Source organism: Bhargavaea beijingensis, assembly GCF_900101985.1.
GTDB classification, from domain to species: Bacteria; Bacillota; Bacilli; order Bacillales_A; family Planococcaceae; genus Bhargavaea; species Bhargavaea beijingensis.
The window spans coordinates 1-55962 of sequence record NZ_FNAR01000008.1; the positions used below are offsets into that span (position 1 = coordinate 1).

59 protein-coding genes, 1 other RNA gene and 2 other annotated features (1 of these 62 only partly in view) are annotated in these 55962 nt (G+C 55.1%); of the genes, 54 read left to right on the forward strand and 6 right to left on the reverse strand.

Translation table 11 applies throughout. From position 1 onward, the window contains the following. The 10 genes from BLT01_RS15300 to pheA all read left to right on the forward strand — a co-directional run. Positions 1–444: hypothetical protein (locus tag BLT01_RS15300; protein WP_218123193.1), on the forward strand; the 444-nt coding region annotated here is incomplete at its 5' end. 95 nt (positions 445–539) lie between these two features. Further along, positions 540–1100 (forward strand): peptidoglycan DD-metalloendopeptidase family protein, encoded by a 561-nt coding sequence (locus BLT01_RS07525; RefSeq protein WP_176765080.1) that lies wholly within the window; start codon positions 540–542, stop codon positions 1098–1100. A gap of 19 nt (positions 1101–1119) precedes the next feature. Further along, the gene (locus BLT01_RS07530) at positions 1120–1743 is read left to right on the forward strand and encodes a site-2 protease family protein (RefSeq protein ID WP_092096580.1); all 624 of its coding nucleotides are present in this window, start codon (positions 1120–1122) and stop codon (positions 1741–1743) included. A 31-nt stretch (positions 1744–1774) separates the two neighbouring features. Beyond that, positions 1775–1847, forward strand: a sequence feature (ribosomal protein L21 leader region). 12 nt (positions 1848–1859) lie between these two features. Beyond that, positions 1860–2168, forward strand: a complete 309-nt coding sequence (rplU, locus tag BLT01_RS07535; protein ID WP_063178181.1) for a 50S ribosomal protein L21 — start codon at positions 1860–1862, stop codon at positions 2166–2168. A 3-nt stretch (positions 2169–2171) separates the two neighbouring features. Next, a complete protein-coding gene (locus tag BLT01_RS07540; protein ID WP_092096583.1) occupies positions 2172–2495 on the forward strand; it encodes a ribosomal-processing cysteine protease Prp in 324 nt (107 codons plus the stop codon). Positions 2496–2507: 12 nt separating this feature from the next. Beyond that, positions 2508–2792: a 50S ribosomal protein L27 gene (gene rpmA, locus BLT01_RS07545; RefSeq protein ID WP_092051364.1), complete on the forward strand. Its 285-nt coding sequence runs from the start codon at positions 2508–2510 to the stop codon at positions 2790–2792. Between the two features lie 158 nt (positions 2793–2950). Next, positions 2951–3484, forward strand: a complete 534-nt coding sequence (locus BLT01_RS07550; protein WP_092096586.1) for a Spo0B domain-containing protein — start codon at positions 2951–2953, stop codon at positions 3482–3484. Beyond that, complete coding sequence (gene obgE, locus BLT01_RS07555; RefSeq protein WP_092096589.1) at positions 3484–4776, forward strand: GTPase ObgE; 1293 nt, start codon at positions 3484–3486, stop codon at positions 4774–4776. The genes BLT01_RS07550 and obgE overlap by 1 nt, the downstream gene beginning before the upstream one ends. 61 nt (positions 4777–4837) lie before the next feature. Beyond that, positions 4838–5293 (forward strand): ACT domain-containing protein, encoded by a 456-nt coding sequence (locus tag BLT01_RS07560; RefSeq protein WP_092096592.1) that lies wholly within the window; start codon positions 4838–4840, stop codon positions 5291–5293. Continuing rightward, entirely contained in the window at positions 5268–6191 is a 924-nt protein-coding gene (gene pheA / locus BLT01_RS07565; protein WP_092096594.1) for a prephenate dehydratase, read from the forward strand. Before BLT01_RS07560 ends, pheA begins: the two co-directional genes overlap by 26 nt. A gap of 62 nt (positions 6192–6253) precedes the next feature. Here pheA and BLT01_RS07570 read toward each other — a convergent pair whose 3' ends face one another. Beyond that, positions 6254–6793 carry a transcription repressor NadR gene (locus BLT01_RS07570; RefSeq protein ID WP_092096913.1) on the reverse strand — a complete coding sequence of 180 codons (540 nt, stop codon included), beginning with the start codon at positions 6791–6793 and terminating at the stop codon, positions 6254–6256. A gap of 139 nt (positions 6794–6932) precedes the next feature. On the opposite strand from BLT01_RS07570, the gene BLT01_RS15495 reads away from it, so the two are divergent. Both BLT01_RS15495 and BLT01_RS07580 read left to right on the forward strand, forming a co-directional pair. Beyond that, complete coding sequence (locus BLT01_RS15495) at positions 6933–7961, forward strand: LysM peptidoglycan-binding domain-containing protein (protein ID WP_218123194.1); 1029 nt, start codon at positions 6933–6935, stop codon at positions 7959–7961. Positions 7962–7967: 6 nt separating this feature from the next. After that, positions 7968–8840, forward strand: coding sequence for a phosphotransferase (locus BLT01_RS07580; RefSeq protein ID WP_092096595.1), 873 nt, complete (start codon positions 7968–7970; stop codon positions 8838–8840). A gap of 117 nt (positions 8841–8957) precedes the next feature. Here the strand turns inward: BLT01_RS07580 and BLT01_RS07585 are convergent, their stop codons facing one another. Next, complete coding sequence (locus BLT01_RS07585) at positions 8958–9884, reverse strand: tyrosine-type recombinase/integrase (protein WP_092096597.1); 927 nt, start codon at positions 9882–9884, stop codon at positions 8958–8960. Positions 9885–9925: 41 nt separating this feature from the next. On the opposite strand from BLT01_RS07585, the gene BLT01_RS15310 reads away from it, so the two are divergent. From BLT01_RS15310 to BLT01_RS07625, 8 genes are all read left to right on the forward strand, one after another. Beyond that, on the forward strand, positions 9926–10588 hold the full coding sequence (locus BLT01_RS15310) for a hypothetical protein (RefSeq protein WP_218123195.1): 663 nt from the start codon (positions 9926–9928) through the stop codon (positions 10586–10588). A gap of 20 nt (positions 10589–10608) precedes the next feature. Beyond that, entirely contained in the window at positions 10609–10815 is a 207-nt protein-coding gene (locus tag BLT01_RS07595; RefSeq protein ID WP_092096599.1) for a hypothetical protein, read from the forward strand. Between the two features lie 663 nt (positions 10816–11478). Beyond that, complete coding sequence (gene ruvA / locus BLT01_RS07600; RefSeq protein WP_092096601.1) at positions 11479–12084, forward strand: Holliday junction branch migration protein RuvA; 606 nt, start codon at positions 11479–11481, stop codon at positions 12082–12084. Positions 12085–12128: 44 nt separating this feature from the next. Next, the gene (gene ruvB, locus BLT01_RS07605) at positions 12129–13148 is read left to right on the forward strand and encodes a Holliday junction branch migration DNA helicase RuvB (RefSeq protein WP_092096604.1); all 1020 of its coding nucleotides are present in this window, start codon (positions 12129–12131) and stop codon (positions 13146–13148) included. Further along, positions 13145–14197, forward strand: a complete 1053-nt coding sequence (gene queA / locus BLT01_RS07610) for a tRNA preQ1(34) S-adenosylmethionine ribosyltransferase-isomerase QueA (RefSeq protein WP_092096607.1) — start codon at positions 13145–13147, stop codon at positions 14195–14197. Before ruvB ends, queA begins: the two co-directional genes overlap by 4 nt. Further along, positions 14194–15336, forward strand: coding sequence for a tRNA guanosine(34) transglycosylase Tgt (gene tgt / locus BLT01_RS07615; protein ID WP_092096610.1), 1143 nt, complete (start codon positions 14194–14196; stop codon positions 15334–15336). The genes queA and tgt overlap by 4 nt, the downstream gene beginning before the upstream one ends. A gap of 39 nt (positions 15337–15375) precedes the next feature. Continuing rightward, entirely contained in the window at positions 15376–15636 is a 261-nt protein-coding gene (gene yajC / locus BLT01_RS07620; protein ID WP_092096612.1) for a preprotein translocase subunit YajC, read from the forward strand. 139 nt (positions 15637–15775) lie between these two features. Then, a complete protein-coding gene (locus tag BLT01_RS07625) occupies positions 15776–16417 on the forward strand; it encodes a DUF421 domain-containing protein (RefSeq protein WP_092096614.1) in 642 nt (213 codons plus the stop codon). A gap of 3 nt (positions 16418–16420) precedes the next feature. Here the strand turns inward: BLT01_RS07625 and BLT01_RS07630 are convergent, their stop codons facing one another. Continuing rightward, entirely contained in the window at positions 16421–17932 is a 1512-nt protein-coding gene (locus tag BLT01_RS07630) for a putative polysaccharide biosynthesis protein (RefSeq protein ID WP_092096616.1), read from the reverse strand. Between the two features lie 94 nt (positions 17933–18026). Between BLT01_RS07630 and BLT01_RS07635 the strand changes: the two genes are divergently transcribed. The 7 genes from BLT01_RS07635 (at position 18027) to dtd (ending at position 26983) form a co-directional block, all read left to right on the forward strand. Further along, positions 18027–18380, forward strand: coding sequence for a post-transcriptional regulator (locus BLT01_RS07635; protein ID WP_176765081.1), 354 nt, complete (start codon positions 18027–18029; stop codon positions 18378–18380). Between the two features lie 115 nt (positions 18381–18495). Continuing rightward, a complete protein-coding gene (gene secDF, locus BLT01_RS07640) occupies positions 18496–20763 on the forward strand; it encodes a protein translocase subunit SecDF (RefSeq protein WP_092096619.1) in 2268 nt (755 codons plus the stop codon). Positions 20764–20839: 76 nt separating this feature from the next. After that, positions 20840–21205 (forward strand): LapA family protein, encoded by a 366-nt coding sequence (locus BLT01_RS07645; protein ID WP_092096622.1) that lies wholly within the window; start codon positions 20840–20842, stop codon positions 21203–21205. Between the two features lie 143 nt (positions 21206–21348). Further along, positions 21349–23697, forward strand: coding sequence for a single-stranded-DNA-specific exonuclease RecJ (gene recJ, locus BLT01_RS07650; protein ID WP_092096625.1), 2349 nt, complete (start codon positions 21349–21351; stop codon positions 23695–23697). After that, positions 23688–24206: an adenine phosphoribosyltransferase gene (locus BLT01_RS07655; protein ID WP_092096628.1), complete on the forward strand. Its 519-nt coding sequence runs from the start codon at positions 23688–23690 to the stop codon at positions 24204–24206. The genes recJ and BLT01_RS07655 overlap by 10 nt, the downstream gene beginning before the upstream one ends. A 118-nt stretch (positions 24207–24324) precedes the next feature. Then, a complete protein-coding gene (locus BLT01_RS07660; RefSeq protein ID WP_092096631.1) occupies positions 24325–26520 on the forward strand; it encodes a RelA/SpoT family protein in 2196 nt (731 codons plus the stop codon). A 19-nt stretch (positions 26521–26539) separates the two neighbouring features. Next, entirely contained in the window at positions 26540–26983 is a 444-nt protein-coding gene (dtd, locus tag BLT01_RS07665; RefSeq protein ID WP_092096634.1) for a D-aminoacyl-tRNA deacylase, read from the forward strand. A 265-nt stretch (positions 26984–27248) separates the two neighbouring features. On the opposite strand, the gene BLT01_RS07670 is transcribed toward dtd, so the two are convergent. Beyond that, a complete protein-coding gene (locus BLT01_RS07670) occupies positions 27249–28799 on the reverse strand; it encodes an N-acetylmuramoyl-L-alanine amidase (RefSeq protein WP_092096638.1) in 1551 nt (516 codons plus the stop codon). 118 nt (positions 28800–28917) lie between these two features. Further along, positions 28918–29160: a binding site (T-box leader), on the forward strand. Positions 29161–29213: 53 nt separating this feature from the next. Here BLT01_RS07670 and hisS point away from each other — a divergent pair. From hisS to BLT01_RS07690, 4 genes are all read left to right on the forward strand, one after another. Then, positions 29214–30482 (forward strand): histidine--tRNA ligase, encoded by a 1269-nt coding sequence (gene hisS, locus BLT01_RS07675; protein WP_092096641.1) that lies wholly within the window; start codon positions 29214–29216, stop codon positions 30480–30482. Positions 30483–30503: 21 nt separating this feature from the next. Beyond that, on the forward strand, positions 30504–32297 hold the full coding sequence (gene aspS, locus BLT01_RS07680; RefSeq protein WP_092096644.1) for an aspartate--tRNA ligase: 1794 nt from the start codon (positions 30504–30506) through the stop codon (positions 32295–32297). A 35-nt stretch (positions 32298–32332) separates the two neighbouring features. Continuing rightward, a non-coding RNA gene (gene ssrS, locus BLT01_RS07685) (6S RNA) lies at positions 32333–32514 on the forward strand. 71 nt (positions 32515–32585) lie between these two features. Then, a complete protein-coding gene (locus tag BLT01_RS07690) occupies positions 32586–33350 on the forward strand; it encodes a tRNA threonylcarbamoyladenosine dehydratase (protein WP_092096647.1) in 765 nt (254 codons plus the stop codon). Between the two features lie 326 nt (positions 33351–33676). Here BLT01_RS07690 and BLT01_RS07695 read toward each other — a convergent pair whose 3' ends face one another. Beyond that, positions 33677–34963, reverse strand: a complete 1287-nt coding sequence (locus BLT01_RS07695; RefSeq protein ID WP_092096922.1) for a replication-associated recombination protein A — start codon at positions 34961–34963, stop codon at positions 33677–33679. A 123-nt stretch (positions 34964–35086) separates the two neighbouring features. Between BLT01_RS07695 and cymR the strand changes: the two genes are divergently transcribed. The 15 genes from cymR to mtnN all read left to right on the forward strand — a co-directional run bounded on the left by cymR (position 35087) and on the right by mtnN (position 50104). Beyond that, complete coding sequence (gene cymR, locus BLT01_RS07700; RefSeq protein WP_092096650.1) at positions 35087–35506, forward strand: cysteine metabolism transcriptional regulator CymR; 420 nt, start codon at positions 35087–35089, stop codon at positions 35504–35506. Positions 35507–35578: 72 nt separating this feature from the next. Then, positions 35579–36724: a cysteine desulfurase family protein gene (locus BLT01_RS07705; RefSeq protein WP_092096653.1), complete on the forward strand. Its 1146-nt coding sequence runs from the start codon at positions 35579–35581 to the stop codon at positions 36722–36724. Between the two features lie 19 nt (positions 36725–36743). Continuing rightward, positions 36744–37859, forward strand: a complete 1116-nt coding sequence (mnmA, locus tag BLT01_RS07710) for a tRNA 2-thiouridine(34) synthase MnmA (protein ID WP_092096925.1) — start codon at positions 36744–36746, stop codon at positions 37857–37859. A gap of 13 nt (positions 37860–37872) precedes the next feature. Continuing rightward, positions 37873–38541 carry a tetratricopeptide repeat protein gene (locus tag BLT01_RS07715; protein WP_092096656.1) on the forward strand — a complete coding sequence of 223 codons (669 nt, stop codon included), beginning with the start codon at positions 37873–37875 and terminating at the stop codon, positions 38539–38541. A gap of 19 nt (positions 38542–38560) precedes the next feature. Further along, a complete protein-coding gene (gene recD2 / locus BLT01_RS07720) occupies positions 38561–41053 on the forward strand; it encodes an SF1B family DNA helicase RecD2 (protein ID WP_092096928.1) in 2493 nt (830 codons plus the stop codon). Between the two features lie 301 nt (positions 41054–41354). After that, complete coding sequence (gene alaS / locus BLT01_RS07725; protein WP_092096659.1) at positions 41355–43988, forward strand: alanine--tRNA ligase; 2634 nt, start codon at positions 41355–41357, stop codon at positions 43986–43988. 70 nt (positions 43989–44058) lie between these two features. Next, entirely contained in the window at positions 44059–44331 is a 273-nt protein-coding gene (locus BLT01_RS07730) for an IreB family regulatory phosphoprotein (protein WP_092096662.1), read from the forward strand. After that, a complete protein-coding gene (gene ruvX, locus BLT01_RS07735; RefSeq protein WP_092096665.1) occupies positions 44328–44747 on the forward strand; it encodes a Holliday junction resolvase RuvX in 420 nt (139 codons plus the stop codon). The genes BLT01_RS07730 and ruvX overlap by 4 nt, the downstream gene beginning before the upstream one ends. Before the next feature lie 10 nt (positions 44748–44757). Next, positions 44758–45057, forward strand: a complete 300-nt coding sequence (locus BLT01_RS07740) for a DUF1292 domain-containing protein (protein WP_092096668.1) — start codon at positions 44758–44760, stop codon at positions 45055–45057. A 201-nt stretch (positions 45058–45258) separates the two neighbouring features. Beyond that, positions 45259–46386 (forward strand): endolytic transglycosylase MltG, encoded by a 1128-nt coding sequence (gene mltG, locus BLT01_RS07745; protein WP_092096670.1) that lies wholly within the window; start codon positions 45259–45261, stop codon positions 46384–46386. Positions 46387–46477: 91 nt separating this feature from the next. Further along, a complete protein-coding gene (locus tag BLT01_RS07750) occupies positions 46478–47140 on the forward strand; it encodes an O-methyltransferase (RefSeq protein ID WP_092096673.1) in 663 nt (220 codons plus the stop codon). Beyond that, positions 47137–47775, forward strand: a complete 639-nt coding sequence (udk, locus tag BLT01_RS07755; protein WP_092096675.1) for a uridine kinase — start codon at positions 47137–47139, stop codon at positions 47773–47775. Before BLT01_RS07750 ends, udk begins: the two co-directional genes overlap by 4 nt. Before the next feature lie 108 nt (positions 47776–47883). After that, positions 47884–48357, forward strand: a complete 474-nt coding sequence (greA, locus tag BLT01_RS07760) for a transcription elongation factor GreA (protein ID WP_092096678.1) — start codon at positions 47884–47886, stop codon at positions 48355–48357. A gap of 315 nt (positions 48358–48672) precedes the next feature. Next, a complete protein-coding gene (locus BLT01_RS07765) occupies positions 48673–49362 on the forward strand; it encodes a YrrS family protein (protein ID WP_092096680.1) in 690 nt (229 codons plus the stop codon). 25 nt (positions 49363–49387) lie between these two features. Beyond that, the gene (gene mtnN, locus BLT01_RS07770) at positions 49388–50104 is read left to right on the forward strand and encodes a 5'-methylthioadenosine/S-adenosylhomocysteine nucleosidase (protein ID WP_092096683.1); all 717 of its coding nucleotides are present in this window, start codon (positions 49388–49390) and stop codon (positions 50102–50104) included. A 115-nt stretch (positions 50105–50219) separates the two neighbouring features. Here the strand turns inward: mtnN and sigK are convergent, their stop codons facing one another. Next, positions 50220–50951, reverse strand: coding sequence for an RNA polymerase sporulation sigma factor SigK (sigK, locus tag BLT01_RS07775; RefSeq protein ID WP_092096686.1), 732 nt, complete (start codon positions 50949–50951; stop codon positions 50220–50222). Positions 50952–51088: 137 nt separating this feature from the next. On the opposite strand from sigK, the gene BLT01_RS07780 reads away from it, so the two are divergent. The 8 genes in view from BLT01_RS07780 to BLT01_RS07815 are tightly spaced (at most 19 nt apart) and all read left to right on the forward strand, a layout consistent with a single transcriptional unit that may run on beyond the window. Then, positions 51089–51610 (forward strand): YqeG family HAD IIIA-type phosphatase, encoded by a 522-nt coding sequence (locus tag BLT01_RS07780; RefSeq protein WP_092096689.1) that lies wholly within the window; start codon positions 51089–51091, stop codon positions 51608–51610. Further along, positions 51607–52707 (forward strand): ribosome biogenesis GTPase YqeH, encoded by a 1101-nt coding sequence (yqeH, locus tag BLT01_RS07785; RefSeq protein ID WP_092096692.1) that lies wholly within the window; start codon positions 51607–51609, stop codon positions 52705–52707. Before BLT01_RS07780 ends, yqeH begins: the two co-directional genes overlap by 4 nt. A 13-nt stretch (positions 52708–52720) precedes the next feature. Continuing rightward, positions 52721–53554, forward strand: coding sequence for a shikimate dehydrogenase (aroE, locus tag BLT01_RS07790; protein WP_092096695.1), 834 nt, complete (start codon positions 52721–52723; stop codon positions 53552–53554). Beyond that, positions 53548–53844, forward strand: a complete 297-nt coding sequence (gene yhbY, locus BLT01_RS07795; protein ID WP_092096698.1) for a ribosome assembly RNA-binding protein YhbY — start codon at positions 53548–53550, stop codon at positions 53842–53844. The genes aroE and yhbY overlap by 7 nt, the downstream gene beginning before the upstream one ends. A gap of 16 nt (positions 53845–53860) precedes the next feature. Next, on the forward strand, positions 53861–54415 hold the full coding sequence (locus BLT01_RS07800) for a nicotinate-nucleotide adenylyltransferase (protein WP_245696896.1): 555 nt from the start codon (positions 53861–53863) through the stop codon (positions 54413–54415). Then, entirely contained in the window at positions 54405–54959 is a 555-nt protein-coding gene (gene yqeK, locus BLT01_RS07805) for a bis(5'-nucleosyl)-tetraphosphatase (symmetrical) YqeK (protein WP_092096704.1), read from the forward strand. The genes BLT01_RS07800 and yqeK overlap by 11 nt, the downstream gene beginning before the upstream one ends. Before the next feature lie 19 nt (positions 54960–54978). Then, on the forward strand, positions 54979–55326 hold the full coding sequence (gene rsfS / locus BLT01_RS07810) for a ribosome silencing factor (RefSeq protein ID WP_092096706.1): 348 nt from the start codon (positions 54979–54981) through the stop codon (positions 55324–55326). Next, on the forward strand, positions 55323–55962 hold the 5' portion of the coding sequence (locus BLT01_RS07815) for a class I SAM-dependent DNA methyltransferase (protein ID WP_092096710.1). The gene runs 104 nt beyond the window's last position; 640 of the gene's 744 nt are visible here — the first part of the coding sequence; its start codon is at positions 55323–55325; the stop codon falls past the right edge of the window. Before rsfS ends, BLT01_RS07815 begins: the two co-directional genes overlap by 4 nt.

The following is a 55962-nucleotide window of genomic DNA, read 5'->3' on the forward strand; positions in this document are numbered from 1 at the left end:
ATGGCCTTCGGATTTGCCTCAAGGGTTCGCCATTTGCAACATGGCCTGCGGATTTGCCTCAAGGGTCGGCCATTTGCAATATGGCCTTCGGATTTGCCTCAAGGGTTCACCTTTTGCAATATGGCCATCGAATTTGCCTCAAGGGTCGGCCATTTGCAATATGGCCGACGAATTTGCCTCAAGGGTTCGCCATTTGCAATATGGCCTTCGGATTTGCCGCAAGTGCCCCGTCATTTGCAACATGGCCTTCGGATTTGCCGCAAGGGTTCACCGTTTGCAACATGGCCGGCAGATTTGCCTCAAGGGTTCGCCATTTGCAACATGGCCTGCGGATTTGCCTCAAGGGTCGGCTATTTGCAATATGGCCTGCGGATTTGCCGTAAGGGTTCGCCATTTGCAACATGGCCATCGAATTTGCCGCAAGTGCCCCGTCATTTGCAATAAGGCCCTTGACGCCCCCCAAATCTCTCAACAAATTATCATCAGCCCGCTCCCTCCTACATATGATAGAGAAAACATTTTGCAGGGGTGTGGTGCTGATGAGGTGGAGGGAGAAGTGGGTGGCGGCGCTGCTCGTGACGGCGGTGCTGTTCGGGGTGGCAAAACTGGAGGAGCACCAGGTGATGAAGACGCAGATTACGCATCTGGTACGGTCGGGGGAGGAGCTCACTGTACTGAAGAAGTGGGTGATGTCGTTCGTGGATCAGGGGCGTCCGGAGACAGTGGTGCCGGTGACGGCGGACGGCGCGACACCGGCGATGGCGGAGTTTTCGTCTCTGCAGCCATTCCGGGAAGGGGTGGTGCTGTCGTATGATGCGACCATCCCGGTGACGGCGAAGGGTGACGGGCTGGTCATCTATACCGGACATACCCGCCAGACGGGGAAGACGGTGACTGTCCAGTATGATGACGGCGATACGGTGACTTATGGGTTCGTCGGAAAGTTTCTGACCTTGCCTTATACGACGGTAGGCACAGGTGAACCGATTGCGGAGCTGGAAACCGGGGCGATGTTTCTCGGTGTGCAGCGCAATGGCGACCTGATGGACGCGGAAGGTGTGAAAAATTGGCTGGCGTCATTGAGGGGGACGGGGGAATGACAACCGGAGTCCTCTCTAAATGAAGTACCGGATGCATCCGGTCATGATCCCGTTCCTGCTTGCCATCATTGCGAGCGGGAATGTCTCGTTCTACGCCATCGTACTCGGCTCGCTCCTGTTCCATGAAGCCGGCCATCTGCTGGCCGCAAAATGGACGGGCGCTCCCGTTAGGCAATGCGTCATCATGCCTTATGGCGGGGAAATCGTGATTCCCCGTTTTTCCCGTTTGCCGAAATCGGACAGGCTCATCATCATCGCGGGCGGACCTGCGGCGACAACCTTATTGCTGTCCGCGTCATTTTTAATCCACACCCCCGGCCGCGACCAGCTGATTGCGACACAGCTTGCCCTGCTCGGACTGAATCTGTTGCCGTTTTTACCGTTGGATGGCGGGCGGGCAGCGCTTATTTTCCTCCCAAAGCATAAACTCCCGCTCATTCTGCTCTCCATTTCCGTATCGGCTGCCGCTGCCGTCTTTTTCATACTCTTTTTGCCGCAATCGGCACCTTACCTGTTCCTCTCCCTGTTCCTGCTGCTGCAAAACATTCTTCACTGGCGGTACAGAAAATATGAGCGTGTGCTGGAGCGCGTTTATTCCGGAAGTTTTCCAAGGCCGGCAGTTGACCGGCAGTCCGGTCTGTGATAGTATTTTCATGTTGGTTTGTAGCGCACCCGTGCTACTACAACCGCACTGACAAGGTCCTAAGCACCGCGAGGTCACCTTGGAGGGCGAGTCTTAGTCTAAGAGGAGGTGCAAGCATGTACGCAATCATTGAAACAGGCGGCAAGCAAGTTAAAGTTGAAGCGGGCCAGGAGATCTACATCGAAAAGCTCGCAGGTGACGTCGAGGAGACGATCACTTTCGATAAAGTATTGTTCGTCGGCGGCGACGACGTGAAAGTCGGAGCTCCATACGTGGAAGGCGCAACCGTTACAGGTAAGATCGCCAAGCACGGCCGCGGCAAGAAAATCGTTGTCTTCAAATACAAGCGCCGTAAAAACTACCGCAAGAAGCAGGGTCACCGTCAGCCTTACACAAAAGTCGTTATCGACGGCATCAACCTGTAAGCCGTGATCCGGGTAATTGTGGATGAAACATCAGATGGCCGCATCACCTCATTCGAGATGACCGGCCATGCGGACTTCGCGGAACACGGAAAGGATCTTGTCTGCGCCGCGGCCTCGGCCGTGTCGTTCGGCGCCGTGAACTCGGTGTATGCACTGACGGAAACGGAGCCGAAGGTGGATCTTGGCGATGATGGCGGCTATTTGTCCGTCAAAGTGCCGGATCCCGAAGACGAATCCGTCCAGCTGATCCTGAAGTCCATGATCGTTTCATTGCAGACCATTGAGCGGGACTATGGTGAACATATTAAAGTGACTATTAACCGATAGGAGGTGGACTACATGCTACGTTTGGATCTCCAGTTCTTCGCGTCGAAGAAAGGGGTAGGTTCCACGAAGAACGGCCGTGACTCCGAAGCGAAACGCCTTGGTGCAAAGCGCGCGGACGGCCAATTCGTAACCGGCGGCTCCATTCTGTACCGCCAGCGCGGGACAAAAATCCACCCTGGTGAAAACGTTGGCCGCGGCGGCGATGATACGCTGTTCGCAAAGGTTGACGGTGTCGTGCGCTTCGAGCGTCTCGGCCGCGACAAGAAAAAAGTTAGCGTCTATCCGGCTGCTCAATAAGCAACAGATGGATGAAGGCGGGCTGCATGATTCTCATGCGGCCCGCTTTTTCTTTGGCGGAATTTTTACCCCCTCTGCATTGAAACAGGCTCGTCCTGTAGTGTTATACTGTACGTACGGGATGAACACGAACTCTAGGGAGACGGGAAGTGACCGCAATGGAAGAACGGCTGTCGGCACAGGAACTGCTGAAGTATTCGAGGCATGACCATATGAACACGCTCCATCTGATCCGGATGCTGATGGATCTCGGCCAGCAGGACGGGATACGCAGGGCGATCGATGAAGCCGTGGAACGCGCACGGCAAGAGTCCGCGCTTGGTGCCCTGGGCATGCCGCGCCTGGGAGTATGGCTTCTCACCTTTGGCTGGCGCTTCCCGGAATACGAGGTGTTTCTGGACGTGTCCGCGGACGGACCGGGTGACAGGGAGACTGACGGGGAGGCGGAGGCCTTTCTCGAAGAGTTGTTTTCGGACCTGCACGAAAGCCTGAGTCCCTATGCGGAATACAGGGCACACATCCGGGTAAAGACAGAGTCCGGGGCGTGGGCTGTCAACTTCATGCTGACCGGCCCCCACGAACTGCAGGGAAACTTGCCGGAAGCGGCACCCGGCGCACGGTTTACATTTGAGCACGCTGTAGAAAATGGGCAACTGATGATGACAGTATCTGGAAGGAAGGTGGATCGGTGATGTTTGTCGATCACGTAAAGATCTATGTAAAAGGCGGAGACGGCGGCAATGGAATGGTCGCGTTCCGACGTGAGAAATATGAGCCGATGGGTGGGCCTGCGGGCGGAGACGGCGGCAAGGGGGCCGATGTCATCTTTGAAGTGGACGAAGGTCTGCGCACGCTGATGGACTTCCGCTATCAGAGGCATTTCAAGGCTCAGCGCGGCGAGCACGGGATGAGCAAGAGCATGCACGGAAAAAACGCGAAGGACATGATCGTCAAGGTGCCGCCGGGCACGACGGTGACCGATGCGGAGTCGGGCGCAATCATTGCGGACCTGACCGAACATGGCCAGCGCGCGGTCATCGCAAAAGGCGGCCGCGGCGGGCGGGGCAACATCCGATTTGCGACCCCTGCCAATCCCGCTCCGGAAATTTCCGAGAAGGGCGAGCCGGGCTATGAGCTGGAAGTCGTTCTCGAGCTGAAAGTGCTGGCGGATGTTGGTCTCGTCGGCTTCCCGAGTGTCGGCAAGTCGACGTTGCTGTCGGTCGTCTCGGCGGCCAAGCCGAAGATCGGGGACTATCACTTTACAACGATCGTCCCGAACCTCGGTGTCGTGGATGCAGGTGACGGGCGAAGTTTTGTCATGGCCGACTTGCCTGGCCTGATTGAAGGGGCCCATCAGGGGGTCGGGCTCGGCCATCAGTTTCTGCGCCATATCGAACGGACGCGCGTCATCGTACATGTCATCGACATGTCCGGGATGGAAGGCCGGGATCCGTATGAGGACTATGCGACGATCAATGAGGAATTGGAGCAATACAACCTCCGCCTCACGGAACGTCCGCAGATTGTCGTGGCCAATAAGATGGACATGCCCGAGGCCGAGATCAACCTGGCCGAATTCAAGGAGCAAATTCCCTCGGATGTGAGGGTCTACCCGATTTCCGCCATCACCCGCCAGGGACTGTCGGATCTGCTTTATGCCATTGCGGACCTTCTTGAAGAAACGCCTGAGTTCCCGCTTTATGATCCCGAGGAAGTGGAAGAATCACGCCACGTGCTTTACAAGTTTGAAGCAGAGAAAAAAGACGAGTTTGTCATCGGCCGGGACGACGACGGTGCGTTTACGGTGGGCGGTCCTGCGATCGAGCGGCTGTTCAAGATGACGAACTTCTCGCATGAGGAATCGGTTCGCCGGTTCGGCCGCCAGCTCCGCGGCATGGGCATTGATGATGCCTTGAGGGAGCGCGGCGTCCAGAACGGCGACACGGTCCGCATTATGGACTACGAGTTCGAATTCGTGGATTGAGACCTGCCCATAAGGGGGCCTGCCGGCGAGGACGGCAGGAAGAGAAAAGAGGGCTGAAACAATGAAAGATGTTTCGGATGAAAATTACTATCTGGTCAGGGAAGACGTCCTGACGGAATCGATGCAGAAAACGCTCGAAGCAAAGCGCCTCCTGCAGAACGGTGAGGAGACGACCATCTGGGATGCGGTAAAACGGGTCGGCCTGTCACGGAGCGCATTTTATAAATATCGCGACACGGTCTTTCCGTTCCATTCAGTCGTCCAGGAGCGGATCCTCACGATCTTCCTGCAACTGGAGGATCGGGAAGGGGCACTTGCGGAACTGCTGCGCACCGTGGCTGAGACGGAGTGCAATGTGCTGACGATCCATCAGACAATTCCGATCCAGGGACGCGCGAATGTCACATTGTCCCTGGACGTGACCGCAATGACGATGGAATTGAACACGTTTCTGCAGACGCTCAAGCGTCTGCCGTTCATCGAATCGGCAGATGTCGTCAGCTCGGGCGCTTATTGAGGGGGAGAACGGTTTGGAAAAAGCAGTGACACGGGTGGCTTATCTCGGACCGGAGGCGTCGTTCACCCATCTGGCGGCGGATGGCCTGTTCCGCGGAGACTGGCTTATGCCTTATACGACAATTCCGGAAGCGATCGAAGCCGTATCGGAAGACCGTGCAGACTATGCAGTCGTCCCGATTGAAAATGCGCTGGAAGGGGCCGTCTCCCTGACGGTCGATTACCTTTATCATGAAGTGGAGCTTTATATTAATGCGGAGATCCTGCAGCCCATCGATCAGCATCTCATGGTCCATCCAAAGCAGGCGGACAGGTGGGAAGAGGTGGAATCAATCCATTCCCACCCGCAGGCGCTGGCACAGTGCCATAAATTCCTGCACTACCGGTTCCGCGGCGTGCCACTGATTCAGGCAACCTCGACTGCGGGTGCGGCGAAATATGCATCCGATAATCCGGATCTGAACATTGCAGCCATCGGCAACCGGTTTGCGGCAGAAAAATATGGACTGAAAATCGTGCAGGACAGCATCAATGATTTCCACTTTAACCGGACGCGGTTTGTCGTCCTTTCAAAGCGAGATGAAGAGATCGGCAAAGACGGATGCGGGGACAAGGTCAAATCAACACTGATGATCAATCTTCCGAAGGACAACCGCTCCGGAGCGCTTCATCAGGTGCTGTCCGTTTTCGCCTGGAGGCGGCTCAACCTGACCAAAATCGAATCTCGGCCGATGAAAACGGGGCTCGGCGATTATTTCTTTATCGTCGACGTCGACGCCGGGAAAGAAGAGCAGATGATGAAAGGCGCCTTGGAAGAACTCGAAGCCCTCGGCTGCATCGTCAAGCCGCTCGGCACTTACAGGACATATGAAATCAAACCGGCACCGCGCGAACATTAAGCGCGATGCCGGTTTTTATATGGGGGAGCTGTTTCTCTGTTAGGCAATAACCGCGCTTCCCGTCACGCCTCGTCAGTCAACAGGCCATGCTCCCTTAGCGCCTGCTCTGCACGGTCCAATATTTCTTCGCTGTCCGCGGAGATGGTGTGCAGATGCGGGCCGCCGGTCAGCTCCAGCAGGAAAGGCGATCCGGTCTCGTTTACGCGGGAGATAAATTGGCCCACGTCATGCCGGTTATTGACCATGATGGCGGCGGTCAGTTCTCCATAAACCGGATGCTCAACGGTGACATCACGGACAGAAGCGCCTGCGTCGACGATCAGGTTCAGCTCGCCCTCCGTCTGGTCAGGAGTGTGCGTACAGGCGACTTTTCTCGACAAAACGCCTTTTCGCTGCGGTGCTTCACTACCCAGGTGGACATATCCTGAACTCGTCGCCACGATGGACTCGCCGTGCGCCTTCAGTAACGTAATATCCCCGACGATGACCTGGCGGCTCACTCCGCATAATTTTGCCAGGTCGGCCCCTTTGATCGGCCGCCTGCTTTCTTTTAGTTTGCTGAGGATCAGCTCTCTCCGCTCGTTTCCCTTCAACTTTTCCATGAGCTTCGACTCCTTCCCGTCATAACTGCTGTTCGTTTTCTCATAGCTTATTGTGAAGACGTCCTCGGAGTCTGTCAAAGTTTCAGTGTCATCGCCCAGCGCGGGGTCATACGCTATACCGATGGAAGGGGGAGAAGCAATGCACGTGCACATTGTGCAGAAAGGGGATACCCTCTGGAAAATCTCCAGGCAGTACGGGGTTCCCTTTGAAGAAGTCAAACGGCTCAACGCCCATCTGGCAAATCCGGACTATATCGTGCCGGGGATGAAGATCTTCCTGCCGGATCATGCAAAGAAGGGGAAAGGCAAGCCGCCCGCCGAACATCCGTATAAAGACGGACGGCCGAAAAAACCGGTGAAAGAAAAACAGGAAATGGAATCGTCGGAGCTGACTCCGGTTCCGCCACCACCGCCGCCGATGGAAAAGCCGGCACCGCCAAAGCCGGCACCGCCAAAGCCGGCACCGCCAAAGCCGGCACCGTTGCCGGTTCCGCCACCACCGCCGATGGAAGAAGAGTCGCCGATGGCACCGCCACCGGTCATGCCGGAAATGGAGATGCCCCCGATGCCTCATCCATGTCCACCAGAGAAGGAGGCGGCCATCCCGATGATGCCGATGCCGTTCTGTTGTATGCCGGTGTTTGATATGAGCTGCATGTGCGGCCATATGCCGTACCATCACTACCCTCAAATGATGCACCCTTATCCTCAGATGCCGATGCAGCCATACCCAGAAGCACATCCGTATCCGGCCATGCCGCAAATGCCGGCAGCACCGGGCTACACGCTGCCTGTTGCGGAGGGGATGCCGGAATACGCCATGCCGGCTGAGCAAGAATCGCCGGATCGTGGTTGGAAAATGAGCGAATCGAGTTCTTATTCCTCTTCGCTGGACGTGTATATGGGCAATCGTCACGAACAGGAGTCACCGATGGCTGACGACCTCCATGTGCCTCAGGCCCCGATGCACATGTATCCGGCAGAGTCTCCTGGCGGCTGCGGATGTGGCGATGGGCCGTCCGTGCCGTACCCCGTCCAGGCCGCCGCGTGGCCTTACTGGCCGCAGCCGGGCTTCCAGCCTTATCCGGGCCACGGCCACCATCATGGCCATCACCAAGGGCAATGCTGCCATGTATGCGGATCTCCGTTCGGATACGGCGGCTACTGATCAACCATGACTGCCGGGGGCAACATCCGACAGATTAAACAGAATGTATGGAAATGGGACGTCGGCGGCAAACGCTATTCGCTGAAGAAATATGATTCCGTCCAACAGGCACGCAAGGTGAGGCGGATCCATGACGAGCTCCAGAATATCGGGTTCCCGCACATCCTGCCGATCATCGGTTCGGCGGATGAACGGGCGGTCATCCAGCCGTGGCTAGACCGTGCCAGACCCGCCGACTATTCGACGAGGGAAGGGCGGGAGCGGACACTTTCAGTACTCAGCCTGCTCCATGAGACTTCGGGCCACGTGAGTTGGGAAAGTACCGGTGTGCTTTACAGGTATCCGCTCATCGCAAAATGGGAAGACCGGCTTGAAAAGTTCCGCAGCCAGAAAAAGAAGCTGGTGCAGCTGATGGGAAGCCAGCACTACGGTGCCATCGTCTATCATTCCGAGCAAGCGCTCCGGACGATCCGGAAAACATATGATCCCGAGGAACACTGCACACTACTGCATGGAGACGTCGTTCATCATAATTTTCTGAAGGGCCCGGATGGCAAATACGTGATGATCGATTTTGACCTGGCTTGCATCGGTCCGTCCGGCACGGAGACCGCCCTGTGGATCCACCGCGTCCTGTCGCATGTCGACTTTAACCTGGATTACCTGTGCGGCGAGCAGCCAGGACTCGCTTCGCTTTCCGCGTCGTCTTTCAATCTGCTTCTTTATCCGAATGAATTGCTGAGGGAATGGCTGTACTTGCTGTCCCTTGACGATGACAAACAGAAAATCATGAAAGTGAAGCTGGACCGGTTCACGGATAAAGCGATGTCCGCCTGGATTCCGCTGTGCTATCAAGTATCGAAACGTGCGAACCATTGATTGTTTCTTGCCCCGGATCTCTCAAAGCCAAGAGAGATCCGGGGTACTTTTTTTGATGGTTAAAAACTATACAATTGGGAGGGTTCGGAGGAGGACCTCCCCCAAAACCTCCCCAATTCATAGATTAAGGGCGTTCGCGAAGAGGGTAACCGACTCAACTTTGAGGTCATCAATGGCGTATCCATAGACCTTCATGACCATATCCGCAGTATTGCCCAATCGTTCGGCGACATCGTGGACAGGCAGTCCCTGAGACAGCAGCAGAGCAGCATGGGAATGGCGCAGGGCGTGCGGAGTGATCTTCGGTATGTCCAAGTCGTTCCGCCTGATAAAACACCTCAGATAGTCGCGTACGGCGCTATATGTGATGGCCGTTCCTCGACTGGATATAAACGCGAAATCTTTTTCAGAGTGTCTGATTCCATGTCGCAGCTTTTGGGCTTTCGTCCAGGTCTTATAGGACATCAGCATGTCAATTACTTGCTGGTCAATCAGCACGGTCCGGTAGCTGTTAAGTGTCTTGGGTTCTCGTATGCCCCTGGCATCGCGTGTTCGAAGGACAGTTACTGTTTTGTTCTGCGGATCGATCTCTTCCCAGGTCAGTCCTAAGACTTCACCAACACGAAGACCGGTGTATGCCAGCAGATGGAGAATGACATTATGAGTCGGCATTGCTTTTTCCTTTACCGCCGACAGTAAGACATTCAGTTGCTTGGCAGTCAAGAAGGGAGGGTCATTCTTTCCGGTCTCCACCGACATACCGCTGAATCGGTTTCTGGTGATGTATTCGTCCTGGACGGCTGCATTGACGGCAATCATGAACGTCTGATGGTAGAGGTTCACCGTTCTTGGCTTTAACTTCTGGAGCATGACATTGATAAATTCCCGCTCATACGTGGTCCGGTCGAGGGTTGCCAGCTTGTACCGGCCGATCAGCGGCTTGACGTAATTTGTCATAATCCCTTTCCGGTGATCCCTCGTAGGTTTTTTCCATTTCCCTGACTTTGTTTCAAACCAGATGTCAATCCATTCACTTACCGTCATGTTTGAATTCTCAATCCGTTTTACTTTTAGTAGTAATGATTTTGGCTATGTTCAGTTTAAATTTAACGCCTGCTGCGAACGTTACTGCGCAAGGTGATAGTAGTCAAGATATTGTTGTAGTTACAGGTGATGAGGCTGAGGAGTTTGTAAATGCAACGTCACATGCTGTGGAGAATGGTGATATTGAGAATATAGCTCCTGTATCTGCATTTGATTTAGAGGCGTCGACTGTATACACTGTCGGGGGAGGAGTTACGGTTGTTACGGTTCCTTTACATGGGGATTATAGTATTCCTAGTAACATAACTGTATTCTTCGATGAGGATAATACTGTATTACAGACAAATGAAATGTTAGTGACCAAAAACGAGATAGAAAACTTCCAAGTTGAAACGTATCTGGACGGATCGCTTGTTAAATCTGAGGACACTGGGATCTCCTATATCACAGATGAAGAAATGCTTGCAGAAAAGCCGGTTGAATCTGAAATTCAGCCAATGGGTGTAGGTGCAGTGGCAGCTTGTCTTGCAGCAGTGCTTGGTATTGGTGGTACGGCTGCTTACATTATTGCTGTTGCATGCGGCGGGTCGTGTGCAACACCGACACCAGTGACTGCTACGATATGTGCTGCATGTATTGGTGCATATGCAGTGATTGGTGGTGGTGCTATCGGTGGAGCTGTAGCTTGCTTTAATAACTTGTAAGTATTGGTGAGGTGGTTTAAATGAACAAGGTATTGGCAATCTCAATTTTAGGAACCGGTTTAACTGGTGCCATTTTAATCATCTCTGTCGCATTGTTATTTGAATCTCCAATAGGGAATACGTTGAAGATGGTTACCGCTGCTTCAGCAGTAGCTTTTGTTATATTCGCTGTGTCGGCTGTAGTATTTCGACGAAGATTAGATGAACAAAGAGATAACATGATTTAAATCTTGGTCGGTACAAAGGAGTAGATAAATTTATCTGCTCCTTTAGTTTATTTTTCATGAATAATGAGTGTGGATACACACCGGATATAGGATGTTGTTAAGTAATAGAAAAACAGCACACTGAATTTTATAATTCCGTTTGAACTGACCCCCGAACTATAGGCACTTCAAAAAGTCCTGGTTCGGGGTCTTTGCGTTGTCAAAAACCCCGCTGTATTGACCACAAAGATAAGCAGAGAAATTTATATGAGCCGCCACCCCATAAGTGAACCATTCGCCGACTGACCGACGACAACCCGAATGTTTTTATGTGACGGATAAGTACATCTAATATGCTCATGAATTTAAGCTGAAGGCGTTGATGGACTGTCAGGAAGGGAAGACGTCTTATGCAATCTTTTGAGGGGGTTAGGTAGTTGGAATTAAAACCCGCCGTAACGAAGTACGACGATCATCGTCTGTCCACTGATTTATAACGTCCCCCAGAGCTCCCCCAAAACCTCCCCCAGATGCTTGGGGGAGAATACATTCTTTTGGAAGGCCGGCCGGCAGTCCAATCCTTATAAAACGCGGTCAACGTCTTACGTCTCTCAAAACATCGTCCCGGAACGCGGTCGGACTATATGCTATAATCTACTCAATGTGACAGAGGGGGAACATGGTTTGTACGATTACATAAAAGGGCGCATCACCCGGGTGACGCCCGAGTATATCACGGTTGAGCAGGGCGGCATCGGCTATCAGGTGATCACGCCCAATCCGTATGCCTTCCATGCGGATGAGGAAAAGCAGGTTTTTACGCATCTCCATGTCAGGGAAGACGTGATGCAGCTGATTGGTTTCCAGGCGCCGGAGCAGCGGGAATTGTTCAGGAAACTGATCACCGTCTCCGGCATCGGGCCGAAAGGTGCGCTGGCGATCTTGGCCGGCGGGATGACCGCGCAGGTTGTGGCGGCCATCGAGGCGGAAGATGAAAAATTCCTCGTGAAATTCCCGGGTGTCGGCAAAAAGACCGCCCGTCAGATCATTCTCGATCTGAAAGGGAAGCTTGACGGCGTGACCGATGAAGTCGTCTTCATGATGGAAAACGAACCGGAGCCGGCTTTGGGTTCAAATCACGACCTTGACGAAGCGATGCTTGCGCTCACCGCACTCGGCTATTCGGAGCGGGAGCTCGGCAAGATCCGGCAGAAACTCGAAAACGAAACGCTTGAAAATACGGAAGCTTACATGAAGCGGGCGCTCGCGCTTTTGCTTAAGCAGGGTTAAATGGTGAACCGCTTTGAACAACCTGATGGAAAGGGGGGGCACTGATGGAAGAACGGGTCATTTCCGGTGAAGCTTCGGCATTTGACGACGGCTTTGAGCAGTCGCTGCGGCCTCAGCGGCTCGGACAGTACATCGGCCAGGAGCGGGTCAAGCATAATCTCGGCATTTTCATCGAAGCGGCCAAGCAGCGGGAGGAAAGCCTGGACCATGTGCTTCTCTATGGGCCGCCGGGTCTCGGCAAGACGACACTCGCCTCGGTCATCGCAAATGAGATGGGTGTCAATTTCCGGACGACGAGCGGGCCGGCAATCGAACGTCCCGGGGACTTGGCAGCCATCGTCAGCTCACTGGAACCGGGAGATGTGCTGTTCATCGACGAAATCCACCGTCTGAGCCGTGCGGTCGAAGAAGTGCTTTATCCGGCGATGGAGGACTTTTGCCTCGATATCGTCGTCGGCAAGGGGCCGGAGGCCAGATCGATCCGATTTGATCTGCCTCCGTTCACACTGATCGGAGCGACCACGAGGGCCGGGGCTTTATCGGCACCGCTCCGGGACCGGTTCGGCGTGCCGCTCCGGCTCGACTACTATGACCGGGAAGCACTGGCGGAGATCGTGGTCCGGAGCGCCGACATTTTCGGCGCACCCATCACCCGGGAGGCGGCGGAGGAGATGGCAATGCGTTCACGAGGAACGCCGCGGATCGCCAACCGGCTGCTCCGGCGCGTCCGGGACTTTGCACAAGTGCGCGGCAACGGGCAGATCACGCTCCCGACCGCGCAGGAAGCCCTGGAGCTGCTTCAGGTCGACTCACACGGACTGGACAGCATTGATCACAAGCTTCTCCTCTCCATGATCGAACGGTTCAGGGGCGGGCCGGTCGGCCTTGATACGATCGCCGCAAGCATCGGCGAAGAATCGGCAACGATCGAAGATGTTTACGAACCTTATCTGCTGCAGGCCGGATTCCTGCAGCGCACACCACGCGGGCGTGTGGTCACACCGCACGCCTATGAACATTTCGGCATGGACATGCCGGACGACGGAAGAAGGAACCAACCATGAATGTAGAAGATTTTGATTTTCATCTGCCGGAGGAACTGATCGCGCAGACACCATTAAAAGACCGGACGGCATCCCGACTGCTTGTCGTCGACCGCCGGACCGGCAGTTTCGAAGACCGGAAGTTCTCCGATATCCTCGAATACTTCGAACCGGGCGACTGCCTCGTATTGAACGACACAAAAGTCCTGCCAGCGCGGCTGATGGGCATAAAAGAAGAAACGGGTGCCACCATAGAGGTCCTGCTTCTGACAGACAAGGGCGAAGATGAATGGGAGACGCTCGTCAAACCGGCAAAACGCGTGAAGCCCGGCACGGTTGTGACTTTTGGTGACGGGCTGCTCAAAGCGGAATGCACCGGAGTCGGCGATCACGGGGGACGGACATTCAAGTTCAGCTATGAGGGCATTTTCTATGAAGTGCTGGACCGCCTTGGCGAAATGCCGCTGCCGCCCTACATCCACGAAAAGCTGGATGACCGGGACCGCTACCAGACCGTGTTCGCCAAGGAACGCGGCTCGGCGGCCGCACCGACGGCAGGGCTTCACTTTACGGAAGAACTGCTGGAACGGATCCGTGAAAGAGGTGTCGAGATCGTTTTCATCACGCTCCATGTCGGGCTCGGGACTTTCCGCCCGGTCAGCGTTGATACGATTGAAAGCCATGAGATGCATTCGGAGTACTACAGCGTTTCCGAAGAGGCGGCATCGGCCATCCGGAAAACAAAAGAAGCCGGCGGCCGGGTGATTGCGGTCGGCACGACGTCGACACGGACACTCGAAACGATTGCTTCCGAAAACAACGGCAACATCGTCGCAGCAGGCGGATGGACATCGATCTTCATCTATCCGGGATATGAATACAAGGCGATTGACGGGCTCATCACCAACTTCCACCTCCCGAAGTCGACACTGATCATGCTCGTGTCGGCCTTCTCATCCCGTGAAATCATCCTCAATGCATACAGGCATGCAGTGGACGGGCGTTACCGGTTCTTCAGCTTCGGTGACGCGATGTTCCTGAAGCCTCCAAAGAAAGGGAGAATCAAATGACTCCAGCGGTCACCTATGAACTGATCAAAAAGGACAAGCAGACGGGCGCGCGCCTCGGCATCGTCCATACGCCGCACGGCTCGTTTGAAACGCCGGCGTTCATGCCGGTCGGCACACAGGCGACCGTCAAAACGATGTCACCGGAAGAACTGAAAGAAATGAAGGCGGGCATCATCCTGAGCAACACATACCATCTGTGGCTCCGCCCGGGCCATGAAATCATCAAAGAGGCGGGCGGCCTCCACAAGTTCATGAACTGGGACCGTGCCATCCTGACCGATTCGGGAGGCTTCCAGGTGTTCTCGCTGAGCGACATGAGGAAGATCGAGGAAGAAGGCGTCCATTTCCGCCATCATCTTGACGGCAGCAAGCTGTTCCTGAGCCCCGAAAAAGCGATGGAGATCCAGAATGCGCTCGGCTCGGATATTATGATGGCATTTGACGAGTGCCCGCCATATCCGGCATCCCACGAGTACATGAAGGCGAGCGTCGAGCGGACGTCCCGCTGGGCGGAGCGGTGCCTTGAAGCGCACAGCCGTCCAGAAGACCAGGGATTGTTCGGCATCGTCCAGGGGGGCGAATTCGAAGACTTGCGCCGCCAGAGCGCCCGTGACCTGATTTCTCTAGACTTCCCGGGTTACGCGGTCGGCGGCCTTTCTGTCGGCGAACCGAAGGAAGTCATGAACCAAGTGCTAGACTTCACGACACCGCTCCTTCCGGAAAACAAGCCGCGCTATCTGATGGGCGTCGGATCACCGGATGCGCTCATCGACGGATCGATCCGCGGCATCGATATGTTCGACTGTGTGCTGCCGACACGGATCGCCCGCAACGGCACACTCATGACAAGCGAAGGACGGCTCGTCGTCCGGAATGCGAAATTCGCCCGTGACTTCAGGCCACTGGATGAGAACTGCGATTGCTATGTATGCCGGAATTACAGCCGTGCTTATATCCGCCATCTGATCAAGGCGGAAGAGTCGTTCGGCATCCGGCTGACGTCCTACCATAATCTGTATTTCCTCATGGATCTCATGGAACAGGTCCGGCAGGCAATTCGCGAAGACCGTCTCGGCGATTTCCGCGAAGAGTTTTTTGAGAAATATGGCTATAACAAACCGAATGCAAAAAACTTCTGAAGCTTGTATACTTGTACCATACAGAAAGGGGGAAAATAATTGGAAACATTAGTAGCCTTGGCGCCGCTGATCCTGATGTTCGCTGTGATGTGGTTCTTCTTGATCCGCCCGGCGCAGAAGCGGCAGAAAGCCACTCAAAAAATGCAAAATGAACTCCAGCGCGGTGACAAAGTCGTAACAATCGGAGGCCTCCACGGCACGATCGATGCAGTGGATGACGCAACCGTATTCTTGAAATGCTCTGACGGATCCCGTCTACAATTCGAACGTGCGGCAGTCGGCCGTGTTCTCGACAACTGATCCGTTTCAATGACCGCAGGCACAGTGGGATTTTCTCCCGTGCCTGCGGTTTTTCTTATTCCACGTAGATGCAGCTGCCGAAAACCGGGTGAATGTTTCCCATCTTGATGTCCATACTGAGCAGGAAAAGAGGTGCATCATGGAAGATTTGCTGACAGTGATATGGCGGACGGTTTTCCTGTATGTGCTCATCATCGTCGTGCTCCGGCTGATGGGGAAGCGGGAGCTCGGGGAATTGAGTGTGGTCGACCTTGTCATTTCCGTCCTGATGGCCGAAGTGGCCGCCTTCGCACTTGATGACCCTGACAGTTCGCTGTTCATGGCGATAACGCCGATTTTGATGCTCTTGCTTATTCAGGTCACGGCTTCCTACTTTTCGCTGAAAAACAAAAAGTTCCGGGATGTCGTCGAAGGGGATCCATCGGTCATCATCCGGAACGGTGTGATTGAAGAACAGAATATGAGACAGCAGCGCTACAACATTGACGACCTGCTTCAGCAGTTGCGCGAGCAGCAGGTGGCTTCTGTACGCAATGTCGCCTATGCATTCCTGGAGCCGAGCGGAAACTTGGCGGTCTTCGAAAAAAACGGTGACAAGCCGATACTTCCGCTCATTTCGGACGGTGTGATCCAGAAGGAGCACTTGCCGCTGATCGGAAAAGATTTGGAGTGGCTGATGGATGAAATCCAGGCCGCCGGATACAGCGGCCCAGAGCAAATCTTTTTTTGTGCGTTCGATAAGGATGGGATGCACATCCAGGAAAAAGGCCGGACAGGGTGATGATCAAAAGCGCTTGGCAAGCTTGCGGACCATCTGCAGGTCGGACAACCGGAAATAGCGGAACAGGAACAGAAGCACAAGAAGGAAAGCAGAAGTGACAATGATGTCTCCTAGCATTCCGAATGGCACTTTTTCAATCAGAAGCGGCCGGGCGACGACCGTCAGGATAAAAGAAAGATACGGGATGATGAACATCGTGAAGCCTGTGGAAGCATCCCGTTTTTTGCGCAGTGTCGCAATATGAAGAAATGAAGTTACCAGCACCCCGAAGCCGATGGCCATGACGGCGCCCGCTTCCTGGAGACCTGGCTGTGAGGCCAGGACGAACATGACGAGGAGCTTGCCGATGCCGCCGTATACGGAGTTCATCATGGCGGCCTTTGCCTCCTGCATCGCCTGAAGGATGGAATGGAGCGGGCCCTGAATGTAATAGAAGAAGAAAATCGGTGCTAGCATCAGCATATAGGCACCGCCATCCGAGATATGGAACAGCTTGACCGCCATTTCCTCTCCGTGTAGAAAGAATACGGCGGCGGCGACGCTCCCCGTGATCGCGGAAATTCGGAGCGACAGATGGATCCGTTCCCGCAGAAGCCGGACATCGTTAAGGGCAGCGGCGCTTGAGACCGCCGGCACGAGGACAACAGCAAGAGCGTGGGAGATGAAGGCGGGGAACAAAAGCAACGGAATCAAAACGCCTGAAATGACGCCATACAGCGAGGTCGCCGCCGTCACCCCGATTCCGGCCATGCCGAGCGCGCGGATAAAGACGATCGGCTCCAGGAACCAGGTGAACGAACCGAACAGGCGGCTTCCGGAAGACGGAAGGGATACGGATAAAATCGGCCGGAGCGGGTACAGCCCTTTCGGCTTTTCGGTTTTGCTCCGTTTGACCTGACGATACTTGATGTACAGGTAAAGCAAGGTCGCGACTTCGGCCGCTCCGGTGATTCCCATTGCATACCCTGCCGTCATCGCGGGACGGGACGGGTCGGCGAACATCGGCAGAAGAAAGCTGATGAGGGCGATACGAACCGTCTGTTCGAGAATCTGTGACCATGCGGTTTCCTCAATCCGCGCGATGCCCTGGAAATAACCCCGGATCAGCCCTGAGGCGGTGGCAATCGGCAGTGCGGCCAGCGAGATGTATAGCACGACCGAAGTTTCCGGATTGCCGAGAAGCGTCCCGGACAAATAAGGGATGCCGAGGATGAACAGCGGGAGAAGGACAACAGAAGCGGCAACAGACAGGATGACCGAAGTGCGCATCACCTGATGGAGGCCGTTCCGTTCGCCTTTTGCATGAAGTTCCGCGACAACCTTGGCGACACCGATCGGGAGGCCGAGCTGGATCAAGGCAAGGAAAAAGATGAACGCCGGATAGGCGGTCATGTAAGTGCCGACCGCTTCTTCCCCCGCAACCCGCATAAACTGCATCCTGTAGATGAAGCCGAAAAACTTGGACAGGAATACCGCGCCCATCAGAATGATGGTGCCCCGGAAAAATGTCGACACATTGAACACTTCCTTCTCATGGTGGCCGAAATCTTATACAATATCCGTATGCGGGAGCAAGGGCCCGTACGACTCAAGGAGAGGATGTGACAGCATGGTTCAGCAAGACACCGGAGATCTGTTTGAACGGGTACGGCCGGCGCTTTTCAACAAAGCCGATGAGTTCAGCTTCTACGGTTACGGTTCCGTCACGGAAGAGGATTTATGGACGTATTGCGTGACGAAACTGTGGCGCAAAAAAGACCTGCCGGCTATTCCGGTCCATGAGGCAGTGGGCGACATTCTGTCCATTTCTCCGTCACGCTACATGACCCATACGCAAGTGGAAGGGTTTAAAAAGGCGGCGGGAAACAGCAGTTTCGGAGGGTTGGATGAGGAAGAATTCCGTGAGCTCCTTGCTCCGAAAAACCGTACAGGAGCCCCCGGCACAGCCCAAAAGCCGAATTGACACGAAAGGCAACGTATTCCATAATGGAACTGTTGCTTTTTTTGTACGTCTATAATAGGTGCCCGTAAGCAAAAGGGCGCTGTCTTTTGCTGCGAATTGAATAGGGGGAACACATATGAAAACTCGAGGGCGCATAGTTGCTTTTCTCTTGCTCCTGGTGCTGTTTGCCACAACGATTGGCGGTACAGGCAAGCAGATCGCCAATGAAGTCAACCTCGGACTGGACCTTCAGGGCGGTTTCGAAGTGCTTTACCAGGTTGAACCGCTCCGTGACGGACAGAAGATCACCGAGGAGGTCGTGGCCGACACTGCCCGGGCGCTGACCGACCGGATCGATGTGCTGGGGGTAAGCGAGCCGAGCATCCAGATCGAGTCGGGAAATCGGATCCGTGTGCAGCTGGCGGGTGTCGAGGATCAGGAATCGGCGCGGGAACTTTTATCCACGCAAGCCAACCTGACGTTCCGGGACACCAATGACCGTCTCATGCTCGATGGAGATGACCTGGTCGAGGGCGGCGCCAAGTCGACCTTTAGTGACCAGGGACAGCCGATTGTGACGCTTAAGCTGAAGAGTGCGGAGAAGTTCGGGGAAGTAACCTCAGAAATCGCTTCGATGGCGCCGAACAACCAGCTTGTCATCTGGCTCGACTTTACGGAGGGCGAAGATTCTTTTGCCGAGGAAGTAAAGAAACCGGATCCGAAATTCATTTCCGCCCCGAACGTTTCCAAGCCGATCCTTTCATCTGACGTCGAGATTTCCGGATCGTTTACGGTGGATGAGACCAAACATCTGGCCGGAATCCTGAATGCCGGTGCGCTTCCGGTCAATCTGGAAGAGATCTACTCGACATCGGTCGGGGCCCAGTTCGGTGAGCAGGCACTTGATCAGACCGTCATTGCCGCGGCAATCGGCATCGGGCTTGTCCTGATCTTCATGCTCGTTTACTACCGGGTGGCAGGCTTTGTCGCACTGGTCACATTGTCCGTCTATGTGTATCTGGTGCTGCTTGTCTTCAACCTCCTCAATGGTGTACTTACGCTCCCGGGTATCGCGGCGCTTGTGCTCGGTGTCGGGATGGCGGTCGATGCCAACATCCTCACATACGAGCGGATCCGCGAGGAGCTCAGGATTGGCGGCACGGTGAAGGAAGCCTTCAAGGCAGGGGCGAAATCGTCCTTCACGGCCATCCTCGACGCGAATATCACCACTCTTATCGCGGCAGGTGTCCTGTTTGTCTTCGGGACAAGCTCCGTCAAAGGATTTGCTACGATGCTCATCCTTTCGATCCTGCTCAGCTTCATCACAGCGGTTTGGGGCTCCCGGCTGCTGCTCGGGTTGCTCGTCCACAGCGGAACGCTTGATGGTAAGCCTGGTGCTTTCGGCCTATCAAGAAAGTATATCCATACCAAAGAAGAAAAGATGGATGTCCTCGACCTGACGACAAGATTTGACCGATTCGATTTCGCGGGAAACCGGAAGAAGTTCTTTACAGCTTCGATCCTTTTCCTCGTGGCCGGTGCAATCGTACTCGGAGTCTTCAGGCTCAACCTCGGCATCGACTTCTCCAGCGGTACCCGGGTGGAAGTGCTCTCCGGTGAGCCGCTTACGCAGGAAGAGGTTGCCGCCACACTTGAAGAGGCAGGCCATCCGACTGAAGACATCCTGATTTCCGGAGAAAACAAGGAAATGGCTGTTTTCCGCTACAAGGATGACTTGACTCAGGGTGAAATCAACCAGCTCAAGGCAGATCTCGGAGGAATTTATGGTCATGAGCCGAATGTCAGCACCGTTTCTCCGACTGTCGGGCGGGAACTGGCTGAAAACGCCGTTAAGGCGCTGGCCATTGCCATGCTGGGCATCATCATTTACGTGGCCTTCCGATTTGAGTGGAGGATGGGCGTGGCGTCCATCGTTTCGCTCTTACACGATGCGTTCTTTATGATCGCGCTATTCAGCCTCCTGAGGCTTGAGGTCGATATCACTTTCATCGCTGCAATCCTGACGATTGTCGGCTACTCGATCAACGACACGATTGTCACCTTTGACCGGATCCGTGAGAACCTTCACAAGATGAAGAAGATCGAGACGGAGGAAGACCTTAAAAACGTGGTCAACAAATCACTCCGGCAAACGCTCGGACGCTCGGTCAACACCGTGCTCACTGTTGTGCTTGTTGTCTTGGCACTGATTTTCTTCGGATCGGAATCGATCCGCAACTTCTCGCTCGCGCTGTTGTTCGGCCTGGTTGCGGGGACCTATTCGTCCATCTTCATCGCCGCACAGCTCTGGCTGCAGTTGAAGAAGAGGGAGATCAACAAAAAAGGGACACTCGATGTCCAGAAAAAAGAGAAAAACTGGGGCTCCGACGAACCGGTCGTCTGACCAGGTTTCCGCTCCGGAAGGGACAGGGTATACATTTGTATGCCCTGTCTTTTCTTGTGCGGAAAGGAGGAAACGAATGAAATTCCAGTGGACACTGCTTTTGGGACTGATCTTTGCTCTTGTCGTTGCCTGGTTCGCGATCGTCAACGTGGAACAGGTGCCTGTAAACTATGTGTTCGGAACGGCTGAATGGCCGCTGATTATCGTCATCCTCGCGTCGGCTTTGCTCGGTGCGGCGGTAAGCGGATCCGTGTCGATGTTCCGCTCTCTGATGCAACAGCGGAAAATCAAGCGGCTCGAACGCGAGGTGAACGAGAAGGAAGTCCAGATTGCGGATCAGCAAAATGAAATTGCCACTTTGCAGCATGCGGCTTCTGCATTTTCTTCGGTATCCGAACCTGAACCGCGCAACAGCAATCTCGGCGGCGACCCCGGCTCCTGATAAATGTCAGGAGCTTTTTTCTGTTTGGCAACAATTCGTCCGCAGTGTCCAGTCAGCCACGAAATTCCAAGTATCCCCCTGCCCATTCGAGTCGGGTGCTGCGGAGTGTTCTCATGTATAATAGTCTTCAAGGAAGTGATGGAATGATAGAATCGATGAAGCGCTGGCGGACTCAGGAAAGCGATGCCGGGGTGGCGGAAAAGCTCCGCCAGGCCCTGGGTCTTTCGCCGATTGCAGCAAAGGTTCTGGCGTCGCGTGGGTTCACGGACCCGGAAAAAGCGTCCGCCTTTATCGGGATCGGCCAGGAAAGCTGGCACGATCCGTTTCTCATGAAAGACATGGACAGGGCGGTTGAACTGATCCATAAGCATATCCGTTCGGGCAGCCGAATCGCTGTCTATGGTGATTACGATGCGGACGGTGTGACGAGCACGACCGTCCTCATGAAGGCACTTCTATCGCTTGGCGCGGATGCCTTCTATGTCATCCCTGACCGGTTCAAACACGGTTACGGTCCGAATACCGATCTGTTCCGCGAAACTTACGAGCGCGGCGCCTCGCTGATCGTGACAGTCGACAACGGGATATCCGGCAATGTGCAAGTGGCCGCGGCAAAGGAAATGGGCATGGATGTGATTGTCACGGATCACCACGAGCCGGGCGAAGTCCTGCCGGTGGCGGATGCCATCATCCATCCGCGCCATCCGGAAGGGAACTACCCGTTCGGTGAGCTGGCCGGTGTCGGGGTGGTCCTCAAGGTCGCCCATGCACTGACCGGCGAATTCCCGGCAGATTCGCTGATTTTCGGGGCGATCGGGACGGTTGCCGACCTTGTCCCGCTGCATGATGAGAACCGGCTCATCGTCAAGGCGGGCATCGGAAAATTGAGGCAAACATCCAATCCGGCCGTTCGGGCGCTTTGCGGCGTCTCGGATGTGCGTCAGCAGGATATCAATGAAGAAACGATCGGCTTTGCATTCGGTCCGAGAATCAATGCGCTCGGACGGCTGGGTGATGCAGAGCCGGCTGTCCGCATGTTCCTGACGGATGATGCTGCTGAAGCATCGTTGCTTGCCGCCCAACTGAATGACCGGAACAAAGAAAGGCAGAAGATGGTCGCCTCCATCGCCGACGAAGCGATCGCACAGATCGAGGATACATACGGTGATGCAGTCCCTCATGTGCTGACAGTGGCTGGAGAGGGATGGAATCCGGGCGTCGTCGGAATCGTCTCATCCAGAATCACGGAAAAGTATTACCGTCCGTCGATTGTGCTCGCGCTCGACCAGGAAAAAGGGATCGCGAAAGGGTCTGCTCGGAGTATCGAAGGCTTCCATATGTACAGGGAGCTTAAGAAAAATGCGGACCTCGTCCCGCATTTCGGTGGACACCCGATGGCAGCGGGGCTGACCATGCCGATCGAACATGTCGGGAATCTACGGGAAAATCTCATCAGGCAGGGGGAGGAAGCCCTGACGGAGGAGGACCTGATTCCGACATTGGACGTCGATGTGCAGCTGACACTGGATGAAGTCGATATCGCATCGATCGAATCCCTGGCCGAACTCGGCCCATACGGTGTCGGATTTGCCAAGCCTGTTTATTGCCTGCCGGACCTGAGCGTGGAATCCAGCCGGAAAATCGGTTCGATGAAAAATCATCTGAAGCTAAGTGTATCGGACGGTGCCAACACGCTGGACGTGGTCGGGTTCGGGCTTGGCCATCTTGAAGATGAGCTGACACCGGACGCCCGGATCAGCCTTGCAGGCGACCTTCAGATCAATGAATGGAACGGCAGGAAAAAGCCTCAGCTGTTGCTGACGGACCTGAAGTCGGACGGCTGGCAGCTGTTTGATGTCCGCGGGGAGCGCCTGCTGTCCAGGTGGCTCCCTTCCATCCCGGATGAAGCGGTATTTGTTGCTTTCAGAAAAGAGAGCGTACGGAAATTCCGTGCAGACACAGGGAAGGAAATCGTTCAGGCTGCGGATGTCGATCCCGCCCGTTCGCGGACACTTGTCCTCCTGGATCTGCCCGACTCGCTTGATGAACTTGAGGCGCTGCTCGGTTCATGCGCGCCGACCCGGATCTATGCGCATTTCCATGTGCCGGAATCCCGCTATTTCATGGGGATACCCGACCGGAAGCAGTTCGGCTGGTATTATACCTTCCTGAAGCAGCAGGGGAGCTTCCACGTGATGCGTGAAGGGGAACGGCTCGCGAAACATAAAGGTTGGAGCCGGGATACGGTGATTTTCATGACAAAGGTGTTTTTTGAGCTCGGATTTGTTACAATGGAGAACGGACTTGCTGCAGTCACGGGCAACCCGCCAAAGCGGGATCTGTCCGAGTCTGAAACCTATTCAGGGCTGGAGCGGCGGATCAATATCGAAGAGACTTTACTCTATTCGCCCTATCAGGAATTACGGCGGGTCATCGGCAGCATTCTGGATGCGCCTGAGACTGCCCGGGAGGAGCAACAACTATGGATTTAAAGCAATATGTAACGATTGTCGATAACTATCCGAAGGAAGGCATCAGTTTCAAGGATATTACGACAATCATGGACAATGGTCCTGTTTATAAATACGCGACCGACCAAATCGTCGAGTACGCAAAAAAAGTGGGGGCAGAGATCATTGTCGGCCCGGAAGCGCGCGGGTTTATCATCGGATGCCCGGTCGCCTATGCACTCAACATCGGTTTTGCGCCCGTGCGCAAGGAAGGCAAGCTTCCGCGCGAAACGATCAAGGTCGAGTACGGCCTTGAGTATGGCAAGGATGTCCTGACCATCCATCGCGATGCGATCAAGCCGGGCCAGAAAGTGCTGATCGTCGATGACCTTCTGGCAACCGGCGGCACCGTCGAAGCGACGGTCAAGCTGGTCGAGGAACTCGGCGGCGAAGTGGCAGGCTGTGCCTTCCTCATCGAGCTGTCCTACCTGGACGGACGCGAGCGCCTCAAAGGCTACGATGTCCATGCCCTCATGCAATATGAAGACTGATTCGGCCCCCGGCGGAAGCCGGGGGTCTGATTCGAGAGCGCGTTTTTGCAAAAACGCGCTTTTTTGATAAAATAGTCTTACTTTATATCAAAAAAGTAATCGAAAGGCGGTGGACGGAATGGCGAAAAATACAGTGATGACGGTAGAGGATGTTTTCGCATCCGTCTCCTCCTATATGAATGAAGAACATGTCCAGTTTGTGAAAGAGGCCTATGAAGTGGCAGAAAAGGCTCATGAGGGCCAGACCCGCAGCTCGGGAGAGGCGTATATTACGCATCCCGTACAGGTTGCGGGCATCCTTGCCAACCTCCAGATGGACCCGGAGACGGTGGCGGCAGGCTTCCTTCATGATGTCGTGGAAGACACCGCGGTGACCAGGGAGGAATTGGTCTCCCGGTTCGGCGAGGAAGTGGCCGGGCTTGTCGACGGCGTCACCAAACTGGACAAGCTGAAGTACAAGTCGAAAGAAGAAAAGCAGGCGGAGAACCACCGGAAGATGTTTCTCGCAATGGCACAGGACATCCGGGTCATCCTGATCAAGCTGGCTGACCGCCTGCACAATATGCGAACCTTGAAATTCACGAGCCCCGAAAAGCAGCGGCGCGTATCGGCGGAGACGCTCGAAATCTTTGCGCCGCTTGCACACCGCCTCGGAATTTCCACCATCAAATGGGAACTGGAAGACACGGCGCTGCGCTATCTGAATCCGCAGCAGTACTACCGGATTGTCAATCTGATGAAGCGAAAGCGGACCGAGCGTGAAAATTACCTCAAGAAAGTCATGGACCAGATCCGTGACGAACTCAATCAGGTAAATATCAAATCCGAGCTTTCAGGCCGCCCTAAACATATTTACAGCATCTACCGCAAGATGGTCCTGCAGAACAAACAGTTCAACGAAATCTATGACCTTCTCGCCATCCGGGTCCAGGTCTCGAGCATCAAAGACTGCTATGCCGTCCTCGGGATTATCCATACGCTCTGGAAGCCGATGCCGGGGCGGTTCAAGGACTACATCGCCATGCCGAAGCAAAACCTGTACCAGTCCATTCATACGACGGTCGTCGGGCCGAATGGCGAGCCGCTCGAGGTTCAGATCCGGACAGATGAGATGCACCGGATTGCCGAGTACGGGGTGGCGGCCCACTGGGCGTACAAAGAAGGAAAGAACCTGCAGGAAAATCAGGACAGCCTGGATTCCAAGCTGACTTGGTTCCGTGAGATTCTTGACTTCCAGAATGAGTCGTCAAACGCGGAAGAATTCATGGAATCATTAAAGTACGATCTGTTCTCCGACATGGTCTACGTTTTCACGCCGAACGGCGATGTGCTGGAGCTCCGGTCAGGGTCCGTGCCGATCGACTTTGCCTACAGGGTCCACTCGGAAGTCGGGAACAAGATGATCGGTGCCAAAGTCAACGGCAAGATCGTCCCGCTCGACACTGAGCTCAGCACAGGGGATATCGTCGAGATCCTCACGTCCAAGCAGTCGTTCGGACCGAGCCGGGACTGGCTCAAAATCGCAAACACCTCCCAGGCAAAAAACAAGATCAAGCAGTTCTTCAAAAAACAGCTGCGTGATGAAAACATCATCAAAGGCCGCGAGATGATCGAGCAAGAGCTCAAGGATCGCGGGTTGGCGAAAAAGGATGTACTCACTGAAGAAAACATCAAGCGGGTATGTGACAAGTTTAACTTCGCGAACGAAGAAGACATGCATGCTGCGATCGGTTTTAACGGCATCACTGTCCAGCAGGTCGTCAACCGGCTGACTGAAAAGCTCCGCAAAGAGAAAGAAGCCGAATTGCAACTCGAAAAAATCACCAAGGAAATGGCGGCGCCACAACAAAAGAAAGAAACCGAATCCGGCGTCATCGTTCCGGGAATCGACAACCTGCTCATCCGCCTTTCCCGCTGCTGCAGCCCGGTACCGGGTGATGAAATCGTCGGTTATATCACAAAAGGGCGCGGTGTTTCGGTCCACCGCGCGGATTGCCCGAATGTTTCGCCGGACGATTCAGAAAGCCGGCTGATCGATGTGGAATGGGCGGGAACCCCTGCCGGCAAGCAGAAAGAATATCAGGTAGATATCGAAATCTCAGGTTTTGACCGTCCCGGCCTCCTGAATGAAGTGATGCACATTGTAAATGAACTCAAGACGGTGATCACGGCGGTCAGCGCCAAAAGTGATAAAAACAAAATCGCGACCATCCATATGACGCTCCTGATCACGAACATCACCCACCTTCACCGGATCGTTGAGCGCATCAAGCAAATCCGCGACATTTATTATGTCCAGCGGGTCACGAACTGAGAAAAGGGGAGAGGTTTAAATGAGAGTGATCATCCAGAGGAGCGGGAAAGCGTCCGTAACCGTCGGCGGGAAAGTGACCGGTGCCATTGACAGCGGCTATGTGCTTCTGGTCGGACTCACACACTCCGACACGGTCGGAGATGTCCGTTATGTGGCCAATAAAGTCGCCAACCTCCGCCTGTTTGAAGATGCCGACGGAAAGATGAATCTATCGATCCTGGATGCAGGCGGCGCCATTTTATCTGTCTCCCAGTTTACGCTGTATGCGGATACGGCGAGGGGACGGCGTCCCGGATTCTCGGAAGCTGCCAGGCCCGAACAGGCCCGGCAGCTCTATGAACACTTCAACGAAGAGCTCCGTAAACTCGGGCTCCATGTGGAAACCGGCATCTTCGGCGCCATGATGGACGTCAGCCTCACCAACGAAGGCCCCGTCACGGTCATTGTGGAATCAAAGAAATGACAGACGAACCAGCAGATCCTGCGCTTCTACACAAGCTGCAGACAAAGTGAGTTTATCGCTCCTTTGTCTGCAGTTTTTTGATTTTTATCATGTTGAAGTGGTGTGCAGAGCTTTCCGCCACGGGTGGGCGCAATTTGCGGAGAAGGCCATGATCAGGCGCCAGAGATGTCAATCGGGAGGGATATAAATTAAAAAACTGCAGACCACGGAGCAATTTTGCTCTCCTGATCTGCAGTCTTGGCAGAATCCATCACGATTCTGCTTTTTATCGTCCCAATTGGGAATCAAAGTATTTGATGATGCCTCTGTAGATGCCGTCTGTCGCCTGTTCCCGGTATTCCGGATTGGTGACGCGGCGTTCTTCGGACAAGTTGCTGAGGAAGCCGAGTTCGACGAGGATGGACGGCTGCCGGTTTTCGCGCAGCACAAGGTAATTCCCTTTCTGGACTCCCCGGTCTTTCAGATTCACTGATTTTCCGAGGTAAATGTTGACGTACTCAGCAAAAGGGTGCTCGATCGACTTCTGGTAATAAGTGGTGAACCCCCGGACGGAGTGGTCGGTCGTCGCGTCGTAGTGGAGGCTGATGAATGCGTCGGCCCCCGCCTGATTGCTGAGCGAAACCCGCTTTCTCAAGCCGACATACTCATCGGTTTCCCTGGTCAGAATCACTTCGGCCCCGGCTGCCCTCAGCTTGGACGCCAGGAGTTCTGCAGTGGGGAGGGTAAGGTCTTTTTCATTCGTTCCCCTCAAGCCGGTCGTTCCGCCGTCATTGCCGCCATGTCCCGGATCGATCACAAGGGTGATCCCATTCAGTGTGCCCGCCTTGCGGTCGGCTTTTTTCTTCTGGTCTTTCAGTTCTGCCGCTTCGCCGATTGACACGACCCAGCTCGCCACATAGGCTTCCGAGCCGTCGTTCAGCGAAATACGGAACCAGTCACCTTCCCGTACACCGCTGAAGTTTTCTCCGGCAGACGCCCGTTTTACCACATCGGATGAAGTGGAAGCGCTGCTTCGCAGGTTCGTGCCATCATAAAGAATGGTGACCGATTCGGATGGTTTGTCCGACTCCGATCCTGTTTTTCCAACGGAGTTGCCGGCAGCAGCGCCGCCGGAAGAACGGACGCCATGGAAGGAGTACACCCAGCCCTCTTTGCCGCCGATAGAAAGTTTGACCCAGTTGCCGTGGGATTCGGTGACCGGGTAACTTTCCCCCTGTCTGACCACTGTGACTTTGGCGGCGGTCAAGTCCGGTTTTTCCCGGACGTTAAGCGCAGATACGGCAACTGTGAACGTTCCGCTTTCCGCTTTCGCCCCTTTAGCATCAGGCGAGGCTGAGGAAGCGGTTATGTATTGACTGGAGACCCAGCCGCGCGTGCCGTTCACAGTCACTTCCGTCCATCCGCCGGAAGAACCGTGGGAAGTGGCCTGGTCACCGCGGTTCATCTTCAGAAGAACGGCGGATGACGTGGTTGGCTGGGCGCGCACGTTCAGCCTGTCCACCTGTGAGATGATGCTGTCCGATCCGGATGCCGGGGCAGCCGACGATTTGGTCAGATAAGCGGCGATATACCCTTTGGAAGAACCGGTATCCACATACAGCCAGTCGCCTTCGGATCCGAGGATTTTGACGGTGTCACCGCGTTTCAGGGAACCGGTCACGCTGTGGGCGAGGCCCGGTCCGGAACGGACATTGATCGAATCCGTATCGACCGTCACTGTGCCTGCTGCGCGGACAGAGCCGGATGTTCCATTGAATCCGAGCAACAGCCCGCACACCAAAAGGATGGATAATGCGATTTTTCGTTTGTTCCTCATTCATCCCCCTCCTCATGGATTAGTTTACGGGGAAGTCACGGAGAATTCTATACCTTTTTCTAAAACGGTTGACAGTTGATTCTTAAGTCATTAAGATAATGGTTAATTGATACTGGAATGGACGCCACTGACCGGAAAAGTAGCGGCCCATTGTCCTGAAAAGAGAGGGTGGGACCCGGGCTGAAATCCCATCCGCAGGACACGGGCCGTGAACAACACCCGAGAGGCTCTTCTTCGAAAAGGGAGGATTTCCCCGCGTAGGAGAAGACGGACCCGGCCGTTACCCGGACCGAGTGGGTACAGCTGTGCTGTGCCAATCAGGGTGGAACCGCGGTGGCTAAAATAAGCCTTCGTCCCTTGCAGAGATGCAGGGGACGGGGGCTTTTTTCATTTCATTGGAAGGATGGGAAACCTATGATGTTCAAAGTGCCAAGAGGAACAAAGGATCTGCTCCCGGAAGAGACAGGGAACTGGCAGGCGATCGAGTCGCTGATCCGGGACACATGCCGTCTTTACCGGTACGAAGAAATCAGGACACCGGTTTTCGAGCAGACTGAACTGTTCACAAGAAGTGTCGGGGATACGACCGATATCGTCCAGAAGGAGATGTACACATTCGAAGACCGCGGCGGGCGTTCTCTGACGCTCCGTCCGGAAGGCACCGCGCCGGTGGTTCGTGCTTTTGTCGAAAACAAGATGTTCGGCTCGCCGGATCAGCCCGTGAAGCTTTACTACATGGGGCCAATGTTCCGCTATGAACGTCAGCAGGCCGGACGTTACCGCCAGTTTGTGCAGTTCGGTGTCGAAGCGATCGGCAGCGATTCGCCGGCAATCGATGCGGAAGTCATCTCCCTCGCGATGGATGTATATCAGCGTGCCGGGCTTCGGGATTTGCGCCTTGTGATCAATTCGCTCGGCGACAAGGAAAGCCGGAACAAACACCGCGAAGCGCTGATCCGCCACTTTGAACCGTCGATCGGTGAGTTCTGCAGTGACTGCCGGAACAGGCTTGAGAAAAATCCGCTCCGGATCCTGGATTGCAAGGTCGACCGCGAACACCCGCTGATGAACACCGCACCGGCGCTTACCGACTACCTGAATGAAGAGTCCGCTGCCTATTTTGAAGAGGTGAAGACGGCGCTGGACGCACTCGGAATCGACTATGTGGTCGATCCGAACCTTGTCAGGGGCCTGGATTACTATAACCACACCGCATTCGAAATCATGAGCACATCGGATGGATTCGGCGCGATCACTACGCTGTGCGGAGGCGGGCGCTATAACGGGCTATCGGAAGACATCGGCGGCCCGGAAGCGCCCGGAATCGGATTTGCCATGAGCATCGAGCGTTTCCTGATGGCGCTCGAGGCCGAAGGCAAAATGCCGGAGACCGAAAGCAGGCTGGATGCATTTATCGTCGCGCTGGACGAAGAGTCCCGGAAAGAAGCGGTCAGGATCCTCGGCACCCTCCGGCGGGATGGGATAGCGGCCGACATGGACTATATGGGCCGGAAAATGAAAGCACAGATGAAAGCGGCAGATCGCCAAAAAGCCAGACATGTCGTTGTCATCGGCGAAGATGAGCTGAAAAACGGAGCTGCCGGCGTGAAAAATATGGCGGACGGCACACAGAAGACGGTGGAATTCGCCCGTCTTGCGGAAACCCTGAAAAGCAGATCTTGAGTGTAGGAAGGAAGAGCTGACATGAAGAGAACGAACTATTGCGGTGAAGTCACCGATGCACAAATCGGACAGAAAGTAGTCTTGAAAGGATGGGTGCAGCGGCGCCGTGACCTTGGCGGCCTGATTTTCGTGGATCTCCGTGATCGGACGGGAATCGTCCAGGTCGTCTTTAATCCGGACTTTTCCGGTGAAGCCATGAAGACGGGCGACCGCCTGCGCAATGAATTTGTCGTCGAGGTGCGCGGCACGGTTATCGGGCGCGAGGAAAATCAGGTAAACCCTAACCTCCAGACCGGCAGGATCGAAGTCCAGGCGGAAGAGATCGACATCATCAACGAAGCGAAAAATCCGCCGTTCGTCATTGAAGATGCCAATCATGTAGGTGAGGAAACGCGACTGAAATACCGCTACCTTGATCTGCGTCGCCCTGAAATGTACCGGACGTTCAAAATGCGCTCGGACATCATGAAAACCGTGCGGAACTTTTTGGACGATAACGGATTCATGGAAGTTGAGACGCCGTACCTTACAAAGTCGACGCCGGAAGGAGCCCGTGACTACCTGGTTCCGAGCCGCGTCCATGATGGTGAATTCTATGCGCTTCCGCAGTCACCGCAGCTTTTCAAACAGCTGCTCATGGTATCGGGATTCGATAAGTATTATCAGATTGTCCGCTGCTTCCGCGATGAGGACCTGAGGGCGGACCGGCAGCCGGAGTTTACCCAGATCGACATGGAGATGAGCTTTGTCGAAATGGAAGATGTCATCGAACTGAACGAAACCCTTATGCAAAAAGTCATGCGGGATGTCAAAGGCGTTGAGGTACCCGTGCCGTTCCAGCGCATGACCTATGACGAAGCGATGGCCCGTTACGGTTCCGACAAACCCGATGTGCGATTCGGCCTTGAACTTCAGGATGTTTCCGAAGTGGTGGCAGACTCCTCCTTCAAAGTGTTCGCCGGTGCGGTTTCCTCCGGAGGACAGGTCAAGGCGATCAATGCCAAAGGTGCTGCGGGTGATTATTCCCGCAAAGACATCGACGCGCTCGGGGAATTTGCAGGCCGTTACGGTGCCAAGGGACTTGCCTGGATGAAAGTCGAAGAAGACGGCCTGAAGGGTCCGATCGCCAAGTTCTTCGAAGGCGAAACAGCAGAGCGGCTGAAGGCTGCTCTCGAAGCGGAGCCCGGTGACCTTCTGCTATTCGTTGCCGACAAAAAACAGGTCGTTGCAGACGCGCTGGGCGCTCTCCGTCTGAAGCTCGGCAAGGAGAGGGGCCTGATCGACGAGTCCCGCTACGCTTTCCTCTGGGTGACCGACTGGCCGCTGTTTGAGTACGACGAGGAAGAAGGCCGCTATTACGCAGCCCATCATCCGTTTACAATGCCGGTCCGCGAAGATATTGAAATGCTCGGCACAGAGCCTCAGGAAGTCAGGGCGATGGCCTATGATATGGTGCTGAACGGCTTTGAGCTCGGCGGGGGATCCCTTCGGATTTATGAACGCGATATCCAGGAAAAAATGTTCAAGGCGCTCGGATTTACCGAGGACGAGGCAAAGGCCCAGTTCGGGTTCCTGCTGGATGCCTTTGACTACGGCACGCCTCCTCACGGCGGGATCGCCTTCGGGCTTGACCGCCTGGCGATGCTTCTTGCGGGCGCAACTAGCCTGCGCGACGTGATTGCATTCCCGAAAACGGCAAGCGCGAGCGACCTCATGGTAGAAGCGCCGTCCGGTGTGTCCGATGCACAACTCCGGGAACTGGGCATAAAGCTGCGGAATGAAAATAAGGCGGAAGCCACAAACATTCAGCGTTGATTCCAAGATTCACATATGTTACTATGATACCAATACAGATCCTGATGTGTTCGTTATTTGTCTATCAGTTTTGACCGAACATTCAAATCGTAGGGAGTCCGAATACCGGCATTGCTGGCATGCCCCTCAGAGGGAAGTCAAACGTGCCGGTGAGGGCACCCACCTGCCTGGTGCGGGTTCAAAACGATTACCCAAAGACGGCACAATCGGGATCTGTCCCGTTTTGACTGACCGCCTCCCGCTTGAGCGGGAGGCTTTTATTTTGATTTGCGAAAGGAAGGAACCCCCATGCTGCATCAGTTTTCCAGAAATGAGCTTTCTATAGGAAAAGAGGGGCTGGACCGTTACAGGCAGACGACCGTTGCCGTTCTCGGCGTCGGCGGAGTCGGCTCATTTGCGGCTGAAGCATGTGCGCGGACGGGAATCGGGCGGATCATACTGATCGACAAGGACGAAGTCGATATCACAAACGTCAACCGCCAGCTTGTCGCTTATCTGTCCACAGTCGGGCGGAAAAAGGCCGAAGTGATGAAAGAGCGGATTGCGGATATCAATCCCGACTGTGAAGTGATCACACTCAATATGTTTTACACGGAAGAAACGGCAGACCAGCTGTTTGATCTGAAACCGGACTATGTGATCGATGCATCCGACACGATCGCCTACAAGATCCATCTGATCAAAGAATGTGTGAAGCGTGGCGTGAACGTCATTTCCTGCATGGGGGTCGCCCGCAAGACTGATCCGACACGTCTTCAGATTGTGGACATTTCGAAAACCCACACCGATCCGCTTGCCAAAGTGATCCGGACGACGCTTCGCAAGGCCGGCATCCGGAAAGGCGTCCCTGTCGTTTTCTCCGATGAGAGCCCGATCATATCTAAAGATGAAGTCAACGAGGTGGTGGGGAAGCCGGATGCAAAAATCCGCAAGGCGAAAATGCCTCCTGCCTCCAACGCATTCGTCCCATCGACGGCCGGGTTGTTTTGCGCCTCCTGGGTGCTGAATGATATCGTGCAAGATATCGAGATCAAGCGCGTCAAAGATGAATAAGCAAAGCCCGTTCCCGCATGTGGGGAACAGGCTTTTGATTGGCCTGGGGGCTTTTGGCCGCTGTCCGGTTTCGTCATTTGTCCGTCAGGTTTCGTCATTGGGCCCGGAAGTTTCGTCATTCATCCGGTGAATGACGAAATCGGCGCCTCGAATGACGAAACTGTGTCATGGAACGCTGAAAGCGGACGCTTGAATGACGAAACCTCACGGATGCATGGTTCGTTGTTAATTATATTATTATTATGTTAACCCCAAAATTGTTTCGCGAAAGATCCGTTTCCGGAATCTTACTGAGCAAAAGAAGCCGCCCAATGCGGGCGGCTTCTTTACGGTTGCTTCATAAATTGCTTGAGTTTCCTGTGGATACCGGCCATCTTTTTCTCCTTGCCGGCGATGACAGGTTCGTAAAACTGCTCGTCCGCAATTTTGTCGGGGAGGTATTGCTGGCTGGCCCAGCCGCCGAATTCGCCGAGCGGGGTATCGTGCGGATATTGGTACCCGGTATGTCCGAGAGCGGCGGCACCGGCGTAGTGGGCGTCTTTGAGATGCGGAGGGATTTCCCCGGTATCACCTGCATGGATCCTGGATGCCGCAGCATCAAAGGCGCGGTAGGCCGAGTTTGATTTTTCGGAGAGGCACATCTCGATGACAGCGACACTCAGGGGGATCCTGGCTTCCGGCATTCCGAGGCGCTCCGCGGACTGTGTCGCCGCCAGCACATGCGCGCCGACTTCCGGATTGGCCAGTCCGATGTCCTCATAGGCCATGACCAGGAGACGCCGGCATACCGCGGTCAGGTCGCCCGATTCCAGAAGATGCGCAAGGTAAAAGACGGCGGCATCCGCGTCGCTTCCGCGAACGGATTTTTGGAGGGCGGACAGGAGATTATAAAAGTGGGAACCGTTTTTGTCCCCGAATACTCCGGTACGCCCGATGAGGCTCTTGATCACTGCATCTTCCACGATGGTCATGCCGTCTTCCTCGTCAGAAGCGAGCACGGCCGATTCCAGAAGTGTCAGTGCCTTCCGGGCATCTCCGCCGGCGCCCTCCGCCAAACGGACGATCTGGTCGTCGGTGATCCGGATGTCCATCCGGCCGAGGCCACGGTCTTTGTCGGAGAGCGCTCTCAGGATCAGTTCCGTAATGTCTTCCGTTTCCAGCCCTTTTAGCTGAAGGATTTCCCCGCATCTTGACCGGATGGCGGGATTCACATCATGGTACGGGTTTTCGGTCGTGGCACCGATCAGGACGATCGATCCGTTTTCGACATGAGGGAGCAGCGCGTCCTGCTGTAATTTATTGAACCGGTGGATTTCATCCAAAAAGAGAATGACCTTGCCGGTGACCCGGGCCTCGTCTACGACCCGCTCCACATCTTTTTTTCCGGAGACGGTGGCATTCAGCGCGATGAACGGCAGGCCGCTCGTTCCCGCTATCGCATGTGCGAGCGATGTCTTGCCGACACCGGGGCGTCCATACAGGAGCATGGACGGCACATGTCCGTTTTTGATCATCCGGTACAGCGCAGTTCCTTTCCCGATGATGTGCCGCTGGCCGGCAATCTCGTCGATCGTTCCCGGCCTCATCCGATAGGCGAGCGGTTCGTTCTGCATGAAATCAGCCCTTTCTTCATCCATCCTTCCATTATACATTTCCTTTCGGGACTCTTCATGCGCGGGGGCGGTAATCGTTATGCTATAATGGCGGATAGAAAAGCGCAGGGTAGAGGTGTACTGATGAAAATATCAACCAGGGGCCGTTACGGGCTGGCGATCATGATCGAGCTCGGACGGCAATACGGCAGCGGGCCGGTTCCGCTCCGTAAAATTGCAGAAATCAATGACCTTTCCGAGGCTTACCTCGAACAGCTCGTTCCGCCGCTCCGCAATTCGGGGCTTGTCAAAAGTGTCCGGGGCGCGCACGGTGGATATAAACTGGCCAAGCCGCCGCATCAGATTTCGGCCGGAGATGTGATCCGTGTCCTTGAAGGGCCGATCCAGCCTGTCGAGGGGATCGAAGAAGAGCCGCAGCCCCAGCGCCTGCTGTGGGGACGCATCCGCGACGCTGTAAAAGAAGTGCTTGACACAGTCACGATCGAAGACCTGATCAATATGAAATCTGACAGCGAAGACGAAGGCTACATGTTTTACATCTGACAGCCGGACGTAACGGCCGTTCCGGAAAATCGGTGGAACGGCCGGCATCTCTGCTGGGAAAGGATTTTGGATATGAACGGAATTTATCTGGACCATGCGGCTACGACACCGGTACATCCGGAGGTGGCACGGGTCTACACGGAACTTCTCACAAGCACATACGGCAATGCTTCAAGCATCCATGGGCCGGGGCGCAGTGCAAGAAAGCTGCTTGACGACAGCCGGGCAACCGCCTCCGGCCTGATCGGCGCCCGTCCGGAAGAAATCATCTTCACGGGCGGCGGAACGGAAAGCGACAATCTCGCCATTTTCGGTACGGCAGAAGCAAGGTCAGATGAAGGCCGCCATATTATCACGACGGCCATCGAGCACCATGCGGTCCTAAACGCCTGCAAGCGGCTGGAAAATCGCGGCTATGAGGTGACTTGGCTTCCAGCCGACCGGGAAGGGCGCGTGTCGCCGGAAGATGTCCGGAAAGCGCTCCGGGATGACACCATCCTTGTGACGGTCATGGCGGCAAACAACGAAGTCGGCACCATTCAGCCGATCCGGGAGATCGGCGGCATTCTGAAGGAACACCGGGCGACTTTCCATACCGATGCGGTTCAGGCTTTCGGAGAGATTCCCGTCAACGTCGGGGAACTCGGCGTCGACCTGCTCAGCGCGTCGGCGCACAAAATCAACGGGCCGAAGGGAATCGGTTTCCTTTACCAGAAAAACGGCACGAAGCTTGTGCCGCCGACTTCCGGCGGGGAGCAGGAGCGGAAACGCCGTGCCGGTACGGAAAACGTGCCGGGCATCGCGGCATTTGCAAAAGCGGCGGAAATCGCCCATGCATCTCTTGGGCAGCGTAGAGAACGGCATGAGTCGTTCAAGGAGATCATGACCGGCACACTTGAAAAGTCCGGTATTGATTTTAGCGTGAATGCCGGACAGGCAAGGACATTGCCGCATGTCCTGAATCTCAGCTTCCCGGGAACGGATATTGAATCACTGCTCGTAAATCTCGACTTGGCGGGCATTCATGTATCGAGCGGCTCCGCCTGCACGGCGGGTTCGGTGGATCCATCGCATGTGCTCGCCGCAATGTACGGGGAAGGGGCAAGGGAGCTGCGCAATTCCGTCCGCTTCAGTTTCGGCTACGGCTTATCGGAAGCAGACATCCGGGCCGCCGCTGAAAAAACGGCAGCCGTAGTCCGGAGACTCGCTGGACAATAGAAAGGTGAAAAATATGGCTATTCATAAAAAACCAGAAGACACACGCATCGTCGTCGGCATGTCCGGCGGCGTCGACTCCTCTGTGACCGCTCTGCTTCTGAAAGAGCAGGGCTACGACGTCATCGGCATCTTCATGAAAAACTGGGATGACACCGATGATAACGGTGTCTGCACAGCGACGGAGGACTATGAGGATGTCATACGGGTCGCCAACCAGATCGGCATCCCGTATTATGCGGTCAACTTCGAAAAGCAATATTGGGACAAAGTGTTTACGTACTTCCTGGACGAATACAAAGCCGGGCGCACGCCGAATCCTGACGTGATGTGCAACAAGGAAATCAAGTTCCGTGCTTTCCTCGACCATGCGATGAGCCTTGGCGCCGATTACCTGGCGACGGGCCATTATGCACGAGTGGAGCACCGAGAGGATGAGTCTGTGATGCTGCGCGGCGTCGATGAAAACAAGGACCAGACGTATTTCCTCAACCAGCTGTCACAGGATCAGCTGTCGAAAGTCATGTTCCCTCTCGGCCATCTCGATAAGTCCGAAGTCCGTAGGATCGCCCTTGAGGCGGGGCTCGCGACAGCGACAAAAAAAGACTCGACAGGCATCTGCTTTATCGGCGAGCGGAACTTCAAGGAATTCCTGTCCGGCTACTTGCCGGCACAGCCGGGCGCGATGGAGACGATGGACGGCAAGCGCATGGGTATGCATGACGGGCTCATGTATTATACGATCGGACAGCGACACGGTCTTGGCATCGGCGGAGCAGGCGATCCGTGGTTCGTCATCGGGAAGGACCTGAAGCGCAATGTGCTGCTTGTCGGCCAGAACTTCCACAACGACGCACTTTATTCCGACAGCCTGAAAGCGGTACAGATCGGTTTCACTTCAGACCGAGCGAAGCCGGAAACCTTCCGCTGTACGGCGAAATTCCGCTACCGCCAGCCGGATACCGGTGTCGAAGTGAAGCTTCACGGCGACGGAACCGCGACGGTCAGATTCGATGAGCCGGTCCGGGCGATCACTCCGGGACAGGCGGTCGTATTCTATGACGGCGATGTCTGCCTCGGCGGTGGGACGATCGACGAAGTATACAAAAACGGCAGCCGGCTTGATTATGTCGGCTGAGGAGTGATGGAAAATGGATCATAATACCGAGGGGATCCAAGCGATCCGAAACGAAGACTATGAAGAAGCCGTGAAAGCATTCACGGAAGCGATCGATGCCAATCCGGACGATCCGATCGGTTATATCAATTTCGGTAATCTGCTTGCATCGATCGGGCGGGAAGAGGAAGCACTGAAAGCGGAAAAGTTTTTCCAGAAGGCGCTGGCTCTTGATCCGGGCTCCATGACAGCCGTCTACGGGCTTGCGGGCCTCTACTATAATCTTGACCGTTACGAGGAAGCGGCCAGGCTTTATGAAAAGGCGATCCGTGGCGGCATTGAGGGAGCGGACGCCCCTTACATGCTGGGCAAATCACTCGAACGCACCGGCAAGCTGAAGCTGGCGCTTCCGTATATGCAGCGTGCCAGAGAGCTTTCTCCGGACGATCTGCAGATCCGGCTGTCCTATGGCATCCTTCTGGCTTCTCTGGAAATGTTCCACCAGGCAATGGATGAGCTCACATTCGTTGCGGAACATGACCCGGACAATGCGGACGCCCACTACAACCTCGGTGTGCTGTACGCTGTGTCCACGCAGCAGCGTGGTCATGCGCTCAGCCACCTGGAAAAAGCGTTCACGATCAGCCCGGACCACATCCAGGCACGTGAAGTCTACAATATGATCTCCCAATCGGAGGAGTAAGGTAATGGAGGGAAGCCGGATGGCCGGGCAGCTGGATTTATTCAAAGAAGATGAACACTATCTATCGGGCCGTCCGGTCGCAACAGTCTTCCATAACCCGCAGAACCTTTTTTCAATTATCCGCGTCAAGGTCACGGCGACCGATTCGGGCTACGCCGGAAAAGAGATTGTCGTGACGGGCTATTTCCCTCCCCTCGATGGGGAGGATACATACAAGTTCCAGGGGAGTCTTGTCGAGCATCCGAAATATGGCACCCAGTTCAAGGCGTCCGTGTTCACGAAAGAGCTTCCTGACACCGAAACGGGACTGATCCATTACCTGTCTTCCGACCTCTTTCCCGGAATCGGCCAGAAAACGGCCAAGGCGGTCGTAAAAGAACTTGGGAAAGAGACGATCAGCCTCATCCTGAACGACCCGTCCGCCCTGGACCGGGTGCCGAGGCTGTCGGATGAGAGAAAAGAGACGATCGTTTCTGTCCTGCAGGAGAATATGGGGCTTGAACGGATCATGATCGCGCTGAACGAATGGGGTTTCGGGCCGCAGCTGGCGATGCGCATCTACCAGACGTACCGCGAGGAGACAGTCAGCGTGCTCCAGACGAATCCGTACCGGCTGATCGGGGAGATCGAGGGGGTCGGCTTCCAGCGGGCGGATGAGCTCGGAGCCAAGCTCGGCATCACAGGCGATCACAGGGACCGTGTAAAGGCGGCGGTGTTGCATCTCCTGAATACTGCGGCACTTTCGGAAGGCCATGTGTTTATGGAAGCAGAAGCGCTCCTGCCGGAAGCCAAGCGGATGCTCGAAGCGAGCCAGCCGCACAAAATCAGCTTCGAATCAATCACGCAGGCGATCATCGAGCTTGGGGAAGAAAGCAAGATTGTCGTTGAACAGCAACGCTGCTACCTGCCGTCCCTTTACTTCTCTGAAATCGGCATTGCCGCAAAGGCCGTTTCGCTGCTTGAGGACGAATCCCATAAGGATGCGTTTCCGCAGTCGGAAATCCGGAAGGCTCTCGGAGATATCGAGGAACGCCTCGGGGTCACATATGCCAAAACACAGGTGGAAGCGATCGAGCTCGCGCTCCATTCGTCGTTCATGATCCTGACGGGCGGTCCCGGGACGGGAAAAACGACGGTTATCCGGGGGCTGGTCGAACTGTACGCCGAGCTTCACGGGCTGTCGCTCGAACCGAAGGACTATGCAAAGAAGGAAGAGGCTTTCCCGATCGTGCTCGCGGCACCGACAGGACGCGCGGCCAAGCGGATGAGCGAATCGACCGAACTGCCTGCCATGACGATCCACCGGCTGCTCGGTTTTACGGGAACGGAGCGGGAAGAAGAGACGGAGCGGGAACTGTCCGGCCGGCTTTTCATCATCGATGAAGTGTCGATGGTCGACACATGGCTTGCACATCAGCTCATGAAGGCGATCCCGGACGAGGCCCAGGTCATTTTCGTCGGTGACCAGGATCAGCTGCCTCCGGTCGGACCGGGTCAGGTGCTGAAGGACCTTCTTGCCTCAAAGCAGGTGCCTGCAGTCGAGCTGACCGATATTTATCGCCAGAGCAGCGGTTCGTCGATCATTGAACTGGCCCATAAAGTGAAAAAGGGCGGGGTCACCGATGATCTCGGAAAAAAGACCTCCGACCGGTCCTTTATCAAAGCCGGCACGCCGCAGATTCCGGAAGCGGTCGAGAAAGTGCTGAATAGCGCCATTTCAAAAGGCCAGTCCATCCATGACGTACAGGTGCTGGCCCCGATGTACAAGGGGCCGGCAGGCATCGACAACCTCAACAAACTGATCCAGGAAATCGTCAATCCGGCCAAAGAAGGCCGGAAAGAGACCGTGTTCGGCGACATCACCTACCGGATCGGCGACAAAGTGCTCCAGCTGGTCAATCAGCCCGAAAGCAATGTATTCAACGGTGACATCGGCGAAGTGGTCGCAATCATGAAGCCGAACGAGACGGTCGACAAAAAGGAAATGATCGTCGTCTCTTTTGACGGACTTGAGGTGACATACGAGCGGAAAGACCTGAGCCAGCTGACACTGGCCTACTGTATCTCGATCCATAAATCCCAGGGCAGTGAATTCGGGACGGTCATCATGCCCGTCGTCCGGACCTACCGCCGGATGCTGCGCAGGAATCTGTTGTACACCGGACTGACGCGCGCGAAAAATTTCCTGATCCTTATCGGAGAGCCGGATGTTTTCAGGGAAGGCATCGCCCGGGCCGACGACCTCAGCAGGAGGACGACGCTCATGGAGCGGGTGACAGGCGGTGAGGCGCCTTCTGCCGATACGGCCCGACCGGCAGCGGAGCAGGAAGTTCCCGGCGCGGCAACCCGGCAGGAAGCAGTCCCTGGATCAGCCCCCCCCGCAACCGGCGCAGAACCGGGGCAGGAGCGGCCGTCCGCTCCGCCTTCACTGAACCTGACCAATCACCAGGCCATCGATCCGATGGTCGGCATGGACGGGATGACGCCGTATGACTTTATGGACAGCCGTTGACAAGGTGCCTCCCTTTTCACTATAATGCGGGATATAAGACAATTCGATGACGGAGAAAGTACGCACTGCGCCGGCACAGGAAGGATTCCCCCGACTGAAAGGGATCCCACAGGCAAGGATGCGGAAAGCTACTCCAGAGTGCAGCTCATCCCTGCCGTCCGCCGCGTTAAGGCGTTTGAGAGACAGCGGCGGATGCTGCTGTAATCAGGGTGGTACCGCGAACAGATCCTTCGTCCCTATGTATAGGGGATGAAGGGTTTTTTTATTGCCGCACCGCCCGACCAATAAGGAGGAGAACCTAATGAAAGCATTGACATCTGCGAAAATCAGAGAGATGTACCTGAAGTTCTTCGAAGAAAAGGGCCACTCGGTAGAGCCGAGCGCCTCGCTCGTCCCGGTTGACGATGCTTCGCTGCTATGGATCAACAGCGGCGTCGCGACACTCAAGAAATACTTTGACGGACGCGTTGTGCCGGACAACCCGCGCATCGTGAACGCCCAGAAAGCGATCCGGACAAACGACATCGAGAATGTCGGAAAGACCGCACGCCATCACACGTTTTTTGAGATGCTGGGCAATTTCTCGATCGGTGATTACTTTAAGCGCGATTCCATCCACTGGGCATGGGAATTTCTGACCCATGCTGATTGGATGGGCCTTGATCCCGAAAAACTGTCGGTGACGGTCCATCCGGAAGATGAGGAAGCCCTGAAGATCTGGCGTGATGAAGTCGGTGTTCCCGAAGAAAGGATCATCCGTCTGGAGGGGAACTACTGGGATATCGGGGAAGGGCCTTCCGGTCCGAACTCTGAGATTTTCTATGATCGCGGTCCGTCATACGGTGATGACTTCTCCGATCCCGAGCTTTATCCGGGCGGGGAAAACGAGCGCTATCTGGAAATCTGGAACCTCGTCTTTTCCCAGTTCAATCATAATCCTGACCACACCTACACGCCGCTGCCGAACAAAAACATCGATACCGGCATGGGGCTGGAGCGGATGGCTTCCGTCGTCCAAGATGCTCCGACAAACTTCGACACCGATCTGTTTATCCCGATCATCCATGAGATCGAGAAGATTTCCGGGGCTTCCTACGGCAAGGATCCGGAAAAGGACAGTGCATTCAAGGTGATTGCAGATCATATCCGCACCGTGGCATTTGCGGTCGGCGACGGGGCCTTCCCGTCCAACGAAGGCCGCGGCTACGTGCTCCGGCGCCTGTTGCGCCGCGCGGTACGGTATGCCAAGCAGATCGGCATCGGCGAGCCGTTCATGTACCGTCTCGTGCCGGTTGTCGGAAGCATCATGGAAAGCTATTATCCGGAGGTCACCGAAAAGGCCGAATTCATCCAGCGGGTCATCAAAAACGAGGAAGACCGGTTCCATGAGACGCTCAATGAAGGTCTGTCGATTTTGTCCGGCATCATCCGGCAGGTGAAAGAAAAAGGCGGCAATGAGATTTCTGGTGAGGATGCGTTCAGGCTGTATGACACGTTCGGGTTCCCGGAAGAGCTGACTGCGGAATATGCGGAAGAACATGGGCTTACAATCGACGAGGAAGGGTTCCGCCGCGAGATGGAGGCCCAGAGGGAGCGTGCCCGTGCAGCTCGCCAGGATGTCGGCTCAATGCAGGTGCAGTCCGGCGCGCTCGGCGGATTCCACGGGGAAAGTGAATTTATCGGATATGACCATCTGGTTGCCGGCGCGAAGATTATCGCAATCGTCAAAGGCGGAGAATTTGTGGAATCTGCGGAAGAAGGCGAAGATGTGCAAGTGATCCTCGACCGCACACCGTTTTACGCGGAAAGCGGAGGACAGATCGCTGACCGGGGATCGCTGGACGGCGATGCTTTCCGCGCATCCGTGCAGGACGTGCGCAAAGCGCCGAACGGACAAAATCTCCACTCGGTCAAAGTGGAAGCCGGCACGATGACAAAAGGCGATACGGTGAAAGCGGAAGTCGATGCGGCACAGCGGCAGCTGACCGTGAAAAACCACACAGCTACGCACCTCCTTCATCAGGCCCTCAAAGATGTCCTCGGCGGGCATGTCAATCAGGCGGGCTCCTATGTCGGACCTGACCGCCTCCGTTTCGACTTCAGCCACTTCGGTGCGATGACAGAAGAGGAAATCGAGAAAGTGGAGCAGAACGTCAACGAACGGATCTGGGAAGGCATCGGCGTCGGCACCGCCTACCACCCGATTGAGGAAGCGAAGAAAATGGGCGCGATGGCCCTGTTCGGAGAAAAATACGGTGATGTTGTGCGTGTTGTTTCGATCGGAGATTACTCGCTTGAGCTGTGCGGCGGCTGCCATGTCCGCGACACGGCGGAGATCGGACTCTTCAAGATTGTGTCGGAAGGCGGCATCGGTGCCGGCACAAGGCGGATTGAAGCGCTGACGGGCAAGGAAGCCTTCCTCTCTATGAAGGAAGAGGAAGAGATTCTGGCTCAGGCCGCTTCAATGCTCAAAGCCAATCCGAAGGACTTTCTCAAGAAATTGTCCGCCCTGCAGACCGAGCAGAAAGAACTCAAGCGCGAGCTTGAGTCGCTTTCCGCACAAAAGGCCCAGGGCCAGCTTGGGGCGATTTTGGAATCCGCCCGTGATATCGGAGGCGTATCGGTCGTGGCGGCACGTGTGGAAGGTGCGGACGGCAACCAGCTCCGCACCATGATGGACGAGCTGAAACAAAAGCTGGACAGCGGCGTCATCGTACTCGGTTCCGCTGATGGAAACAAGGTGACACTTGCTGCCGGCGTAACCAAAAATATTGCCGGCAAGGAGTATCATGCGGGCAATATCGTCCGCCACGTCGCGGAAATCTGCGGAGGCAAGGGCGGCGGCCGGCCGGATATGGCAATGGCCGGAGGAAAAGACCCATCCAAACTTGATGAAGCGCTCCAATCCGTGTATGATTTAGTCAAATCCGTATAATTGCGGATCTGTACGTTTATAATGGGATGCGAGGTTCCGAAGCGTCCCAAGGGAAAGCGGGGTGCTGACCATGGATTCATTCGACAAAACGATGAAGTTCAACTTTCCGGAAGAGCCGATGGAGGATGAGGTACGGACAGTTCTGCTGAAAGTCCATACCGCGCTGAAAGAAAAGGGATACAGCCCCATCAACCAGATTGTCGGCTACCTCCTATCGGGAGATCCGGCGTACATCCCGAGGCATGATGATGCACGCAACATGATCCGGAAGCTTGAGCGGGACGAGATCATCGAGGAGCTCGTGAAATTTTATATTGCCGGTCATGACGGGGGCCGTTCATGAGGGCAATGGGATTTGACGTCGGCACCAAAACGGTCGGTGTCGCCGTGAGTGACGGACTCGGCTGGACGGCCCAGGGAGTCGAGACGATCAAGATCGACGAGGAGGCCGGGGAGTTCGGCATCGGACGGATCCGCGAACTGGTCGCGGAGTATGGTGTAACTTCATTCGTTGTCGGGTACCCAAAGAATATGAACAACACAGTGGGTCCGCGCGCGGAAGCATCCGAGCGCTTTGCAGACCTGCTGAGGGATGAATTTTCCCTTCCTGTGGAACTCTATGACGAGCGCCTGACAACGATGGCCGCGGAGCGGATGCTCATCAGCGCTGATGTCAGCCGCAAAAAGCGCAAGAGCGTCATCGACAAGATGGCTGCCGTCATGATTCTGCAGGGCTGGCTGGACAGAAAAAACGGATGAGGTGATTTGAATGGAACACGGAGATGCGCACATCACGGTTGTAGACGAAGAAGGCAACGAGCAGCTTTGCGAAGTGCTTTTCACATTTGAAGCGGAGCAGTTCAGCAAATCGTATGTCCTTTACTACCCGGTGGGAGCCGAAGAGGACGAGAATGAGGAAATCGAGATCATGGCTTCTTCCTTTACCCCGGGTGAAGAGGGCGAACAGGGAGAACTGAAGCCGATCGAAACCGACGAAGAGTGGGACATGATCGAAGAAATGCTCAATACGTTCCTCGCTGAAGAAGACGAAGAGAACGAAGAAGAATAAGAGATTTGGCATCACCCGGCGATGATCCGCCGGACAGCTCTCCGGGCCAGCCGCATTTTCCGTGCGGTGTGATCCGGGGGGCCTTTTCGTATGTCTTTTTCCGTGTAAGCCGCACCCGCCATCCGCCCTTCCGGCAACGCCTTTCCTGTTGCTGTTGTTTCATGTATAATAGCCTCGAAATGCAGAGGGGGAACGCGGTTTATGAGTGACCGATCCAAAAAACAGGTCATGCTTGAACGCATGAATGAAAAAAAGAAAGAAGTGAAGACAATCCGGCGAATCGTCCTGATCGTCTTCCTCTCCGTGCTGCTCCTCATGGCCATAGGAGGCACCATCCTCTACTCCTACGTGACGGGAGCGCTTAAACCGGTTGATCCGGATGCCGAGGACACGGTCACCGTAGAGATTCCGATCGGCTCCAACCTGGATTCAATTGCGCTGAAGCTCGAGGACGCCGGTGTCATCAAAAATGACCGGATCTTCAAGTATTACGCCAAATTCAACAATGAAAGCGACTTCCAGGCAGGCACCTATGAAATGAGCAAGGCCATGACTCCGGACGAGCTGCTCAAGAGCCTGAAGACAGGCAAGGTCTACAGGGAACCGGTTTTCCAGTATACCATTCCGGAAGGCATGAACCTTGCACAGATTTCCGAGGTGATCGAGAAAAACACGGAATTCACGGCAGATGAATTCATGGAACTGGTCACGGATGAGACATACATCAATGAGCTGATTTCCAAGTTCCCGAACCTTCTCACCGAAGAGATCCTGGACGAACAGATCAAGTTTCCGCTGGAAGGCTATCTGTTCCCGGCAACCTATCCGGTCTTCGAAGAGAAGCCGACATTGAAAACGCTCATCGAGCAGATGGTCGGAGCGACGGATGAGAACATCACGCCTTACCGCGAAGCGATTGCAGAAGAAAAACGAACCATCCATCAGGTGCTGACAATGGCTTCGCTCGTCGAGAAAGAGGCCCGTACGCCGGAGGACCGGAAATCGATTGCCAGCGTCTTCGAAAATCGCATGGAGGAAGGCATGCCGCTCCAGACGGACCCGACAGTCGCATACGCTCACGGGAAGCACCTGGAACGGACCATGTATAGCGACCTGGAGATTGACGACGCCTACAACACCTACCAGAACGAGGGGCTGCCGCCCGGACCGATCTCGAATGCGGGAAGTTCATCGATTGATGCTGCACTCAACCCGTCCGAAACGGATTACCTCTACTTCCTGGCGGACCCTTCAGGCGCCAACCATTTCGCTAAAACGTATGAAGAACATCTGAAGAACAGGGACAAGTATTTGAAGAGCGGGGAATGACTTGGAGAAGGAGGGCTTCCGCTTTCCTTCTCTTTTCATGTGAATAGTGCTATGATAAACGGGTATTTTTTTGGATAAGCAGGTGTGGTTGATGGAACATGAATATAGCCGGTATTCGGAGGGGCTGATTCTTCCCCGTCCGGATCGGATCATGGCGATGGAGCAGTACGCCCGCGATAACCGGGTGCCGATCATGCAGCTGGAGGGGATGGAAGCGCTGCTCCAGCTCCTCCGCATGCAGCGCCCCGGAAGGATCCTTGAAATCGGTACGGCCATCGGATACTCTGCAATCCGTATGGCAGAAGCACTTCCCGGCACCGAAGTGGTGACGATCGAGCGGGAACCGGCCATGCAGCAAAAGGCCGAGGAAAATATCGGGCGATCTGCGGCCAAAGGGCGGATACGGCTTGTCCGGGGGGACGCGCTGGAACTGGAAGACGGGCTTCCCGAGGGGCCGTTCGATGCTCTGTTCATCGATGCCGCAAAAGGGCAATACAGAAGATTTTTTGACATTTACGAGCCGCTTCTTTCCGGCCGCGGTGTGATTTATTGTGACAACATGTTCATGCATGGGCTGGCCGCCGAGGACCCGAAGGACATTCCGAGGAAAAACCGGACGATGATCCGCAAACTCAAGGCGTTCACGGAATGGCTCATGACGCATCCCGGCTATGATTCGGCTCTTTTGCCGGTGGGCGATGGACTCATGATCAGTACGAAAAAAGAACCAACCGAAGAAGGTGCAGCATTATGACGACAAAACGGCCCCTCATCATCGGGATTGCCGGCGGCTCGGGTTCCGGCAAGACGAGCGTGACGCGTTCGATCTATGACGTCGTGAAGGAACATTCCGTTGTCGTGATTGAACACGATTACTATTACAAAGACCAGTCGGAACTGGCGTTTGAGGAACGGCTCAAAACCAATTACGACCACCCGCTCGCATTTGACACGGACCTTCTCATCGAGCATATTCAGGAATTGCTCAAGGGCCGTCCGGTCAATCGGCCGGTGTATGACTATGCACTTCATACACGCTCTGACAAGACCGTGGAAATCGAGCCGAAGGACGTCATCATCATCGAGGGAATTCTGGTGCTGGACGACGCAAGGCTGCGCGAACTGATGGATATCAAGCTTTTTGTCGACACCGATGCGGATCTCCGCATTATCCGGCGCATCCAGCGGGATATTGAAGAGCGGGGCAGATCGATCAGTTCGGTGATCGGGCAGTATCTGTCAGTCGTCCGCCCGATGCACAACCAGTTCATCGAGCCGACAAAGCGCTACGCGGATCTCATCATCCCCGAAGGCGGCGAAAACAAGGTCGCAATCGATCTTATGGTGACGAAAATAAAAACAATTCTTGAATCTCCACAAAAACTGTAATATACTCTTGTCAGTTAAAACCATTACATTTCCGCTATGTCGCATTCCCGGCCACGGGGCGGCATAGTATTCTTTTTATGAAGGAAAGACGCGAAGGAGAGATTGTTTATGTCTACAGAGAAAAAATTTCCGATGACACAGGCGGGAAAAGAGAAGCTGATTGAGGAACTGGAGTATTTGAAAACGGTTAAACGAAAAGAGGTTGTCGAGCGCATCAAAGTGGCCCGCAGCTTCGGGGACCTGTCCGAGAACTCCGAATACGACTCCGCCAAAGAAGACCAGGCCTTTATTGAGGGCCGCATTTCAACGCTTGAGTCCATGATCCGCAATGCTGAGATCATCGAAGACAACGGGGATGATGACCGTGTGCAGCTCGGAAAGACCGTGACTTTCAAGGAAGTGCCGGATGGCGATGAGGAGTCTTACACTATTGTCGGTTCCGCAGAGGCAGATCCGTTCGAAGGCCGCATCTCGAACGACTCGCCGATTGCCAGAGGGCTTCTTGGCCGCACCGTCGGAGACCGCGTCAAAATCATGACACCGGGCGGCGAGATGGATGTCGAGATTGTTTCCATCAGCTGATTGCTGACGGACAAAATCCATACCTGCAGGAACTAACCAAAAGGCTGATTCAAGCAGAAGGCTCCGGAAACTTCGGCAACCGAGTCTCTGCAGGAATCAGCTTTTTTCGTAGGTTTGGTGGGTCGGCCGGTGGACGGTTCCCTGAACACCCGGGAGGCTTTTCTTATCATTCAGAGCGCTTTGCTCAACACCAGCGGGACTTGATCATCAGAGGCTGCCTGAAATTCCTTTTCATGAAACTGAAACAAACCGGTAATCATTTCGTCAAATAAGCGGAAATCGTTTATGATAGAGTTACCGGGGGGAGGAGATGGCATGGAAGAACAGAATTTTTCCAGGGTAGCGCGGAACCGCCAAAAGTCAAACCGGATCCTCAACATCTTGATCGGCGTCGTCTTCGTCCTGATTGTGATCACTGCGGCAAGCATCTTCACCGGCGGAGACGACCGGGCTGCCGACAGAGGGAATGAGGCAGGGACAGAACAGACGGGAGGCGGCAGCGGACCGGATGGCGGAAAAGCGCTGGCTGATGAAGGCGGGGAAGATTCCGATGCAGCCGGTGACGACAAGTCCGAAGACGGGGAAACAGCAGCCGAAGAAAAAGATTCCGGTGCGGACAAAGGCGGGGATGAACCCCAAGAATCCGACCAGCCGGGCAAAGTAATCCGGACACCTTCAGAAAGTGGCGTTGTCGATGAGACGATTGTTGACACGTCCTGGAAACCGATCGGCACCAAACAATCGGGCGAACACGTCTCGGTCTACGAAAAAGGACATATCGACTGGCAGGAAAAGGTCAAAGCCATGTCGTATGCCACTGGAATTCCTGAAAGTGACATGATTGTATGGTATGTGAAAAACGGCGGCGGTCCGCAAAAATCGATCGGGACCGTATCGACCGGTGATAAGAGCGAAAAGTATAACGTCCACCTGGAATGGGTGGACGGCGAAGGCTGGATGCCGGTGCGGCTCGACAAGCTGAACAAACTTGAAGGGGCCTATTGACCGGCGCGGAACGGAGGATTTACGTATGAAAATAGCCATTATCGGTGCGATGGAAGAAGAAGTCGAACTTCTGCGCAGCCGGATCGAAGAAAAAGAGACGACGATGGCCGGGAACAGCGAGTACACTTCCGGTAAGCTTAATGGCGCGGACGTCATGTTGCTTAAAAGCGGAATCGGAAAAGTGAACGCGGCCATGTCCACGGCGGTACTGCTGGACCGCTTCAATCCGGATGCCGTGATCAACACCGGTTCTGCAGGCGGCTTCGACAGTGACCATGAAATCGGCACGGTCGTCATTTCGTCCGAAGTGAGGCACCATGATGTGGATGCGACGGTATTCGGCTACGAATACGGCCAGGTGCCGCAGCTTCCGCCCGCATTCATGGCGGACAGCAGGCTCATGGAAGCGGCACGCAAGGCCGTGGAGGATATCGGTGAACATGCATCGGCAGAAGGGCTGATCGTCACCGGCGACACCTTTATGTCCGATGCAGATCGTGTGGCCCGAGTGCGTGAACTCTTCCCGGATGCACTTGCATCCGAAATGGAGGCGGCTGCGGTTGCCCAGGTATGTCACCAATTCGGCGTGCCGTTTGTGGTCATCCGGGCGCTTTCTGACATCGCCGGCAAGGAGTCGGCCATGTCGTTTGACGAATTTCTGCCGAAGGCGGCAAAGCATTCGGCGGAAGCGGTCATGCGCGCGGTCTCGAATCTTCAGGATTCACATGGTATAATCGGATAAGAATCACCTTTTGGACAGGGAGTGAACAATGTGCTTTATCTGATGGCAGGTTCGTTTATTTTGACCGGTATCCTCGCTGGCGTCATGATGGTCCAGCTCGGCTCCGAAAAGTGATTTAGTCTGCCCTTCCTCCGCGCTCGGCGGGGGAAGGGCTTTTTTCGTGTTTAAATTGCTGATAAAGCTTGACGAGGGCACGTTTCTCGATTCTTGACACATAGCTGCGTGAAATGTTCAGCTGCGCGGCAATTTCTTTCTGGGTCATCGGATTGTCATCCAGCAGGCCATAGCGTCTCTGGATAATTTCCAGCTCGCGCTCATCGAGCTTGGTGAGATGCCGGTACAGCCTGTCGAAGCGTTCCTTGCGCTCCAGCCGGTCATCGGCAGTTGACTCATCGACTTTCAGGACATCCGTGATCTGGAGGGAATACCCGTCTTTGTCAATACCGATCGGCTCATAAAGGGATACATCTTTCTGGACTTTTTTCTGTGCCCGGAGATGCATGAGGATTTCATTCTCGATGCATCGTGCGGCGAATGTGGAGAACTTGGTCTTTTTATCGGGTGTAAAGCTGCCGACCGCCTTCATAAGGCCGATCGTGCCGATTGAGATGTAGTCGTCCAGTTGCTCGTGCCGTGGATGGAATTTCTTCACGATATGCGCGACCAGCCGCATATTGCGCTCGATCAGCTCATCTCTTGCGCTTTCTTCGCCCTCGGCCACCCGCCTCAGACAGTCCGCTTCTTCCTCCGCATTCATCGGTTTCTGGAACGCCTGGCCCTTCAGGTAGCCGACCAGTGCGGGGATGTCCGCCCACAGCTGAAGCAGAGCAGTGAAAATCCCGCTCACGCAAACACCTCCTAAGTTGTTTCTGCCACCATATGTCACAATGTGGGGAATCATGAGAATGACGGCTCGCGGGATGTGGGACGGAGCGGCGCTATGGTATAATCGGGAAAGAATTCAGAGCCAATGGAGTGAATCGGGTGTATCGTCTTTTTTTGCCGAATGAATATGTGAAGGACATTTTCCGTATGACACCGGAAAAACTGAAAAACAAAGGAATCCGGGGAGTCATCACCGACCTGGACAACACGCTTGTGGAGTGGGACCGGCCCGACGCGACCGCGGAAATCATCGAATGGATGAGGGACATGCGCGAAGCGGGCATCCATGTGACAATCGTGTCGAACAATAACGAGGAACGAGTCAAGGCGTTTTCAGAACCGCTGGGCATTCCGTTTATCCACCGGGCACGCAAGCCGATGGGCAAAGCATTCCGCCAGGCGGTCCGCCAGATGGGCATTCCGAAGGAACAGGTTGTCGTGATCGGCGACCAGCTGCTGACGGACATTTTTGGAGGGAACCGCAGCGGGCTGCATACTGTCCTTGTCGTTCCGGTCGCCAGTTCGGACGGATTGGCAACCCGGTTTAACCGGAAAGTCGAGCGCATGATCATGCGAAAGCTCGAACGCCAAGGTCTCATCGATTGGGAGGAAGTAAAGTGACCGAAGTAAAGACCTGTATCGGCTGCGGGGCTGTCCTGCAGACCGATGACGAAAAAGCGCCGGGTTATGCCCCGGCGGTGACACTGGAAAAGGAGATGCCGCTTTGCAGGCGCTGTTTCCGGCTCAGGAACTATAATGAACTGGAGCCTGTGCCACTTACGGATGACGATTTCCTGAAAATCCTGAATACAATCGGCGCCAAGGATGCGCTTGTCGTCTACATCGTCGACATTTTCGACTTTAACGGAAGTTGGATTCCGGGGATGCACCGGTTTGCCGGTTCCAATCCCGTGCTTCTTGTCGGCAACAAAGCAGACCTGCTTCCGAAATCGGTAAAGGAAAACAAGCTCATCCATTGGATGACGTCCGAATCCAGGAAGCTCGGTCTGCAGCCGGAGGACATCCTGCTCGTGAGTGCCGATAAGGGAACGGGCATCGACTCTGCGATCCGCCGCGTCGAAGAGCTTCGCGCGGGACGGGATGTCTATGTGGTCGGCTGTACGAATGTCGGGAAGTCGACATTCATCAATCGGATCATCAAGCAGGTTGCAGGCGGTGACGATGTCATTACGACGTCCCATTTCCCGGGGACTACATTGGATATGATCGATATCCCGCTGGATGACGGGCATTCCATGTATGACACGCCGGGCATCATCAATCATCATCAGATGGCACACCTCCTCGATGCAAAAGACCTTAAGGTGATCACCCCGAAAAAAGAGATCAAGCCGAAGGTCTTCCAGCTGAATGAGGAACAGACACTATTCCTCGGGGGGCTGGCGCGATTCGATTATCTGAAAGGCGGACGCACGGCGTTTACCGTGCATGTCTCGAATGCGCTTGACATCCACCGGACCAAGCTTGAAAAGGCGGACGACCTGTATGCCCGGCAGAAGGGCGGCCTGCTCACCCCGCCGTCCGAGGATACGGATGCATTCCCGGGGCTTGTGCGCCATGAATTTTCGATCAGGGAAGATAAGACGGATATTGTCATTTCGGGCCTTGGCTGGATTACGGTCCAGCAGGCAGGAAAAGTCGTTGCAGTCCACGCGCCCGAAGGGGTCGCGGTTATGCTCCGGCCTTCCCTGATCTGAGGGGGAAGATAAAATGAAAAAATGGTATGCAGTCATCGGTGACCCGATTTCCCATTCAAAGTCGCCGGCGATGCATGAGGCGTGGTTTGCGGAAAATGACATCGATGCCGCTTATATCCCGATACATGTCCCGTCCGGAACGGTGGCCGGGGCTGTCGATGCATTGCGCCGGCTGGGTGCTTCCGGATGGAATGTGACCATCCCCCACAAGCAGGCGATCATTCCTTACCTGGACGAAGTAGATCCGCTTGCCGCGGCGATGCAGGCGGTGAATACCGTCAAAGTGCTTCCGGATGGGCGGTTGCTCGGGATGAACACGGATGGTCCCGGGTTTGTCCGGTCGCTCGAGGAGCGCATCGGCAGCTTCAGGAAAAAGGAACGGGTGCTGGTGATCGGTGCCGGCGGCGCGGCAAATGGAATTGCACTTGCGATGAACCAGGCAGGCTACGGGAAAATCTCGGTATGCAACCGTACCGTTCAAAAGGCGGAGGCGCTCTGCGGCCGCATCGGCGGTGAGGCGCTCAGCCTGGAAGACGCAGCAGAGAAGCTGGACGAGTTCGGAGTCATCATCCAGACGACGCCGGTCGGCATGTCGACCGCGACAGGCGGCCTGCCAATCGCAATCGAACGCTTGGATCCGGGGGCTGTTGTTGCGGATATTGTCTACAGCCCCCTGCATACCGACTTCCTGAAAGCAGCAATGAAAAACGGAAATGAAATTGTGGATGGTCTCGGAATGTTCATCTGGCAAGGAGCGCTTGCCTTTCATGAATGGACAGGGCGGATGCCGGACACGCTTGGAACAAGACAACGGCTGATTGCAGAAATGGAGGAATCAACATGCTGACCGGAAAACAAAAACGGTTCCTGAGAAGCGAGGCGCATCATCTGCAGCCCGTCTTCCAGGTGGGGAAACAGGGTGTCAATGATGAACTGATCAGCGGCATTTCCGAAGCATTGGAGAAACGCGAACTGATCAAGGTGGCCATTCTACAAAATGCGCCAGAAGAAAAAGAGGACGTCGCACAAAGGCTCTCAGAAAGGACCCGCGCGGAGCTCGTGCAGGTGATCGGCAAGACAATCGTGCTTTACCGGGAGTCGAGGGACAACAAGCGCCTCGTGCTTCCGGGTGAGTGAGCGGAAGAAAGTCGGGATATTGGGCGGAACGTTCAATCCGCCCCATATCGGCCATCTGATGATTGCTGAAGGCGTCCGTGACATCGCGGGCCTTGAGGAAATCCGTTTTATGCCGAACGCCATTCCTCCCCACAAAGTGAAGGAAGGCGATGCGGCCGCCTGGCAGCGGCTGGAGATGACCAGGCTTGCCGTACGCGAAAATCCGGATTTTACGGTTGAGCCGATCGAGGTGGATTCGGGAGGCGTTTCCTATACGTCCAGGACGATGGACCTTCTCCGTGAACGGGAGCCCGGGTCGGATTTCTCGTTCATCATCGGCGGTGACAGCATTGATCATCTGCATACCTGGTATGACATCGATGCGCTCGTGGAAAAAGTGGAATTTATCGGTGTGCCCCGGCCGGGCAGCGGTGCGTCGGGCCGGTATCCGGTCAAAATGGTCGGCATCCCGCAGATTGATTTGTCTTCGACCCTTTTGAGGGAAAAGCTGAAAGCGGGCCGTTCAGTCAAGTACTTGATTCCCGACCCGGTCATCCGCTTTATTCGCGAGGAGGGGTTGTATGGAGTCTGAACAACTGAAAAACGAAGTGGGGCGGCGCCTTCCCTCAGGCAGATACCAACATGTTCTTAGAGTTACCGGAACAGCGATGATTCTTGCTGACCGTTTCGGGGAAGATAAAGAAAAAGCGGAGACTGCGGCGCTCCTTCATGACGTGGCCAAAGCCATGACAAAAGAGGAGCTGAAGCGGATCGTGGAATCAGAAGGGGATCCCGCCGGCGTACTCGGATTTCATCATGAATTGTGGCACGGACCAGCCGGGGCGGCCATCGCCCGTGAAGAATTCGGAATCCGGGATGCCGATATCCTGGCAGCCGTCCGTTTCCACACGACGGGCCGGGCCGGCATGTCGTGCCTTGAAAAAATTATTTTTGTTGCGGACATGATTGAGCCGGGCAGGGCTTTTCCGGGGATCGAAGGACTGAGGGCTGAGGCGGAGCGGTCGCTTGACTCGGCGCTCGTTGCGTGCAGTGCCCACAATCTGCAGTACCTGGCCTCCGTCCGGACCGCCATTCATCCGGACACGCTCCGATGCTACAATGACAGTCTCTCGTAAGGAAAGGGTGCTTGAACCGATGACAAACCAGACATTGCTTAAAACGGTATACCATGCCGCAGACGATAAAAAAGCGGCCGATGTGGTCGTCCTGAACATGCAGGGCGTTTCGCTTCTTGCTGATTACTTCCTGATCTGCCACGGAAATTCCGACCGGCAGGTGCAGTCGATCGCCCGTGAAATCAAGGACAAGGCCGAAGAAGCGGGCTTTGGCGTCAGACGCCTTGAGGGCTTCGACTCCGCGCGCTGGATCCTCGTCGATCTCGGCGATGTGGTCGCGCACATTTTCCATAAGGATGAGCGGGCTTATTACAACCTGGAACGACTATGGGGAGATGCGCCGGAATTGGAAATGGAAGGGCGATGAACGGGGAGTCCTACCGCGCATTCGCTTCGGTTTATGATCTCCTCATGGAGGACATCCCCTACGGCCGGTATGCCGAATGGGTACGTCATGCGGCAGGGGATGCAAGCGGGCTGAAGCTGCTGGATATCGGCTGCGGCACAGGGGTGCTGACAGAATGCTTTGCCCGTGAAGGCTTCAGGGTAACGGGGATTGACCTGTCCGGCGATATGCTCGCGGTCGCAAAAGAACGTTTTGAAGCGGCCGGCCTGGATGGGGCATTTTTTGAACAGCCGATGCAGGAAATGGAAGGGCATTCCGGTTACGATCTGGCGGTGATTGCCATCGACTCTCTGAATTACGTGACAGATGACGAGGAAGTGTCCGCCGTCTTCAGGAACGTTTATGATGCCCTGAATCCGGGGGGGCGGCTGCTGTTTGACGTCCACTCCCCCTACAAGATGACCGAACTGTTCCTTGACGGGCCGTTCACTGCAGACCTGGAAGAGGTATCATACATCTGGCATACGTATCCGGGAGAGGAGCCGCTATCCGTGGAATCGGAGATCAGCTTTTTCATCCGGCGGCCGGACGGGCTTTACATGCGTCAGGAGGAGTTCCACCTGCAACGGACGTTCACGCCGGATACTTATCTCCGTC

Excerpts from the sequence above, each read along its gene's own strand:
- alaS (WP_092096659.1), top strand. The coding sequence starts at position 41,355 with ATGAAAGCATTGACATCTGCGAAAATCAGAGAGATGTACCTGAAGTTC.
- pheA (WP_092096594.1), top strand. The coding sequence starts at position 5,268 with ATGTCGTCAGCTCGGGCGCTTATTGAGGGGGAGAACGGTTTGGAAAAA.
- BLT01_RS07570 (WP_092096913.1), bottom strand. The coding sequence starts at position 6,793 with ATGGAAAAGTTGAAGGGAAACGAGCGGAGAGAGCTGATCCTCAGCAAA.
- BLT01_RS07740 (WP_092096668.1), top strand. The coding sequence starts at position 44,758 with ATGGAACACGGAGATGCGCACATCACGGTTGTAGACGAAGAAGGCAAC.
- BLT01_RS07645 (WP_092096622.1), top strand. The coding sequence starts at position 20,840 with ATGAAATTCCAGTGGACACTGCTTTTGGGACTGATCTTTGCTCTTGTC.
- rplU (WP_063178181.1), top strand. The coding sequence starts at position 1,860 with ATGTACGCAATCATTGAAACAGGCGGCAAGCAAGTTAAAGTTGAAGCG.
- mltG (WP_092096670.1), top strand. The coding sequence starts at position 45,259 with ATGAGTGACCGATCCAAAAAACAGGTCATGCTTGAACGCATGAATGAA.
- aroE (WP_092096695.1), top strand. The coding sequence starts at position 52,721 with ATGAAAAAATGGTATGCAGTCATCGGTGACCCGATTTCCCATTCAAAG.
- ruvB (WP_092096604.1), top strand. The coding sequence starts at position 12,129 with ATGGAAGAACGGGTCATTTCCGGTGAAGCTTCGGCATTTGACGACGGC.
- BLT01_RS07715 (WP_092096656.1), top strand. The coding sequence starts at position 37,873 with ATGGATCATAATACCGAGGGGATCCAAGCGATCCGAAACGAAGACTAT.
- BLT01_RS07560 (WP_092096592.1), top strand. The coding sequence starts at position 4,838 with ATGAAAGATGTTTCGGATGAAAATTACTATCTGGTCAGGGAAGACGTC.
- aspS (WP_092096644.1), top strand. The coding sequence starts at position 30,504 with ATGAAGAGAACGAACTATTGCGGTGAAGTCACCGATGCACAAATCGGA.
- greA (WP_092096678.1), top strand. The coding sequence starts at position 47,884 with ATGTCTACAGAGAAAAAATTTCCGATGACACAGGCGGGAAAAGAGAAG.
- BLT01_RS07705 (WP_092096653.1), top strand. The coding sequence starts at position 35,579 with ATGAACGGAATTTATCTGGACCATGCGGCTACGACACCGGTACATCCG.
- rpmA (WP_092051364.1), top strand. The coding sequence starts at position 2,508 with ATGCTACGTTTGGATCTCCAGTTCTTCGCGTCGAAGAAAGGGGTAGGT.
- BLT01_RS07765 (WP_092096680.1), top strand. The coding sequence starts at position 48,673 with ATGGAAGAACAGAATTTTTCCAGGGTAGCGCGGAACCGCCAAAAGTCA.
- ruvX (WP_092096665.1), top strand. The coding sequence starts at position 44,328 with ATGAGGGCAATGGGATTTGACGTCGGCACCAAAACGGTCGGTGTCGCC.
- rsfS (WP_092096706.1), top strand. The coding sequence starts at position 54,979 with ATGACAAACCAGACATTGCTTAAAACGGTATACCATGCCGCAGACGAT.
- BLT01_RS07695 (WP_092096922.1), bottom strand. The coding sequence starts at position 34,963 with ATGCAGAACGAACCGCTCGCCTATCGGATGAGGCCGGGAACGATCGAC.
- yhbY (WP_092096698.1), top strand. The coding sequence starts at position 53,548 with ATGCTGACCGGAAAACAAAAACGGTTCCTGAGAAGCGAGGCGCATCAT.
- BLT01_RS07670 (WP_092096638.1), bottom strand. The coding sequence starts at position 28,799 with ATGAGGAACAAACGAAAAATCGCATTATCCATCCTTTTGGTGTGCGGG.
- BLT01_RS07550 (WP_092096586.1), top strand. The coding sequence starts at position 2,951 with ATGGAAGAACGGCTGTCGGCACAGGAACTGCTGAAGTATTCGAGGCAT.
- dtd (WP_092096634.1), top strand. The coding sequence starts at position 26,540 with ATGAGAGTGATCATCCAGAGGAGCGGGAAAGCGTCCGTAACCGTCGGC.
- BLT01_RS07595 (WP_092096599.1), top strand. The coding sequence starts at position 10,609 with ATGAACAAGGTATTGGCAATCTCAATTTTAGGAACCGGTTTAACTGGT.
- hisS (WP_092096641.1), top strand. The coding sequence starts at position 29,214 with ATGATGTTCAAAGTGCCAAGAGGAACAAAGGATCTGCTCCCGGAAGAG.
- BLT01_RS07730 (WP_092096662.1), top strand. The coding sequence starts at position 44,059 with ATGGATTCATTCGACAAAACGATGAAGTTCAACTTTCCGGAAGAGCCG.
- recD2 (WP_092096928.1), top strand. The coding sequence starts at position 38,561 with ATGGCCGGGCAGCTGGATTTATTCAAAGAAGATGAACACTATCTATCG.
- BLT01_RS07750 (WP_092096673.1), top strand. The coding sequence starts at position 46,478 with ATGGAACATGAATATAGCCGGTATTCGGAGGGGCTGATTCTTCCCCGT.
- recJ (WP_092096625.1), top strand. The coding sequence starts at position 21,349 with ATGATAGAATCGATGAAGCGCTGGCGGACTCAGGAAAGCGATGCCGGG.
- BLT01_RS07625 (WP_092096614.1), top strand. The coding sequence starts at position 15,776 with ATGGAAGATTTGCTGACAGTGATATGGCGGACGGTTTTCCTGTATGTG.
- BLT01_RS15495 (WP_218123194.1), top strand. The coding sequence starts at position 6,933 with ATGCACGTGCACATTGTGCAGAAAGGGGATACCCTCTGGAAAATCTCC.
- BLT01_RS07660 (WP_092096631.1), top strand. The coding sequence starts at position 24,325 with ATGGCGAAAAATACAGTGATGACGGTAGAGGATGTTTTCGCATCCGTC.
- BLT01_RS07530 (WP_092096580.1), top strand. The coding sequence starts at position 1,120 with ATGAAGTACCGGATGCATCCGGTCATGATCCCGTTCCTGCTTGCCATC.
- mtnN (WP_092096683.1), top strand. The coding sequence starts at position 49,388 with ATGAAAATAGCCATTATCGGTGCGATGGAAGAAGAAGTCGAACTTCTG.
- udk (WP_092096675.1), top strand. The coding sequence starts at position 47,137 with ATGACGACAAAACGGCCCCTCATCATCGGGATTGCCGGCGGCTCGGGT.
- BLT01_RS07655 (WP_092096628.1), top strand. The coding sequence starts at position 23,688 with ATGGATTTAAAGCAATATGTAACGATTGTCGATAACTATCCGAAGGAA.
- queA (WP_092096607.1), top strand. The coding sequence starts at position 13,145 with ATGAATGTAGAAGATTTTGATTTTCATCTGCCGGAGGAACTGATCGCG.
- BLT01_RS07635 (WP_176765081.1), top strand. The coding sequence starts at position 18,027 with ATGGTTCAGCAAGACACCGGAGATCTGTTTGAACGGGTACGGCCGGCG.
- tgt (WP_092096610.1), top strand. The coding sequence starts at position 14,194 with ATGACTCCAGCGGTCACCTATGAACTGATCAAAAAGGACAAGCAGACG.
- BLT01_RS07690 (WP_092096647.1), top strand. The coding sequence starts at position 32,586 with ATGCTGCATCAGTTTTCCAGAAATGAGCTTTCTATAGGAAAAGAGGGG.
- BLT01_RS07585 (WP_092096597.1), bottom strand. The coding sequence starts at position 9,884 with ATGACGGTAAGTGAATGGATTGACATCTGGTTTGAAACAAAGTCAGGG.
- secDF (WP_092096619.1), top strand. The coding sequence starts at position 18,496 with ATGAAAACTCGAGGGCGCATAGTTGCTTTTCTCTTGCTCCTGGTGCTG.
- BLT01_RS07580 (WP_092096595.1), top strand. The coding sequence starts at position 7,968 with ATGACTGCCGGGGGCAACATCCGACAGATTAAACAGAATGTATGGAAA.
- yqeK (WP_092096704.1), top strand. The coding sequence starts at position 54,405 with ATGGAGTCTGAACAACTGAAAAACGAAGTGGGGCGGCGCCTTCCCTCA.
- obgE (WP_092096589.1), top strand. The coding sequence starts at position 3,484 with ATGTTTGTCGATCACGTAAAGATCTATGTAAAAGGCGGAGACGGCGGC.
- cymR (WP_092096650.1), top strand. The coding sequence starts at position 35,087 with ATGAAAATATCAACCAGGGGCCGTTACGGGCTGGCGATCATGATCGAG.
- BLT01_RS07525 (WP_176765080.1), top strand. The coding sequence starts at position 540 with ATGAGGTGGAGGGAGAAGTGGGTGGCGGCGCTGCTCGTGACGGCGGTG.